We start from the raw sequence: 55,962 nt of genomic DNA on the forward strand, positions 1-55,962 counted from the left end.
ATTATCGAAAGAATATCGGCCCGCTCTCGCGGCGCAACCGGGTCATCGTCCTTGACCTGCCAGGTTATGGCCAGTCCGCGCCGCGCGCTCAGCCTGACGGCCTCATCGTCGCGCTCGCCAATTCGGTGCGCGATGTCATGGACCATGCCGGCATAGAAACTGCCAGCCTGGTGGGTAACTCGCTGGGCGGCATGACGTCCCTGCGCTTGGCGCTCGACACCCCCGAGCGGGTCGACAAGCTGATCCTGATGGGGCCGGGTGGCGGTCTGCCGACCTTGTCGCCGTTCCCGACAGAAGGGTTGCAGCGCATGCTCGACTTCTATGGCGGGGAGGGACCGACGCTCGAAAAGCTCGCGCGGGTCACCGACCTGCTGGTTTACGACCGCTCATCGATCACATCGGAGTTGCTGGAGGAACGCCTCAGGATCGCCTCGCTGCCCGAGACGGTCGCCAATCCGCCCCTGCGCACCTTGATGGCGCACCCCAAGGACCATCTCTGGAAACAGGGGCTCGAAAGGCTCGCAAGCCCGACCCTCATCGTCTGGGGCGCCGAAGATCGCGTCCTACCGCTCGACGCCGGGTTCATCCTGCGCAAGCTCATCCCCAATGCCGACATGCACATCTTCTCCAAATGCGGCCACTGGGCACAATGGGAACGTCCCGACGAGTTCAACGCACTGGTGGATAACTTCGTTAATCGGTGACTCCTTACCAGGCACGGTTCTTGGAGACCGCAGACCCTCGGAAACTCGGACGACTTTTGGCAACGCGTGAGCGTTAGATGTCATGGGAATGGCCAGAGCAAAGTATAAGACGGGCTATGAACGGTTCGGCGCCCAAAAGGGCGATTAGGGATCGGCGGGCGAGCTGGCTGGCAGCGCCCACAACGACGTCGTTGCGAGCATATACCTGAATATGGTGGCGAGTTGCTCGGCTGACCAGTCGCCGACGGATCACCCCCCCGAGACCGCCTATCGCAGCGCTCTAGGCCGCGAGTTCGGATATCGCTCTGTGCAGACGCATAAACCTAAGAAGTGCCCAATTGAGGCTATGCGGATATAAAAGGTCAACGTGCTGACGGGCGTCGCATTGTAACCAGCAGAATTCATTCCCTGTCCGCCGCGTAACCTCGCCGAGCGCACCTATAACATCACACGCTGGCAACCGATGTCTGCAGGCGACGATATGCGGCACTGGAGGAGCCGCTCTCCTTCGCGGGCGAGATACGTCGTCTTTCCCATTTCCTCGAGCGCGCAGCCCTTAGCACCGCCGAAGCACTGCCCCGCCAAACGGGGCCGGCGACGAGTCGGAACGGACACAACCTGACCTCCTTGCCCGCTTCGGCGACTCCGATCACGGTCGAGGCGCCTCAGCCTCGGTGGCACGCCGACAAACTCCGCATCATGTTTGATATTGTTATCAGCTGTGATAATTGTGTTCCGAATTGTCCTTATCCGTCTCCAGGTGCCTTACTCAAAGAGTTCGTGACGACGACGATTCCTGAGGAAGGCAAATGCTTCAACGCAGCAGATTTTCCGATTTAACTTAATATAAACAATCACATCGTCCTTTTCGATGCGTCGCCATCTCAGATGGCACGGAAGTTGCTGTATCACGGAGGAGCGCCTGAGGATTGTCACCTGAGTCAAGTGCTGCGCCCGGCAACTAATCGCATCAGCGATGAACGCCTGCGCAGCCGTGGTCCACTCCTTGAACGCAGCAATGAGAAAATCGCCGTAGTTGGATACGGCATCTGGAGATGATAATGTCGAGTAAGACGGAAACCCAGCTTCTAAATCGTTCGGTTCTTATTTCCGGTGCTGGCTCAGCAGGGCAAAGTGTCGGCTACTGGCTGCGTCGTTACGGCTTCGAGCCAACTGTCGTCGAACGCTCGCCTGGCCCACGCAAGGGCGGCTTTGCAATAGATCTTCGCGGTGCGGCGGTCGAGGTGGCCGATCGCATGGGCATATTGGAAGCCTGTCGCAAGGCGGCGGTCAACATGCGCGAGATCCGACGGTACAATGCCGAAGGTGAGGTCATCTGGCAGACCGACGGAAACTTCGGAGCGGGCGAAGGTGTCGCTGGCGACGTCGAGGTGCTGCGGGACGACCTGACCGACATGCTTCAGGAAAGCGCCTGCGAGGGGGTCGAATATATCTTCGGGGACTCGATCAAGTCGATCGCCCAGGACGAGGACGGCGTTGACGTGACGTTCGCGCATGGCGCGCCGCGCCGCTTTGATCTGGTGATCGGTGCGGATGGACTACATTCCAAGGTTCGCGAGCTTGCATTTGGTCCTGCGGATCAGTTTAAGCGACCGCTGGGGCTCTATGCCGGAATTTTCACGATCCCCAATACGCTGAAGCTCGACCGTCAATGGCTGATGCGTCAGATGCCCGGAAAGATGATCAGCAACATCGACTATGGCCCGGGCAAGCACACGCGCGGCCTATTGGTATTTTCATCGCCACCACTGGATTTCGATAGAGGCGACCTGGAAGCGCAGAAGGCAATCCTGGCCAAAGCGTTTGATGGCGATACAACCTGGGGCGTGCAGACTCTGCTCGATGGGCTCCGCATCAGCACCGACCTGTACTTCGACGAGGTCACTCAGATACACATGCCTCGCTGGTCGAACGGGCGTGTCGCGCTGATCGGCGACGCCGCATCTGCGCCCACATTGCTGACTGGGCAGGGAACCAGTCTCGCGGTTGTGGAGGCCTATGTCCTCGCTGGCGAATTGAAGGCGGCGGATGGCGACTACCAGATCGCCTTTGCACGCTATGAAGAACAAGCGCGGCCATATGCCGAGCAGAACCAGCGAATATTGACCGATTGCCCCGAGATGTCGGTGCCCGCCACGAAAGAGGAAGTCGACAGGAGGGAAGAGCGATTTCGCCTCCTGAAGGATGGCTCGAATGCCGTGGACGACGATGACTCTGCCGGTAGTTTTATCCAGTCTGCGGCAAATGCCATCCGATTAAAGGATTACGAGAAGCTGTGACTGTCTCGCGGGGTTCCTTTCCCCGCGCATCGATCAGTCGCGAAACGGGTTTCGGCAGGTTCTCATGATTGTCGGCTGCGCCGTCCGTCACTGCCGATGCATGATTTACGCCCGGCATTGGAAGATTTTAAGACATTTTTGAATAGGAAGAGGATTAATCATGGGTATCAAAACCGGGGATGACTATAGGACTTCGCTTCGTGATAATCGACAGTTGTTTGTCGACGGAAAGTTAATCACGGACGTAACCGAATATGGCCCGCTGAAAGGTGTAATCAACACCATCGCTCGCATCTACGACCAGCAGAACGATCCGTCGTTCCAGGAGATGCTAACCTTCAGGTCGCCTTCCACTGGAGACTTGGTGAGTAAAACCTATCTGGAGGCAAGGACGAAGGAAGAGTTCGAGCAACTGGCCGCCTGCTATCATGTTCGCGCTCAGAGTACCTTTGGCCTGATGGGGCGATTGACCGATTTCATGTCGGCCTATCTCATGGACCAGGTTTGTGCGTTGCGCGTCCTGGGCAAGAGCGAGGCGGCCGACAAGGCCCAGAAGATCATCGACAATTGCCGGGAGAATGATCTTCAGGTCACCCATGCACTCATCGATCCGCAGACGGACCGGTCGAGGGATGACGCGCCCAACGAGGCCGTTCGGGTCGTCGAGCGCCGGGCCGATGGTGTGGTGGTAAGCGGCTGCCGCCTGCTTTCGACGCTCGCCCCTGTCGCAAACGAATGCTATATTGGCCCCTATTTTCCGCGCAAAGCGGGAGAGGAAGACTTCGTTCTTGCCTTCCAGTTGCCCATGAACGCACCGGGCCTCTCGATCCTGGCGCGCCAAACCTATGATAACGGCCAGAATTCCTTCGACCGTCCCTTGACCAGCCGCTTCGACGAGGGGGACGCCATCCTCGTCTTCGACAAGGTTTTCGTCCCGAACGATCGCCTGATCGTCAACGGTGATTTGGAAGCCTATAACGGGATCATGCAGTTCGGCGCTGGCTATATGGTGATCCAGGCTTGTACGCGTTCGACTATGAAGACGCGTTTCCTGACCGGGATGGCAACGGCCGTCGCACGCATGAACAAGCGCGACAAGACGCCCAAATTCCAGGCTGCCATCGGCGAGCTTGTCGGTTGGGTCAACATCGCCGAAGGTATCCGAACCGCGAGCATCGTCGATGCCCAAAAGCGCATCGAGGCATTTGCTAAGGGCGAGAAAATAGCTGCGGGTGACGGCCTGTCCAGTCCGGTTTTTCAGACCGTTTCGGGCTTCGCGGCGCTCAATTTCCTGTTTCCCTATATCAATACCAAGGCGGTAGACGTCCTGCGATTGGCTGCGGGATCGGGCGTCCTGGCCCCGACCGAGGCCGACTATGACCGGCCGGAGGTGGGATCGATGATGGATCGCTACCTCATAGCGGAAGGCTTCGATTCCAAGGAGCGCCTGAAATTGCTGAAAATGGCCTGGGACATGACGGGCACCGAATTCGGTTCCCGGCAGGGCTTGTACGAGCGCCTCTACTCGGGCGATCCGGAGCGTAATGCCATTAACTGGTTCAAAAATCCGAGCACGGGGGAGTGCGCCTCGCTGATAGACAAGTTTTTCCAGATGTGAGGAAGCTGCGGCCGACCCGCTCTCCGGCGGATTGGGGGTCGGCCGCACCGCTTCGGCGCAAGTCGAAGCGGCATTTCCGCTTCATTCGCGGCGGTGTCTTGAGCCACTAAAGAGGTGGGAAACCGTAATACAACGCGGCGTTCGACACACCGTTAACTTGACACCTTTTAGCGAAATCCTGCGCGCACGCGGAGGCTGATCGCGGTGGCGGCTGCTAGAGACGGATACCCCCTTGATCGTCGGTCATGCCGCTCGAGTTTTGGCAAGATTGTTCATTTGCAACCAAAGCAAACTGATTAGGCAGCGGCGTGCTGGCCAGAACTTCCGCCTGCATCACCGAGATGCCGATTATGCGCAGGGACAACTCAATGCACTCGTCCTCGAAGGACTGATCCCGGCTATGAGCGAGAATGTCCTGGATCGCGCCATGCAGGCAGGCAAACACCATTCTCAAGGCCCGCTCCACATTGAGGAAATGGATCTGGCCCAACTGCTTGCCAACCGAGAACTGCGTCCTGAAGAGCCTGGAAAAGTCGGAGCTGTAAGTGTCACTCGCCACCAGCTCTTTTGCCATGCATCGCGCCCACAGGTGATCCGCCCGCGATCGACACAGCACGAGCCGCAGGAGATATGAAATATTCCGGGTGACGTCCGATTCATCGGAGATCATGTCGCGCGCGACAGCAACGAAATCCGCGCTGCAGCTGTCGTAGATGGCGTCGAGTATGTCCTGCTTCGAGCTGAAGTGATTATAGAAACTGCCGAAGCCTACATCAGCTTCCTCGGTGATATCGGCGATAGTGGCTGCTTCGGGATTCCGGTTCATCATGATGCGTCGTGTCGCGTCGATAAGTTTCTGGCGCGTCATCAGCCGCGTCCGGGTCGAACGCCTCATCGTAGCGGTAGACCTCTCCGTCACAAAACCTCCATTGCGATCATTGCTTGCCGTCCAGCCGCTTAATCCGATGATCGAGCTGCCCACGCGAAATCTTGAGCAAGCGTGCGGCGTGCGACACATTGCCGTCGGTGGCCTTGAGAGTCGCACGGACCACGGCGTCTTCGATCTCGAACAGGCCCAGGCCTTGATTGACCACTGCATTTTCGGCAATCGAAGCGATCGAGCCGTTGTCGGCTAGGGCGCCCGTAGCGTCGCCTTCTGGCATGGCACCGCCGGCATTCAGCACAATCCGGCCGAACTGATTCAACCCAAGCAGGCTGGACTCGCTGAAGGCGCTGTCGAGCGTGAAGAGATGCTCGATATCGATCGGACAATGCGCATCGGCGAGGACGACGCCACGCTCAAGCACGTTCTCAAGTTCCCTAATGTTGCCGGGCCAAGGATAGCTGATCAATGCATGAAGCGCCCGCGTGGATATCCCCGGGATGCTCCGTCCGTGCTTCTCCGCAAATTTCTGAAGGAACCGCCTGACCAGGATGGGGATGTCGTCCTTACGGTCGCGCAAGGGCGGTACCATGATTGGGATGACGTTCAATCGGTAGTAGAGATCTTCGCGAAATCCCCGCGTCCTCACGGCCTCGGTGAGATCCTCGTTGGTCGCCGCGATCACGCGGACGTCCACCCTTACCGTCTTGTTGCTTCCCAGCCGTTCCAGTTCGCCGGTTTGGAGGACGCGAAGCAGCTTTCCCTGCGAGCCCGGAGAGAGGAGTCCGACTTCATCGAGGAAGATTGTGCCCCCATCTGCAGCCTCGAAGCGCCCCTTGCGCGATTCAGTGGCGCCGGTAAAGGCGCCCTTCTCGGCCCCGAACAGTTCGGATTCGAGGAGTTGGTCTGGAATCGCGGCGCAATTGAGCTCAACGAACGGCGACTTGGGATGACCCATCCGGTGAAGCTCGCGGGCGAACATGCTTTTGCCGACGCCGCTTTCGCCTTGCAGGAACACCGTGGCTCGCGTCGGAGCCGCTCTCGCAATCCTGCGCATCACCATTCTGAACGCGGGGGAGTCGCCTACCGGGCTCTCCGGCGCCCCCCCCACCTCGCCTTCGCCCTCATCCGCTGAAGCGCCCGACGGCGGCGAATCTCCAGCGCGGACGGACCCGGAATGGCGCAGATTGTCGTGGCCGGTCCCGCAGTGATGGTCCTCACCTGCCAGCACTTCCCAATCGTCCGCGCGCTTGCAGACCACGCGGCAGACAGGGAAACCCATTGAGCGGCATTCGACCTCGCGCGCCAAGATCGACTTCCCGGTAAAGGCGCTCAAATAGCCCGACGCATATCCTGCCTGCATCCAGCATGTGGGCTCCTGCGACTTGCCGTAGGTTGTCGTGTGCATCTCTTCCTCGGCGCAGTCGCGCCACAGGAACTCGCCGTAGAAATGTTCATCTTCCTCGCTGATCTCCAGCTTGACTAGTTCGACGGTCACGATCCCTTCGATCGAATGGAACTGCATTCCCGTCGCAATGGCTTCGATAACGCCGGTATTGCTGTCGCTTAGCTTGCGGGCCATTTGCCCGTCATCTTCTCCCGAGAGATAGCCGATCCGGGCCAGCAGGCCCTTGGTCAGTTCAAGCCCCACCGTATCGATCAGTTCGGACCTGAGCACGCCGAGGAATTTCGCCTGCAGGAGGATCATGCGCCGGTCGTCGAACCAAATCCGTCCACGCGCCGGATCGAACATCAGGCGTTGAAGGAGGTCGGTAATCCGGTGGCCGTTGATCCGGCTCGCGCCGGTTTCGCCGGCCAGCATTATGTGGCCGCGATCCTGAAAAGTATCCTTATTCTGGACGGTCGCCAATAGCCCTCTCCTGGCACCTGCTTAGTTATTTTCGATGCGGTCGCCGCGATCCAGCTTGTCGCCTTCTCGCGGGCGGAGCGCCGCGACACCGAGCATTGTTACATAGTTATCGTGGTAGATCGTAGGGCCGAATGTGTCAATGTAGCTGATGAGCGCGTCAAATATGATGGATCATTTCCTGTTTGTCGATTGACGCTGGCCCCAAAAAACATGGCTTTCCGTGAAAGCAGCTCGAGAGAACCGAGACACACGAAACAATCGATGATCGCGTTCAGCATCGCACCCATTTCTCTCAAAATTTGTTGTTTAATCTCAATGGGTTGATTTTGAGTGTCCGGCCGTTACGGCTCGCGGCGCAACTTGGCACATCCTTTGCATAGGAGGGCGCAATACAAGCACTGCCTAGTGCATCAAGGGCTGGGCGAATAAACAAGCGAGGGGATGTTCGGATGAGGAAAGTTATAGGCAGGTCGCAACAAGTTTCGCTGTGTTCGATTGCGCTCGTGTTATCTTCGTTCGGCCTTGGCTACGCGCCGGCTTTCGCCCAGACGCCGCAGGACGGCGCCGATGCGAATATTGCCGATATCGTCGTCACCGCTAACAAGCGGGAGCAGAAGCTCAACGATGTGGGCCTCACCGTCGCCGTCGTTTCCGGCGACGCGCTCAAGAACCAGCAGATCAACTCGCTGGCGGATTTGGCACAAACAATTCCAAGCCTGAGCTTTACAAACACATCAAGCAATACACCTGTCTATACGCTACGCGGCGTCGGCTTTTACGAAACGTCGATTGGCTCCTATCCCACCGTCAGTGTATATTCCGACGAGGTGCCACTGCCTTTCCCCGTGCTGGCTTCGCATTCGGCTTATGATCTGGAACGGGTCGAGGTGCTAAAAGGCCCGCAGGGCACGCTGTTCGGTCAGAATGCAACGGGCGGTGCGATCAATTATGTTGCGGCCAAGCCCACCGACATATTCCATGCCGGCGCAGATCTCAGCTACGGCAGGTTCAACGAGGTGATTGGCGAAGGCTATGTCAGTGGCCCGCTATCGGACACCCTCAAGGCCCGGCTGAGTGGTCGAGTGGAGCGCGCCGATGGCTGGCAGATCAGCAACTCGCGCCCGAATGACCGCAACGGCAAGGTCGAAAACTATATGGGCCGGTTGCAGGTCGCCTTTGAGCCGTCGGACGGCGCTCGCTTCTTGCTGAACATCAACGGTTGGAAGGACAAAAGTCAGACAGCTGCGGCGCAATATATCGGCTTGACGCCACAAAATCCAATTCTCGATCCGGGCGTCGCGGCCGCTACCTTCTCGCCACTGACAGCGCGCGCTGCTGACTGGACGCCCGGATTTCCGTTCGCGGACAACCGTATGTGGCAGTCATCTCTCCGTGGGGACATCGATGTGACTGATGCGATCACACTCACCTCGCTCACTGCCTATGTCGATTACAAGCAGCGGCAGGGAACCGATGGCGATGGCTTGCCAACGCGCGATGTGGATCTGGTCCGCGACCGTGGCACGATCAAGAGTTTCTCCCAGGAACTTCGGCTATCCAATGGGAGCCACCAAGCTTTAAGATGGGTGGTCGGCGTTAATTATGAACACAGCAAGATTGATCAGATCGTCGATGGCGATATCTCCGCATCATCATCCAATGCGACGCTTGGCGCTGTGCTCGGATATCCGATCCGGAGCGAAACCCATTCGGCCCTTCAGAGAATGACCAACTATGCCTCATTCGCAAACGTCGAGTATGATATCTCGCACACCCTGACGCTGAAGGCCGGCGCTAGATATACCAACGCCAAAACATCCGTTGACAGCTGTAACCGAGACTTGAGTGGTGACGCCAAGGGCAGCGGCCCGTTCTTCTACGATGTTCTGCTGGGCGGCGCGTTTGGACCCTATCAGACCGGCGATTGTTTCGCGGTTAACCTATTGTCTCACGCGGTCGGCAATGTGGCGCCTGGATCGCCGGGCAATTACGTCGATACGCTCCACGAAGATAATGTGTCCTGGCGGGTGGGCGTCGACTGGAAGCCACGACCTGGCGTGCTGCTCTATGGCAACGTTGCCAAGGGCTACAAGGCTGGTAGCTTTCCAACCGTTTCCGCGTTCGAGTTCACCCAATATCTTCCGGTCAAGCAGGAGTCCGTGCTGGCCTATGAGGCCGGCTTCAAGGCCTCTCTGCTGGATCGGGCGCTGCAGTTCAACGGCGCCGCCTTCTACTATGACTACAGGAACAAGCAGTTGCGCTCGAAAGAGGACGCGGGGCCGTTCGGTATTCTCGATGTGCTGCAGAACATCCCGAAGTCGACGATCAAGGGATTCGAACTCGAGATCGTAGCCAGGCCAATTTCATCGCTGACGGTGAGCAGCACATTCACTTATCTTGACGCCAAGATTGACAGATTCGCGGGCATAAATGCCGGTGGTGTCCCGGCAAATTTCGCCGGTGTCGCCGTCCCGTACACGCCAAAGTATCAGGTCGGGACGAACGTCGACTATGAGTTCCCGATCAGCGATGCTGTCAATGGTTTCCTCGGGGCGAGCCTAACCTATCGTTCGAGTACTGTCTCGGTGATCGGCGGCAACCTCAACCCGTCAACCCTTACGGCGTCAGCCGTCGGTGCGGCGCCTCTTTTCCGCATCAACGACTATGCGTTGGTCGACTTGCGTGCGGGCGTTGAATCGCCCGATGGACGCTGGCGCTTTTCCTTCTGGGGAAAAAACGTTCTCAACAAATACTACTGGAACAATGTGGTCGCGGGTTTCGACACCGTCGTGCGCTATGCCAACAAGCCAGCGACCTATGGCGCCAGCGTGGCGTTCAAATACTGATGGTGAAAGACGGCGGCCATCAGGGCATGCGGTCCGCTCATGGGGTAGCGCTATGTTCGGTGGCCAGGCCACAAACTGCCCTACCGGTCGCATGGAGTCACTTCGAGATCCCGCTGGCCCCCAATAGTCGGACTGACATGCCACAATAACGGCGATGCTCGTGAAAGGAAATGCAGATGATAATCAGGACTGCCTATTTTGGCTTTGAGGTATCGGATCTGGATGCGTGGGAGCGTTATGCGGGGTTGATCGGTGTTGGCGTCGAGCGGTCGGGCGATGGGCTGTTCTACCGGATCGACGAGAAGGCCCGGCGCTTTCACTTTGTGAACGGACCTGCGGACGACATCGCCTGGGTCGGCTGGGACGCGGGGAGCCAGGAGAACTTCGATCATCTGCGCTCGCATCTCGACAGCCTTGGTATTGCGATGCGGGATGGCGACGACGCGTCCGCCCGGTTGCGGGGCGTGGAGCGGTATTTCCAATTTGTCGGACCCGTCGGAGCTCGGCACGAGATCGCGCTGGGCCTGGAAGATGCGGAATTCCCTTTTGTTTCGAACAAGGTCCCGCACGGTTTCTTGACTGGTGATCAGGGGCTCGGTCATGCCGCCTTCAACTCAACCGATCACAAGGGCGACGAGAAGTTCATGCGCGAGGCGCTGTTCGCGCAGCTTTCTGACTATATCTACCAGCCGCTGCCCGATGGCAGCACGATGCATGCCTCGTTCCTGCACACCAGCCCGCGCCATCATTCGATCGCCTTCGCCGAGGGGCTGGGAGGAGAGAGCAAACTCCATCATTTCGAGTTGGAAATGAATAATATGGAGGATGTCGAGAGGGCGTATGAACGCGTGCAGGCCGCCGGGATCGCTATCGGACTGACACTGGGTCAGCATTCCAACGACCGGATCGTGTCCTTCTACGCGCACACGCCTTCCAAATTCATGATGGAAATAGGCCATGGCGGCCTCAGGATCGATGACGAGGAGAGCTGGAAGCCGGTGATCCACGATCGCATCAGCGAATGGGGTCACGAGTTCCAGCCCGTCTGAATGATCGAGGAGAAAGACGTGCTGCCGGGCTTGATGCAGAATGCTCAACTGAATATTGCCGACGTCCTGCGTTTTGCGGCCGCGGCGCATGGCGGCCGGGAGATCGTGTCGAAGAATGTGGATGAGCCGATATGGCGCTATGATTATGCGCGGGCCTGGAAGCGCGCGACGCAGGCGGCGCAGGCGCTTGTCCGGCGAGGCGTGGCGCCTGGCGACCGGGTAAGTTCGCTGGCGTGGAACACGCACCGGCATTTCGAGCTGTTCTTCGCGGTGCCGGGTATGGGGGCGGTGCTGCATACCGCCAATCCGCGCCTGCCCGACGACCATCTCGTCTTCACCATCAACCATGCGGGCAGCAAGGTGTTGCTGCTCGATCGCAACATGGTCGAGATCGTCGACCGGATCCGGGACCGGCTGGAGACGGTCGAGCATTACGTCCTGCTGAGCGACCCCGATCGCGCGATCGACGGCTGGGGCTGTTATGAGCGCCTGATCGCCAATGAGGCCGGAGACTTTGACTGGCCGCGGTTCGACGAGAATGCGGGCGCGTTCCTGTGCTACACGTCGGGCACGACGGGCGATCCCAAGGGGGTGCTCTATTCGCATCGTTCGGTCGTGCTGCACGGGCTGGCGGCGGGCCTGAGCGGCGCGCTCAACTTCTCCGCCTTCGACGTGGTCATGCCGTGCCAGTCGCTCTATCACGCGACCGCCTGGGGTCTGCCCTTTGCGGGTGCGATCAACGGTGTGAAGTTCGTCTTCCCCTGCGACAGGTTCGACGGCGCCAGCCTGCAGCAACTCATAACGAGCGAAGGCGTCACCTTCTCGGGCGGCGTGCCGACGATCTGGACGCTGTATCTCGATCATCTGGCGCGAACCGGCGAGACGCCGGGCAGCCTGCAACGGGTGATCATTGGCGGTTCGGCCGTGCCGCGCGACATGGCGGTGGCGTTCGACAAGCTCGGCGTCGTGGTGCAGCAGATCTGGGGCATGACCGAGACCAGCCCGCTCGGCGTCGTCTCCACGCCCACGCCCGCGCTGGCCGCGTTGGGCAAGGACGAGGAGAACGAAACCATCTGGACCCGGCAAGGCCGGATGATGTTCGGTATCGCGATGAAGATCGTCGATGAGGACGGCAATAACCTGCCGCATGACGGCGAAGCATCGGGTGCCTTGATGGTGCGCGGACCCTGGGTGCTGGAGCGCTATTATCGCACCGAAGCTTCGGCAACCGATAGCGAAGGCTGGTTCGACACCGGCGACATCTCCACCATCGACCGGTTCGGCTTCATGCGGATCACCGACCGCAAGAAAGACGTGATCAAATCGGGCGGCGAATGGATCAGCTCGATCGATCTGGAAAATATCGCGGCCGGGTGTCCAGGCGTGAAGGTGGCTGCCGTGGCCGGGGTGCATCATCCCAAATGGGAGGAACGCCCGATCATGCTCGTCGAACCCCTGGAAGAAGGATCGGTGTCGGACGCGGCGATGCGCAGTTGGCTGGAACCTCGCATCGTCAAATGGTGGATGCCCGACCGCATCATCATCGACACAGTCCCGCTCACAGCCACTGGCAAGATCGACAAGAAGGCGATCCGCGACAGATACGGCCAAATGCTTGCCGAACCGGCAGCCTGAGGGCGGTCCCGGCGAACCTCACCTTCATACCCCATTACATCTGGAGACGATAATGACCGATACCCTGGCGCCCGAAAGCCGGTTCGCCGATGCCGCCGATGGCCGCGTCCACTACCATAGCTGGGATAGCTGGGGCGAAGGACCGGCCATCATCCTGATCCACGGCGGTGGTCCGGGCGCCTATGGCTACAGCAATTATCGAAAGAATATCGGCCCGCTCTCGCGGCGCAACCGGGTCATCGTCCTTGACCTGCCAGGTTATGGCCAGTCCGCGCCGCGCGCTCAGCCTGACGGCCTCATCGTCGCGCTCGCCAATTCGGTGCGCGATGTCATGGACCATGCCGGCATAGAAACTGCCAGCCTGGTGGGTAACTCGCTGGGCGGCATGACGTCCCTGCGCTTGGCGCTCGACACCCCCGAGCGGGTCGACAAGCTGATCCTGATGGGGCCGGGTGGCGGTCTGCCGACCTTGTCGCCGTTCCCGACAGAAGGGTTGCAGCGCATGCTCGACTTCTATGGCGGGGAGGGACCGACGCTCGAAAAGCTCGCGCGGGTCACCGACCTGCTGGTTTACGACCGCTCATCGATCACATCGGAGTTGCTGGAGGAACGCCTCAGGATCGCCTCGCTGCCCGAGACGGTCGCCAATCCGCCCCTGCGCACCTTGATGGCGCACCCCAAGGACCATCTCTGGAAACAGGGGCTCGAAAGGCTCGCAAGCCCGACCCTCATCGTCTGGGGCGCCGAAGATCGCGTCCTACCGCTCGACGCCGGGTTCATCCTGCGCAAGCTCATCCCCAATGCCGACATGCACATCTTCTCCAAATGCGGCCACTGGGCACAATGGGAACGTCCCGACGAGTTCAACGCACTGGTGGATAACTTCGTTAATCACCAATAGCTGTTCTACGCTGAGCCAAATCACGCCCAAACCGGCGTGATCAATCATCATCAATGTATTTCCGATATATCTCGGCCCCCTTCGTATCATGTGAGCGAGCCGGTGATTGAATTGCGCCAGCTTCGCTACTTGATTGCGGCGGCCGAGGCGGGCAGCTTCAGTCGCGCGGCGCGCAGTATGAATATTAAGCAGGCCACCCTCAGCCGGCACGTCCTCGAAGTCGAGAAGCGCCTTGGTATGATGCTGTTCGACCGCAGAACGCGCGGCGCGACCTTGACGCCGAACGGCAAGACTTATCTGCGGACGGCCCAGCGTATCGTGAGGGAGTTTGAGGAGCTGAACGCTTGGGTCAGTGCTACAAAGAACGGCGAAATCGGCAAGCTGGCCGTGGGGTTCTACACGTCCTTCTCGGCCGGAAATCTGCGCGCCACCTTGAGCGAGTTCGGCGAACGCTATCCCGATGTGAAAGTGCGCGGATTCGAGCGCGACCGCGACTTGCTCCTTGCAGGAATCGAAAACGGTCTGCTCGATATCGCGATCATGATTGGCGACACACCTTATCCGGGGCTGATGAGCCGCTCCTTCTGGAGTGAACGCATATTGGTGGCGATACCGGAAGGCCACTCGCTTGCCGCACGCGACCGTATCCACTGGAGCGACCTGACCGGCGCACGCTTCCTGTTGACTGAGCGAGATCCCGGCCCGGAGACGCGCAACATGCTCTTGGGCAAGCTCGGGATGCCCGGCTACACGCCGGAGATCGACATGGACGACATCGGCCGTGACACGGTGCTGAGCGCCATCGCGCTTGGCGGACACATTTCGATCGTTGCGGAATCAGCGCTCGGCATTCAGGTGCCGGGAGTGGTCTTCCGCGAGATCCACGAAACCAACGGGCACATGCGGATCGGCTTTTCCGGCTATTGGCGCGAGGACAATGAGAACGCAGTGCTGCGCCGGTTCCTCGATTTCGTGGCCACGCGCTATTCGTTGCCGCCGATCCCTGCGCGGCCGTCCTCGCATCAGCAACCAGGAAAGGAGCCGTCATGACGCAAGGCAAGACACTCATCATCGTGCTGGTCACGCTCATCATCGGGTTCGGCGCGGGGTTCGTGCTGCGCCCGGTCATCAGCCCCGTCAGTCAGACGGCGGTCGGCACCGTCCCGACCGCACCTTCGGCCGAGGCGCGCGGAACACAGTATTTCGCGGCGCATCTGGATGAGGCGCGGCAAGTCGTGGCGCAATGCGCGGATGATTCGGCGCGCGGCGAGGAATGCGCGAATGCCCAGGCCGCTGTTACCGAGGCGGAAGGCCGAGCGCGCTTCAAGAAGTTCATGGGCAACTGAGGACCGCGCGGCCCATCAATTCCCCTGCGCGCGATGCCGGCGAAAGGCCCGGTCGGTTTCCATGAACCGGGCCAGCATCGGCGCGACCAGCTTTTCAGGCGGAACCGGCGGTCCCCCGGTCTCGCCCGCGAGCGCGGCGGCATAGGCGACAAGATCGCGGTGGATCGGCGCCGGCAGCTCCACGGTGAGCTTCACCGGCCTGTCGTCGGCCAGCGGCCCCAGCTTCAACTTCGTCATCGTGTCGCTCCAACAGGTTCGAGCACCAGGTCGCGGGTCAGAACGACCCGCAACGGATGGCCCGGCCGAATGGTGAGCGTCGGCTGCACGTTCAATTGCCGCCGCACGATCTGCTGGCCGGTCTGGTTGATGGTGTCCTGCGAGCCGCGGCGCAGCGCGCGGGTGAGGTCGTCGTCCTCGTCCGCGCCCAGCTCTGTGCCAACGCCGAGGAGTGTCGAGATGGCGGCAGCCTTGAGCAGATTGCCCCAATGCTGGTTCACGCGATCCTGCAAGCCGGCGAACCCGGCCGCGTCGGCGCCGGGCTGGCGCTCGAGAACGATCGAGCGGCCGTCCGGCAATATCAGCCGATCCCAGGCCAGCAGCACGCGGGTCTGCCCGGCGGCGATCTCGCTGTCATATTCGCCGATCAGGCGCGCGCCCTGCGGGATGAGGAGGATGCGGCCCGTGGGGCTGTCATAGACATTAGCCGTCACCTGGGCGGTGATCTGGCCGGGCAGGTCGGAACGGATGCCGGTGATGAGCGCGGCCGAGATGATGCTGCCGGCCTGCACGATGTTGGGCGATGCCGGAGCCGTAAGCCGCTCGACGCTCACCGTGCGCTGGCTGGACGCCTGGGCCATGAAGGCGCGCTTGGCGGCCTGGTCGCCCTGCGCCGTCTCGGCGGGTGGCGTGGCGGCAGGCGCTTCCGGCACAACCGCGATCTGCGGCATGGCCGCGCCCGCCCCTGCGGTCCCGCCGCCAAGGAACACGCCGCTCATGCGCGCGGCGTCGCGCTCCTGCTGGGCGCGCTGGCGGGCGGCCTCCTCGGCCTGAGCGCGGCCGTCGACCTGAGCGCCGACCGGCGGGACCGGCACATTCTCCCCCCGCTGTTGGGCCGAAACGATCGGGCGGCCGAGGTCGCCGGGAAGCGGAGGACCGAGCCGCGGCGCCTGGCCGTAATCCTTCGGCCCCGACGTAATCGTCTCGGCCGTGGCGCGGCTCTCGGTGCTGTAGAGTTCCTTCGCTTCCTCCTGGCCCGCAGGCTTGAGCGCATAGATCAGCGAGCCGCCTATGCCGAGGCCGGCGGCGACGCCGATGACGGCCAGCGCCTTGCGCGACAGGCGCATGACGCGGGGCGGGTCGCCCCGAAGCTGGAAGGCTTGGGGATCGGATCGTGCCGCTTGCGGCGCGGCCGGTTCGACGGGATCGCTCACGGCCGCCGCCCCCGTGCATGGTCGCGCACGATGCGGACACGCTGCTCGCTGCGCTTGTCGCCCAGGCGCAGCTCGGCGGCGGCGAACAGCCGATCCACCACCATATAGCGGCCCTGGACGCGGTAGTTGACCAACTCGGCGTCGCCGGCCGCGCCGGTCACGAACAGCGGCGGCATCTCGCCCTGCGAGATCCCGGCGGGAAACTCGATGAACACCTGGACGGAATCGTCGAAGGCGCGGACAGGCTTCCACGGCGCGCGGTCGCCTTCGATCCGGTAGCGGAAATTGAGCGCCGCCACGTTCACGCCGGTCGCCGCCGGCGCGGCGGATGCGGCGGCGGCGTTGCGCACCTGCAAGGCGATCAGGGCGTCGTGCGGATAGGTCCACGAGACCGACGCCATGTAGGTCGCGGCCGTGGCGCGCAGCTCCAGATGATAGGTGCGACGGTCGGTGTTGATGACGAGGTTGGTGGCGAGGTCGGACCGCGTTGGCTTCACGAGGATATGCACGCGGGCCGTGGCGCCGCTGCCGCTCACCGTGTCGCCGATGATCCAGCGCACGGTGTCACCGGCCGCGACCGGCCCGGCGCCCACAAGCTGTTCGCCCTCCTGCAACGCGATGTCCGTCACCTGGCCGGGCGCGGCATAGACCTGATAGAGCGCGCCGTCGGTCCAGGGATATTGCTGGATGGCGTTGAGGAAGCCGTCGCGCACCGGCTGCACGCGGGCGGCGGCGTTCGCCGCGCCGACGCGGCTGCGCGGATCGGCCGGCTCCGGCGGTGATGCGCTTTGCACCACCGGCTTCAACTGGCCGGGAAGCGGCAGCGGCTCGGGGATCGTCACGACCTCGATTACACGCGAAGGCTCTGCAGCGGGCGTCGCCGCGATCTCCACCGGCGGATCGTCATAGGTGATGGCGGGCGACTTCGCCGACGTAGTGGCGCAGCCGGCGAGCGCGGTGGCGGAGACGAGCAGGACCGCCGAGGCGGAGCGACGGAAAGGCGTGTGCGTCATTGCGACAGCTCCTTTGACCAGTTGAGGGCGTTGACGAAGACGCCGAGCGGATTCTTGCGCAGCGCGTCGGGCGTGCGCGGCGGCTGCACGACGATGGTGAGGATCGCGGACCAGCGTTCGGTGGCCGCGAGGCTGCCGTCCTGATAACGGCGCTCGGTCCAGGCGACGCGGAAGCTGTCGGGCGAGGCCCGGATGACGCTGGATACATCCACCGCGACCTGCACCTTGCCGACCTGCGTGAAAGGGTCGTTGCTGCGCGCATAGTCGTTGAGCGCCATCGCCCCGCGATCAGTCGTGAAGTCGTAGGCGCGTAGCCAGTTCTGGCGGACGATCACCGGATCGGCGGGGATTGCGCGGACCTGCTCGATGAAGCGGGCGAGATGGAACGCGATCTGCGGGTCGGTCGGGCGGTAGCCGGCGTCGGCCGGCGCGACCGCTTGCGCCTCACCCAGCCGATCGACCTGCACCACCCAAGGCACGATATGCCCGCGGGCCGACTGCCAGATGATGCCGCCAGTGAGGCCGCCCGAAAGCGCCAGCGCACCGAAGAAGGCGAGCCGCCAGTTCTTCGCCTGCACGCGCGCCGAGCCGATGCGGTCATCCCAGACCTGCGCGGCGCGCTGGTAGGGCGTGACGGGTTCGGCGGTCTTGCCGTAGCGGATGGTGGGGCGTCGGAACATGGGTCAGTCCTTCTCTTTGATGTCGGGACCACCGCCGCCACCGTGGCTGTCGCCCGCCTTCATGGTGTGGGCGAGGACGGTCGCGCCGTGGGTCATCGACTGGCGGTGTTTCATCGCCGCCGCCCAAGCGGGCGCACCCGAGGCGCCGGCGGCAGAGGAAGTGGTCGCCGCTCCGGCGGTCGCGGCGGCGGGCGCGGGCTCGCCGGTGATCGTGCCGCCGCTGGCGGTGAAGCCGGCGCGGACGCCCGCGCGGAAATTGGCCTTCATCGCCTCGCCGCCCTTGGCGGCCGCCTTGCGCAAGGGGGAGAGGACTGCGTTCGCCGCGCTTCCCGCCGCCGCCTGGCCGACCGCGGACATACCGCCCGCGACTGCGCCCGCGCCGCTCTTGCCCAGGGAGCCGAGGCTGTAGGCGCTGGTCGCGCCGCCTGCCATCTGAGCGCCACCCCGCGCGGTGGCGCCGGTCATCCGGGCGGCCGCGCCGGCGGCGGAACCAACCGCTCCCACGCCGAGCCGTGCTGCGGCTGCGCCGCCGACCACGGCGCCCGCCGCCGCGAGCGCGGTGCCGGCTGCCGCGCCCGCGCCGAGCTGCGGGCCGCCCGAGACGATGCCGTTGGCGATGCCGGGGCCGAAGATGGCGAGGCCCAGCAGCGATAACGCGGCGAGCGCGATGGCCATGACCTGATTGATGTCGGGCGCGACACCGAGGTTCGCGCCGGTGAACTGGCCGAACAGCGTGGTGCCGATGCCGGTGATGACGGCGAGGACGAGCACCTTGATGCCGGTCGAGACGACATGGCCCAGCACGCGCTCGGCCATGAAGGCGGTCTTGTTGAAGAAGGCGAAGGGCAACAGGACGAAGCCGGCCAGCGTCACCAGCTTGAACTCGATCAACGTGATGAAGACCTGCACCGCGATGATGAAGAAGGCGAGCACCACGATCACCCAGGCGAGCAGCAGCACAAGGATCAGCGCCAGGTTCGAGAACACGGCCCACAGGTTGGAAAATTGGCCCGCCGCGTCCATCAGCGGCTTGCCGGCTTCAAGCCCCTTCGCGGCGATCATGCCGGGCTTCATGAAATCGGCGATCGACATCGCGCCGCCGCTGGCTTGGAGGCCGAGGCCCGCGAAGCTCTCGAAAACGATGGTGGCCAGGGTCGAGAAGTTGCCGATGATGAAGGCGAAGGTGCCGATATAGAGCGTCTTCTTGACGAGGCGCTGAAGCACGTCCTCGTCCGCGCCCCAGGCCCAGAACAGGCCGGCCAGCGTTACGTCGATAGCGATCAGCGTGGTCGAGAGGAACGCGACCTCGCCGCCGAGCAGCCCGAAACCGCTGTCGATGTAGCTTTGGAAAACGCCCAGGAAGGTGTCGATGACGCCGGTGTCGTTCATGGCACGAAGCCTTCTTCGGACGGCGACGCGCCGCCGTCGTGCTCTACGGCCGGGGCAACGTCGTCCTGGCTGAAGAAGCGGCGGCGGTTTGCGGCCCACGCCGCCTCGCAGCCGCTGTCCGGCATCGTGAGCGTGGCGCAGCGGTCCAACTCGCGGGCAAGCCGGTGCTGGCTTTCTTCCGCCGGCAAGGCGAGAGCCGGCGCGGGCGCCGGCTCATCGGGCCGGGTGACGGCGACGATCGCCACCGCCATCATCATGCCGGCCAGCGCCGCAATGCCCGCGATCTTCGCCGTGCGCGACATGGACGAGCCTCAATTGCCCATAAAGCGGCGGAACCGCTCGCGCCCCTCGGCCTCTTCTGCGGCCTGACGGGCGGATTGCAGCGCCTGCGCCCGGCCCTGCGCCGCGACCGCGGCGGTGAGGTCGGCGAGCTGCTGCGATTGCAGGGCGAGAAGCTGGTTGCCAGCCTGGGTCGCCTGAAGCGCGCCGGTCGCCGACTGGCTGGCCGAGACCAGCCCATCCATCGTCGTGCGCGCGCCCTCGATATTGCCGACCACGCCGGCCTGGACGCGCAGCGCGTCCTCGAACGCCCCGACGCTATCCTCCCAGCGCGCATTAGCGTTGGAGACCATCCGCGCGTGATCGCCGGTCAGCGCCGCGCCCTTATAGCGATCGGTGAACGCCTCCTGGACGTTCTGCACATCGTAGGCGATGCGCTGCGCTTCGCCGAGAAGCTGCTGGGTGCGCTGCACCTGCTGCTGCAACTGCTGGAGCGAGCTGAACGGCAGCGAGGCCAGGTTGCGCGCCTGGTTGATGAGGCTGGTCGCCTGGTTCTGGATTTGCTGGATCTGGTTGTTGATCTGCTGGAGCGACCGGGCGGCCGTCAGCACGTTCTGCGCATAGTTGGTGGGGTCATAGACGATGCCCCCGAACTGCGCGTGCGCGGGCACGGGTGCGATGGTCGGCGCGATGGCCAAGGCGGCGAAGACGCTGGCCACGAGGGCGCGGCGGGCGGGCGGCAGTTTCATGAGGAAATCTCCATGTCAGGCGTGAGAGGGAGTTCGGGCTGGCGGTCGGACACAGGTTCGGGCAGCAGCTCGACGGCCCAGGCGCAGCCGCGATGCCGCAGCCATTCAGCGGCGAAGGCGGATGTCCCGTAGGTTTCGATGATCTCGGCGATGGCGAGCTGGTCGGCCTTGGCCGAGGCGGCGGTGAAGGCCAGCGCGACCTCGCCCAGCCCCAGCTCGAACAGCCGGTTGCCGCGCCGCGACTGGCAGTAATAATCGCGCTTGGGCGTCGCCCGGCTGAGGATTTCGATCTGGCGGTCGTTGAGTCCGAACCGCTCGTAGATCGCCGCGATCTGCGGCTCGGCCGCGCGCTCGTTGGGCAGGAAGATGCGCGTCGGGCAGCTCTCGATGATGGCCGGCGCGATACTGCTGGTCTCGATGTCGGCGAGGCTCTGTGTCGCGAACACGACGCTGGCGTTCTTCTTGCGCAGCGTCTTCAGCCACTCGCGGAGCTGGGCGGCGAAGTCCGGGCTGTCGAGGACAAGCCAGCCCTCGTCGATGATAATGAGCGTGGGGCGTCCGTCCAGCCGGCCTTCGACCCGGTGGAACAGATAGGACAGCACGGCCGCGGCCGATCCGGCGCCGACCAGGCCCTCGGTCTCGAACACTTGCACATCGGCTGCGCCCAGCCGCTCGGCCTCGGCGTCGAGCAACCGGCCCCACGGCCCGCCGATGCAATAGGACGCGAGCGCCTGCTTGAGCTGCTGCGACTGGAGCAGCACGGCCAGGCCCGTCAGGGTGCGCTCCGACATGGGCGCCGACGCCAGTGAACCCAGGGCCGACCAGATATGCTCCTTGGCCTGGGGATCGACCGCGACGCCTTCGGACGCGAAGATCGCCGCCAGCCATTCGGCGGCCCAGGCGCGTTCGGCGGGATCGTCGATATGGGCGAGCGGCTGGAGCTGCACGCCATCGCCCGCCTCGTCGGCAAGCATCCCGCCCAAGTCCTGCCAGTCGCCGCCCATGCCGATCGCGGCGGCGCGGATGCTTCCGCCGAAATCGAAGGCGAAGACCTGTGCGCCTTCGTAGCGGCGGAACTGCATCGCCATCAGGGCGAGCAGCACGGACTTGCCCGCGCCGGTCGGGCCGACGATCAGCGTGTGGCCGACGTCGCCGACATGAAGGGAAAACCGGAACGGGGTCGAGCCTTCGGTCTTGCCGTGGAGCAAGGGGGGCGCACCGAAATGCTCGTCCCGTTCCGGCCCCGCCCATACCGCTGACAGGGGGATCAGGTGGGCGAGATTGACGGTGGAGACCGGGGGTTGGCGGACATTGGCGTAGGTGTGGCCGGGTAGGCTTCCCAGCCATGCCTCGATCGCGTTCATCCCCTCGGGAATGACGGTGAAGTCGCGGCCCTGGATGATCTTCTCGACCAGCCGCAACTTCTCGGCCGCGATGGCGGGATCGCGATCCCACACCGTCACCGTCGCGGTGACATAGGCCATCCCCGCATAGTCGGCGCCCAGCTCCTGCAGGGCGGTGTCGGCGTCGGCGGCCTTGTTCGAGGCGTCGCTGTCGAGCAGCGTGCTCGCCTCGTTGGTCATCACTTCCTTGAGGATCGCTGCGACGGACTTGCGCTTGGCGAACCACTCGCGACGGATGCGGGTGAGCAGCCTGGTCGCGTCAGTCTTGTCGAGCATGATCGCGCGGGTGGACCAGCGATACTCGAACGCCAGCCGGTTCAGCTCGTCGAGCAGGCCGGGAAAGGTGACGCTCGGAAAGCCGATGATGGTCAGCGTGCGCAGATGATGGTCGCCCAGGCGGGGCTCCAGCCCGCCGGTTAACGGTTCGTCGGCGAGCAGCGCGTCCAAGTGCATCGGGGTTTCCGGCACGCGCACGCGCTGCCGCCGGGTCGAGATCGTGCTGTGCAGATAGGTCAGGGTCTCGGCGTCATCGAGCCAGCGGACCTCGGGCACGAAGCCTTCGACCAGGTTGAGCACCCGGTCGCTGCGGTCGCTGAAGCCCTTGAGCAGCTCCCACGGATCGACGCCCGTATTCGCGCGGCCCTCGTAGAGCCAGGCTTCGGCCCGCGCGGCGTCCTCGGCCGGCGGCATCCACAGCAGCGTCAGATAATAGGCGCTCTCGAAATGCGCGCCTTCCTCGCGGAACTGTTCGAGCCGCTCCATATCGACCAGCGCCGACACCGGATCGGGAAACTCCGAGTCCGGGTAGTCGCGCGCCGGCGTGCGCTGCGCCTCGACGAAGATCGCCCAGCCCGAGCCCAGGCGGCGCAGCGAATTGTTGAGCCGCGCCGTGGTGGCGACCAACTCGGCGGGCGTGGCGCTGTCGAGATCGGGGCCGCGGAAACGGGCCGTGCGCTGGAACGAGCCGTCCTTGTTGAGGACGACGCCCTCGGCGATCAGCGCTGCCCAAGGCAGGAAGTCGGCCAGGTGGGCGGCTTTGCTGCGGTATTCGCGCAAGCTCATCATGGCTGCATCCAGCTCGGATAACGGAGGTGGCGGCGGGCCACGTCCTCGAATTGCGGATCGCGGCGCACGGCCCAGACGGACAGCGCATGGCCGATCACCCAGATGACGAGGCCGGCGATCCAGAGGCGCAGGCCGAGGCCAATCGCGCCCGCCAGCGTGCCGTTGACGATGGCGAGCGCGCGTGGGGCGCCGCCGAGCAGGATCGGCTCGGTCAGCGCCCGGTGGACGGGGGCATAAAAGCCCGCGATCGGCTCGGCTGTGTCCATCAGACCAGCGCCCCGCCGCCAAACGAGAAGAACGACAGGAAGAAGCTCGACGCGGCGAACGCGATCGACAGGCCGAACACGATCTGAATAAGCTTCCGCGCGCCGCCCGACGTGTCGCCGAAGGCGAGCGTCAGTCCGGTGATGATAATAATCAGCACCGCTATGATCTTGGCGACCGGGCCCTCGATGCTTTCGAGGATCGACTGGAGCGGGGCTTCCCACGGCATCGACGATCCGCCCGCATGGGCCGGAACGGCGAAGGTTAGCGCGACGACGCTCGTAGTGGCGGCAAGCATGGCGCGGCGTGCGCCATGCCGAAAGGCATGGATCATGGCAGGTCTCCCGGTTGGGTGGTGGAAAGCGGCGTGAGGCGGTAGTCGCCGGTGGCCGGGTCGAGCCCTTCGACGCGGGCCAGCTCGGAGAGCCGGCGGCCGTGTCCGTCGCGGACCAGCACGGCGATGAGGTCGATGGTCTCGCCCAGCAGCGCGCGCGGGACCGTCACAACGGCCTCCTGAATGAGCTGCTCCATACGGCGCAGCGCCCCGAGCGCGGTCCCGGCGTGGATCGTGCCGATGCCGCCCGGATGTCCGGTGCCCCACGCTTTGAGGAGGTCCAGCGCCTCGGCGCCACGCACCTCGCCGATGGGGATGCGGTCGGGCCGCAAGCGCAGCGATGACCGAACGAGATCTGACAGCGAGACGACGCCATCCTTCGTGCGCATGGCGACCAGGTTGGGCGCGGCGCATTGTAGCTCGCGCGTGTCCTCGATCAGGACGATGCGGTCGGTGGTCTTGGCGACCTCGGCGAGCAGCGCGTTGACCAGCGTGGTCTTGCCGCTGCCGGTGCCGCCCGCGACGAGGATGTTCGCGCGGGATTCGACACCGTGCCGCAACGCCTCGGCCGCAGCCGGCGACATGATCCCGGCCGCCGCATAGTCGCCGAGCGTGAAGACGGCGACGGCGGGCTTGCGGATCGCGAAGGCCGGGGCCGCGACAACAGGCGGCAGCAATCCCTCGAACCGCTCGCCCCCCTCGGGCAGCTCCGCCGAGACACGGGGACTGCGAGCATGAACCTCGACGCCGACATGATGCGCGACCAGGCGCACGATGCGCTCGCCATCCGCGGCGGTTAGCGTCATGCCGGTGTCGCTGATGCCTTTGCCAAGCCGATCGACCCACAGCCGACCATCGGGGTTCAGCATCACCTCGATGACGGCGGGATCGTCGAGCCAGCCCGCGATCGACGGTCCCAGCGCCGTGCGCAGCATCCGCGCGCCGCGTGTCCTGGCCTCGGAACGGATCGGTTGGACGGTCAAGTGAAGGCCCCTGAAATGGGCCGGGCGTACCGCCGCCCGGCGTCAGGGGCACATCAAGAGAGACAGCAAAGGCCAGGATTCAACAAGTAAATGCGGACGTCGTAGTCTGGCGAAGAAAGACAGGGAGCGGCGTAGGCGGCTCATTCTTCTTGAGGCGGCAAGTCTTCGCTGATCTCCTGCCGGACTCTCGGACCTTTCGCGAGTCGACGGCCCAACGCCTCCATGAAAGCGTCGTAGCGATCACCGCCCTGGCGGCGCATGGCGGCCCGCTCCGCTTCGGGCGGCGGCGGCGTGTTCGACAGCCAGAAGCGCACGAACAGCGCAATCATCTCGACACCGATCCCCACATCACGCTCCAGCCGGGTCGTGCGCCGGTCCAGCCGGTCGAGCCGCTTGGCGATGGCTGCTTCGCGCTGCTCGTCGGCGTCAGGCGACAGGAATGAGGCGATGGCGGCCTCGGCGACCAGGGAGCGGGATTTGCCGCGCCGGTCGGCATAGGCCGCGAGCGCGTTCATCAGCTCGGGGTCGAGATAGACCGAGAACGGCGTCTTGGTGCTCATAGCTCGATGCCGTCGCCGGGATCGAGCGACGCCCTCTGTGCGAGCCCCTGCATCTGGCGACGCACCGCCGCCTGCCGCGCCGCGTCGGTGTCGGTGTCGGCCTCGATTTCGTCCAGCTCGAACTCGTTGGCGGGCGCAGGCTTGGGCGGGGGCGCAACGTCGATATGGCGTTCCATGTCGGGCTGGCGGCGCAGGCCCGTATTCGCCGCGTCCTCATCCTCGCCGGCGGTCTCGTGCGGCTGGTCCTGCTGCGGCTGTTCGGGTTCCGGCGGCGCAGCGATCGGGGACAAGCCGCTCCAGTCGTCGGGACGTGGCTTGCCAGCGCCGGCCTTCACGTCCGGCGGCGGTAGCACCCTTTCGGTGAACCGCCGGTCCTTATAGTAGCGGACCTTCTTCGCCCGGATCGGCGCGATGCCCGCGACCATGACGATCTCGTCGTCGGGCGGGAGCTGCATCACTTCGCCGGGGGTCAGGAGCTGGCGGGCGGTCTCGGAGCGCGACACCATCAAATGCCCGAGCCAGGGCGAGAGGCGATGCCCGGCGTAATTCTTCATCGCCCGCATCTCGGTCGCGGTGCCCAGCGCGTCCGATATGCGCTTGGCGGTGCGCTCGTCATTGGTGGCGAACGACACCCGCACATGGCAGTTGTCGAGGATCGCGTTGTTCGGCCCATAAGCCTTTTCGATCTGGTTGAGGCTCTGCGCGATCAGGAAGCTCTGGATGCCGTAGCCGGCCATGAACGCCAGCGCGCTCTCGAAGAAGTCGAGCCGCCCCAGCGCGGGAAACTCGTCGAGCATCAAGAGCAGGCGATGGCGCGATTGCCGCGCCTGCAAATCCTCCGTCAACCGCCGTCCGATCTGGTTGAGGATGAGGCGGATGAGCGGCTTGGTGCGCGAGATGTCGGACGGCGGCACGACGAGGTAGAGCGTCGCCGGCCGCTCGTCCTCGACCAGATCCTTTATGCGCCACTGGCAGGTCCGCGTGACCTGCGCGACGACGGGATCGCGGTAGAGGCCCAGGAACGACATGGCGGTGGACAGCACGCCGGATCGCTCGTTGGCGGATTTGTTCAGCAGCTCGCGTGCAGCGCTGGCGACGACGGGATGCACACCGGCTTCGCCCAGGTGCGGCGTCGTCATCATGGCATGTAGCGTGGACTCGATGGGCTGGCGCGGGTCCGACAGGAAGGCGGCGACACCGGCCAGCGTCTTGTCCTCGCCCGCATAGAGGATATGGAGGATCGCGCCCACCAGCAGCGCGTGGGAGGTTTTTTCCCAATGATTGCGCTTCTCCAAACTCCCTTCGGGATCGACCAGCACATCGGCGACATTCTGCACGTCGCGCACTTCCCAGGCGCCCTTTCGGATTTCGAGCAGCGGGTTGTAGGCGGCCGACGCGGCGTTGGTCGGATCGAACAGCAGGACGCGCGCGTGCTGTGCGCGGAAGCCGGCGGTGAGCTGCCAGTTCTCGCCTTTGATGTCATGGACGATGGCGGAGCCCGGCCAGGTGAGCAGCGTCGGCACGACCAGGCCGACACCCTTGCCTGATCGCGTCGGCGCGAAGCACAGCACATGCTCGGGGCCATCATGCCGCAGATAGTCGTGCCCGAGCCGCCCGAGCATGACGCCGTTCGGCCCGAGCAGCCCGGCTGCGCCGACTTCCTTGCGCGCCGCCCAGCGCGCCGAGCCGTAGGTCTGGGCGTTCTTCAGCTCGCGTGCCCGCCATACCGACATAGCGATGGCGACGACGATCGCGGCGAACCCGCCAGAGGCGGCGATGAAGGCGCCGGTCTGGAATATCTCCGGCGCATAGGCGTCGAACGAAAACCACCACCAAAAGAAGGCCGGCGGCGGATAGACGGGCAAGTCGCCGAGCCTGAACCAGGGCGGGCCGAGTTCCGGCTGATAGGCCAGCGCCGCGGCCGTCCACTGCGTCGCCGCCCAGACCGCGGCGAGCACGATCAGAAAGACGGTGATGACCTGGCCCCATAGAATCTTGGTCGCGGACATGAACTATCTCCTTTGCCGGCTCACAGGCCGAGCCCCCGGCCGCGCCCGAGCGACCAGTCCACGCCGCCGTCGCCGCGCATGACGCCCGAGATGTGCTTGCCGATCTGGCGGTCGAGCGAGGGGGACCAGGGCACGAGCTGGAAGCCGAGGCCGTTGTCGATCATGGCGAAGCGGCCCGAGGCCAGCGTCAGGCGCTGGCGCACGGTGCCGGCGACATACTCTCCGGCCTTGGACGGTGTGTGCCGCAGGCCGATCTCGGCCGACAAGTCCTTAGCGGTCGTGTCCAGCTCGCGCCGTTTGAGCGTATCGAGCAATCCGCGCGCGAAGATGATGCGCTGGCCGTGCCTGCGGGCCAGGCCCTCATCGGCGAGATGCTCGGCGCGCGCCTCCATCGCGGCGCGCACCTCAGTCCCGAACCCGCCGCCAAGATCGCGGCCATCACCCGACAGGTTGCGGCGGTCGAGCCAGGTGGCGCCCGGCGCGCGGACCTGCGCCGACAAGTCCATGTCCGAGCGCACGGCCAGCGCCACCCGCCGCCGGCCCTTACGATCCTCGAAATGGCGCAGCTCGACGATCGCGCCAGGCCTGCAATCGCCGGTCGCCTCGATGTCGGAAAAGCGGATGTGGTGGGTGCGCCCGTCGATGCCGTCCACGATCGCGTAGCCGCCGCCGGTCAGCTCGTCATGCAGGCCGCGATCGACCAGCCTGCCGACGACGGGCTGGGCGGGATCGGCGTCGAGCACGTAGCTGGCGGCGCCCCGGTCGATGCCGCGGTCGCTCATCGCCTTGTGCATCCGCTTGATGATGTCGCCGCGCTCGGCCAGCTCGCGCAAGCCGGCCTGCGCATCGCCCGCCAGCGTCCACTGGCCGGGCGCGATCTCGCTGGCGAGGCCGAGACCTTCCAGCTTGCGCAGCCGTCCCATCCGCAGCGTGTGTTCGCCGTCCGGCCGAACGCCCGGCTCGGGCGCCATGTTGATTACGCCATCCCGCTGCAGGGTGCGTGATAGATCGCGGTCGATCTCGGTCCAGCGTTCCGCCTCGACCTGACGCTCCAGCGATTGCCGAATGTCGAGGTCGCTGCGCAGGCCCAGCTCGCGGGTGACGATCTCGCGCGCCTGCGCTCGCAATCCCTCGCCGATATAGTCGCGCGAGATGACGAGGTTCTGCCCGTCCTCGCCGACGCCGCGCACGATGATGTGGACGTGGGGATTGTCGGTGTTCCAGTGCTCGACGGCCCGCCAGTTCAGGCGCGTGCCGAGATCCTTTTCCATCCGCGTCATCAGTTCGCGGGTGAAGCCCTTGAGGTCGCGCACCTGCTCCGCGTCCTCGGGCGAGACGATGAAGCGGAAATGGTGCCGGTCGTTCTCGCAGCGTGCCGCGAACGCGTTGCGGTCCAGGCCCTCGGCCTCGGCGCCGAACAACACGCCCTTCTCGCCGTCGCGGGTGACGCCATCGCGTTGCAAATAGTTGAGGTGGGCCGCAAGCGAGGCGCGGCCGCCATGCCGGACGACGCGGGCTTTGACGATGACTTGGCGCGATCCGTGGCCGAGCCGATGGGTGGCGCGCAGGCTGGCGACCCGGCCCCGCCCGAAGGTCGAGCGGCCGGGCGCGATGATCCGGCCCCGGCGCGAGACATGGCCGCCGGCGCGCTGGGCGGCGACGAGCGCCTGGGCGATGATAGGCAGCGCGCGCTGGCCGCCGCGCGAACGGATGCGACCTAGCCGAATGCGGAAATCGTCGTCGCCGCTCATGGCGCGAGGCTCCGCAATGTGCGGAAAACCGTGATGTTTGCTGGTGTTCGGCGCTCGCCGCACATTGCGCGTTTCGCGCGCACATTGCGCAGCAGTGGCCAAAAGCCTTGAGTATCAAGGCTCCGACCGGGGCAAAATGGCATCGCACATTGCCGCCCTTTATCTTGCCCTCGTTCCTTCCCCTGCAAAGTCAGAACCTTCACCCCTTCCGGCGCTGCGAAAGTCTGCGAGGCAATTCGCCAGAGGGCGCCGCAGCCGCTCATTGCGCGGCTCGGCCGGAAAGGGAGACGAACAGGCCGGCCTGACGCGGCGACACGGCGGCCACCGCGATAGCCGCAGGATCAGCAGGCGGATGCTCTGGCGACACGGCGGCGACGCCACGTTCAGCGTCCGACTGCACCTGCGAAACCGCGCCCGAGCGTGCCGTGAACAATGCGGCGCGACGCCAGGCGAACGGGTCAGGCGGCGGTGCGGCGGCAAGCTGGGTGTCGGGCGAACCGCCAGTGATCGACGCCAGCTTTGCGAGATAGGCGCGCGTCTCGGCGGGCAGCGGACGGCCATGCGAGAGATGCTCGTCGGTGCGACCCGGCCCGGCATTGTAGGCCGCCAGCATCGCCGTCACGTCGCCATAGCGATCGTGCAGTTCGCGCAAGTAGGCCGTGCCCGCCATGATGTTGTCGCGCACATTGAAGGGATCGGACCCGAGCCCGTAACGCGCGCGCAGACCGGCCCAGGTGGCGGGCATGATCTGCATCAGACCCCTTGCGCTAGCGGTCGAGACCGCGCGGGCATCGCCGTTGCTTTCGACGCGCATGACCGCCCATATCCACGCCTCCGGGATGCCGAAACGACGCGCGGCGTCGGCGACGTGTGCGGCATAGGGATGACTCGCCCTCGCCCGCTCGGCCGGCGCGTCCTGCGCCAGCGCGGCGACCGGCGCAGCGCCGGGCGACAGCAGCAACAGGATCGCAAACCAAGCAGGCAATCCGCCCTCGCTCCGACGCCAGCCTGCCAGCGTGCTCGCTGCGGCCAAGGGTGCGCGCGAAGCGCCGGCCGGGGGCCGCCCTGGACCTTCGCTGCGGGCCCCGGCCGGCCTGCGACCGAGTGGGACAAAGGGATGAGACGGCTTTCCCGCGAACAAAGGGATGACCGGAACAACGGCGATCACCGCGGTGCTGACGGTGGAACGCACGGCCTCAGTCCTGCTCGCGGCGCTTCTGCGGACGGTTCCACCGCAGCGACCAGGAGGATTGGTCGCCGTCGTTCTGGAACAGGGCGGCGCGGATCGGCTGCACGAGGGCGGGATCGTCGAGGCGCAGCGAGACATATTCGCCGGCGCGCTCGCCGGTCTCATTCCAGCCCGCGCCGACTTCCGGCCCGTCCTCGCTGTCGCCGAGATGGACGCGCCAGTCAGGCATGTTCTCGCCGTCTTGGCGGTCGGCCGGCACGAGGCAGAGCGGCGCGTCGAGCGTCAGCGTATGGATGCGGCCCTCATAGCCGTGGCGGGTGCGGGTGAAGCTGCCGATCTGCATGGGATACTCCTTTCGTTGGCAGGGTGGTTGCAGGGGTCATGGCCGCAGGCCGCGCCACCGCAGCGGCGTGTCCGGCGTGTCGCGGGTCAGCAGCGGGGTTGCCCGGCCGAGCAGCGTCGAGGCCGGCAGCGCGCCGAAATAGCGGCCGTCCATGCTGTCGGGGACGGTTGGATTGAGCAGCAGCAGTTCGCCTGGCTTCAGCGTCCGGCAACCCTGCCAAGCGGGCAGAGCACGGCCGCGGCCGTCCCGCGCGCGGGCGACGGCGACGGGCCGTGCGTCGACGCTCACCGCGCCGCCCTTCCGGCATATGCGTTGTCCGGCTTTCGCCGCGACATGCTTCAGGAGCGGCACCCCCTCGGGGAGATAGCGGCGAGCGGCCAGCCAGCGGGCCAGCGGCGGAGTCGGCGTCACGGCGACCAGCACGCCGGCCGGCGGATCGCTGTCGGTCTGTATCCGGTAGAGCCCGATCGGCGCGCTGGCGCTGGCGTTCCAGATGAGCCGCGGGCGCGGATCGAAAATCGCCACCGTGACAAACATTCCGGCGAACAACTCGCCCGCCAGCACCGTTGCGATGACATAGCCGAGGCGCGTCATCCCTCGATCTCCCGGCGCTTGAGCCAGGCGCGATGGCGCTCGATCGTGTAGGGTCGCGGCTGATGACCGCCGGCGATACGGTTGTGGACGTGTCGCCAATGATCGGGCGCGGCGTCGCAGGGATCGACGCCGGCCGCCTCCACCGCGTCGATCGCGGCGAGCACCTGGGCGACCTTCGGCCAGTCCTCGATCTTGAGCAGGATGTCGCCGCCCGGCCTGACGAACGGCAGCGTCGTGTAGGGCTCGCCCGCCGCAACCGCGCGCACCACGTCGATGCGCGATATGATCGTGCCGAAATCGTTGGACGCCCAGCGGACGAACGCGAAGACGGCGCCTGGCCGGAAGCTGGCGACGCGCGTGCGGCGTGTGGTGATGCGATCCTGCGCGGCCCGGCCGAAGCGTATCCAATGCTCCAGCTTCTTCTCGATCCAGGTCAGCTCGACATGGGTGAGGCCGTCGTGGGCCAGCGCGCTCAGCGCGCCACCGCCGCGTGGGCCGGCGGGCCTGTCGGGATTCATTGGCGGTCTCCGGGATTAGGGTGCGCAGCGCGCGTGTGGCGCGCGGCCTTCAGCGCCGGGCTGTCCACAGCCGCGCGCGCCGTTAGCAAGAATCCGAAGGATTCTTTTCTATTAGCACCGTTAGAAGGGAGTCGATTTCGCGAGGGTTTCCGCAGGTTTGCGAGGACCGCGCGTTCCCGATAGTCCGTGTCCGGCGTTCCCGATCGTCCGAATCCGCCTGTTCCTGATAGTCCGAGCCTCATGGCCGGTTATCCACAGGCTTGAGGCCGACGCGGCGCACGGCGGCGTCGAACGGATCTTGCGCGATCGGGGTGAAGGTCAGCCGGTCGCGGCCGAGCGCATGTTCGAGCGCGAGGACGTAGCCGGGCAGCGGTTGACGGGCGACGATGCCGCGCAGCTCGAACGCGAAGCGCCGGAGCGGCGAGAGCACACCCGATTTCAGATGGAGGTGCGGAACGTCGAAGCTCCAGCCGCCGTGCTGGCGGCCGCCATGCTTGCGGACGATGCGGTAAAGCCAGCGCTCCAGGCCGCCGGTGAGATCGAAATAGGCGCGGTCGATCGTCAGGACGAGCGCGCGATCCAGCACGCCGGCATAGAACCAGTCCGCCAGGATCAGTTCGATGCCGAGCGCGCGACCATTGCCGTCCGCCCGCTCGCGCCATTCGTTGATCCAGGAAAAGCGATGGCGCCGGCGCTGATGCTCCTGCCGGATCGAAGTGGCGACCGTCGTGGATTGCAAACGGTCGAGCGCCGCCTTCAGGCGCTCGTAGCTCGCCTTGCCGAAGCCGCGCCGGGTGAACGCCAATATCTCGTGCGGCGTCGTCGCCATCAGGCGCGAGGTTGGCCGTCCGGCATCGCGCGCCTCGATGAGCTGGCTGGCCGCCCAGATCAGCACGTCGGCGTCCCAAATAGTCGCCATGCCGTGCTCGGGCACGGCTTCGACCGAGATCCAGGTCGCGCCCATGCGGAAGTCGATCGGCGCCGCGCGCCTGGTCTTGGCGAGGCTGAAGAACGGCCAGGCCATCAAGTCCTGCGCGTCGCGGACGGCGAGGTCGCCGGGGACGGAACGGAACAGCTCAAGCTGCGTCCGCTCGACGCTGGACCGGTCAGACGGGGACGACGCGGCGGGCATGGGTGCTCAGCGCCGCACGCAATCGGTGGGCAGGCGCTTGGCGGGGTAAACCACGCCGGCGCCGGGATCACAGGTCGAGCGGCGGGTGCCAAGCGCCGCCCAGGCATCGAGGTCGTCGATCGCGTAGACGATGCGGCCGCCGAGTCGGCGGAACACCGGCCCGGTGCCGAAGCAGCGATGTTTCTCCAGCGTCCGCGCCGACAGGCCGAGATGGATCGCCGCATCGGGCGTCTTGAGATAGCGTGGCGTCGTGACGGCGACAGGCTCGGCCATGATGATCCTCCTGATGATGGCCGGCTCCGAAAAGCGGGGCCGGCGGACAGGAGGCGATGGTGGCGAAATGACCCCAAGCCGAAGAAGGGACAAAGTCGAGGGGGTCGGGAATGTCCCCCTCAACCGCCGCGCAGCAAGCGGATATAGCCGCCGTCGCGCAGCTCCACGGCCTCGGCGATCCATCGGCTGATGCGCTTGCGCTCGCGGCTTTCGGTCCAATCGGCGGCGTTGTAGGCGCAGACGTCGCCGTCGATCAGCGCGGCGGCCAGCTCCTTGCGGGTGGCGCCGGCCTGAATGCCGTCGAGCACTTGCAACAGCGTGAGCAGATGACGCCGCCGGAAGGGCGTCGGACGCAAGGGCGGCGGCCCGGCCGCCAAGCCACCCAGGCGGCGGGACAGCCGCTCGGCGGCCGCGAGGCGGGTGATGGGATCGCTCCCGATCGGCAGCATCATGGCCAGCGGCCGGTCGAGCGAGCCCGACACCCAGAGATGCGCGTCGCCATCGGTGTCAGCGAGGATGAGATGGAGGAAGTCGCCGATTCTCGTCCGCGCGCGAACGGCGCCCAGCATTTTCATGTCGAGGCCCGGGACAGCGCCGATGTCGGGCAAGGCCGGCGCCAGGACGATGCTGGCCGGGGACAGGTCCGGCCGCGCCACCGCCAGCTTCGGATCGAAGGCGAAAGCCGGCGCGGCGTGGAAGCTGATTCCCCAGCGCCGCACCAGACCGGCGGTCGCCTCGTCTGCGGTGATCGCGCCGCGCTTCACGCGGCCGAGCGCGCGGTGGTAGTCGGTGCGATACTGTTCATTCCGGCTGACGTAGCCGATGGCGATGTCGGAATATTGCAGCGCGTCGTCCCCGGCTTCGTCCGGGGACACGCGCCAATCCTTCTCAGGCGGCATCGTAACCCTCCCAAGCATGGCCCTCTGGGGAGCGCGTTGGAAGATGTTCTCAGGCTCGCCGTTGGCGAGAAGCCCTGCCGAGCGGGCGAGCGCATAGCGGATTCAAGTCAGCGTTTTGACTGGCTTTTCCGAACCGCCGGCGGGCGGCCAAGGTCGATTCTACGACCCTGGCGGACGCAGATAATGGTGGTAGCCGGTCTCGCTCATCCACCGGGCGCGAGCGAGATGGGAGTCGTGGACGAGGCGCGCGCGTTCGGGTTCGGCGGCCGGGTCGATCCCGAAGATGATCCGCACGGCTTCGCGCCAATCGGCTTTTTCCTCGGCGGCATCGAGCAGCCGCCAATAGGTCCGATGATGGCGTTCGTCATACTCGGTGACGTGCGGCGCATCGGGCGCGCGGTCCTCGAAAGCGGCTATCGCCATCGCCTCGCTCCGCCTTCAGCCATTGCCCCCTGCGCGTGCCGATTCACCAAACATACACCATAATGGATCGAAATAATCGCCCCGACGCGGCTATGGCCGAGTCATGTCGAGGGGATAATCTACTCAACAGCAAGGCCCGTTTACTTCCGGGTCTTCTCCAGAGCCTCGCGCACCACCATCAGGCCTTCGCCGCGATCCGAATCGAGAAAGACGACGCCAGCCGCCTCCAGCGCCCTGACCACCTGATGCCGCGTGTCTTCGCGCACGGGCAGGCCGCTCTCTGACTCGACGCGCTTCAGCGCGGTCAGAGCAACAAGGGCCTTGTCGGCAAGCATCTCCTGTGTCCAACCGAGAAGCGCGCGTGCGGCCCGCACTTGGCGGGAAGTGATCATGCATGACCACCTCCACAAGCAACGCGCTGTACGCCATGAAAACGACTATTATAGTCGTCTTGGGATAATGTGAATATACGCGCTCATGAAAACGGCCGCGCGGCCGTCGCCGATCCGGGTCGAGCCGGATCGGCGCAAATCCATAGCTGCCGGGAAGCCTAAAGCCGCAGGGCCGAAACCGGCCCTGCGGCGGCGCGTGGTTATCCCGCCTTCAAACGCTGCATGCCTTCGGCCAGCGTCCAGAGCGCGCGATTAAGGGTGACGTTCTGGTCGATGCCGTTGATGGCGCGGGTCTGGCTGCGGCGGATGCGGCCCTCGGCATTGCGCTTGCGGCCATGCAATCCGCCACGAACGACGTTTTCCTGAATGACGTTGAACGTGCTCCACAGGCTGGAGCCTACATCCTCGCGGCGGCGCGGCTCGATGATCTGCTCGGGACGAAGCGGGCTTTCGTCCTCGCCATAGCGGGCGACCAGGCTCACCTCGCCGAGCAACCGCCGCTCGTCATCGGAAAGCTGCGTCGCTTTCATGCCCTCGCTGGCGTCGATCAGGCGCGGGAAATCCTCGGCAACGGTATAGACGCCTTCGATGATGTCGTCCTGAATGTTGCCCTTGTGGGGGACGCGGACTTCCTCGAACCGCTCGCCCGCGATCATGCTGTTGGTGCAGACGAAGCGCAGCATCCCGGCGAACATCTGATAGGCGCTGGTCCCGTCATGGCTGTTGACGATGATGACCTCGGCGGCCTCGGGCTTGCCGATGCCGTCATCGCGGCGCAGGCGCAGCATGTGCTTGGCGTGACCGTGGCGGCCGCCGTCGCGGGGGACGGACTGGACGGCGAAGAACGGGAACCACCCTTCCCGGCGCAACCCCTCCACGATGTCGATGGTCGGAACATAGACATAGCGCTCCGAACGGCTGTCATGCGCCTCGCGGGCGAAGATGGACGGGACGTGCCGATACAGCGCCTCGTTGTCGAGCGCCTCATAGCCGCTGATCTGGTGGGCGTTGCGGCCGAACCGGGTCGCGAGTTGATGATACATGGTCGGTTCCTTCCTTGGGCTTGGGTTTCCGCGCAGCGGAGCGCCGCGCTGAAACCCTGCCCGTCGGCGAGACCGGGGGTGCAAACGGAGGGGCGGCTTCGCGGGGAACCGGCTGCACGGAACGCGAAGCGTGGAGGAAGCTGGGCGGAAGCTGATCCGAAGTGCGCCAGGGGCAGCGCCCCAAGCACCGCGCCGCGCCAGCGGCGCCGATCTAGAGCATTCGGTCCCGGCTAGCGGGAACGACCGTAGCTGTTCGCTTTCGGAAATAGACCCGCTCCGTTTTGGGCTCGGCGAGGGCCTCGAACCCGGCATCCAGCCAGGCCCGGCGTTGCGGCGCGCTGCAATCCGCATCTCCCTTAGCGCACCACCATTCAGGCTCGGCCGCGCCACGCGGCAGCAGGCCGCCGATGATGCTCTCGATCTGCGCGAAGCCGAGTTCGACGTCCTCGGCGTCGTTACGGACTTTCCACCGTCTCAGGAAAGCGCCCAGCGCATCGTATTTGCCCATCCCGACGTTCCCGCCTTTCAGCTCGGGATCGTCAAGCGGATGCGCGTCGGATCGAGTTGGTGGTTGGGATAGCCGGTGGGACGGCCCATCGTCAGCGCCATCATGATCCGGGTCGAGCAGATGGCACAGTCGAGTGCGGATGCCACGCCGTCGGCGCAGTCGATGCAGGCGCGGCGGGGCTTTGAGCCGTCGAGCAGACCGATCAGCAGATGTTCGTCGTCGGACAGCATCACTCCGCCCACAGCGATCGGTCGGCCAAGCGCGGCTTCGCATAGCGCCATCAGGCTGGCGAACACCGGCGCGAGCATCCCGCAGTCGTGGGGCGACAGCGTCATGTAAAGGCGTTGCTGAACGGGAGCGCGCGCATCGCGCGCCGCGCGCCAGCAGCGGGCGGCGGCCGTCACCAGCTCGTCGGGAGCGGGAATCGCCTCGCCGCGTGCGACGGTCGCGTGCATCATGAGACCCGCCTCAACGCCAGCCGGCCGGCGCCGACGAGCAGCGTCGTCACGGCCGGCAGGCTGGTCGTCATTGATCGGTCCTGCCGGGCGGTCATGGCGTCGCTCTCCTCGGTTCGGCTCCCCTTGCCTCGACCGTTCGGATAGCCTAGTTGCGAATAATTCTCAATTAGGAATCGCGATGTCAGCGCAGAACACCTATCAGGTCGCCGACTGGAACGGCCCCAGCGGGGAGCGCTGGGTCGCCAACCAGGCGCGGCTCGACGCCATGCTGGCGGTGTTCGGCGACGCTGCAATCGAGACCGCCGCGCCAAGGGCGGGCGAGCGCGTGCTGGACGTCGGCTGCGGCGCGGGCGCGTCGAGCCTGGCTTTGGCGGCTCGCGTCGGCGCGAAAGGCGAAGTGCTGGGCGTGGACATATCCGAGCCGCTGATCGAACGGGCCTGCGCGCTGATGCCGAAGGAGGCGCCGGTCGTGTTTCAGGTGGCCGACGCCGGCAGCGCGCCGCTGCACGAAAGCGCGTTCGACATTCTATTCTCGCGCTTCGGGGTGATGTTCTTCGATGATCCGGTACCGGCCTTCGCCCATATGCGCCGCGCGCTCAGGCCCGGCGGCCGGCTTGCCTTCGTCTGCTGGCGCGGTGCGGCCGAGAACGATTGGGTGCGCCTGCCGATGAGCGCCATCCGTGACATCATCCCGCCGCCTGCGCCGCCCGACCCCGAAGCGCCTGGTCCGTTCTCGTTCGGGGACCGGGATCGCGTCGCACGCATCCTGACGGCGGCCGGGTATAGCGACATCACTATCGCGCCCTTTGACGACTCGATCCCGTTCGGCCAGGGCGCGACGCGGGACGCGGCGATCGACGACGCGGTGGAGATGGCGTTCGAGGTCGGCCCGCTGTCGCGCGCTCTCGCCGATCAGCCGGACGACATCCGCGCCCGCGCCTCGGCGGCGGTTCGCGCCGCCTTCGCCGGACGTCCCGGCGAGCGGTCGGTGATGATCGATGGCGCGGCCTGGATCGTCGCGGCGCACAATCCGCTAAGTTGACGGCGTTCAATAGGGGAAGACGCCCCGCTCTGTGGAGCGGGGCGTCGTCGGCCGCTCAGCGCGACCAGATGAGGGCGTATTCGCCGGCGGTCTCGGTCTCGACCAGGGTGGCGTAGATCGGAGCCGGGAAGCTCGGATCGTCCAGCTTGACCGAGATGTAGTCGCGGCCCTCGCGGCTGGTCTTCTTCCAGGCGGCGCCGATGTCCATGTCGCCGGCGCTGATGCGGAAGTCGGGGGACTTCTCGCCTTCCTTCTCGACCGGGCGAAGGGTCGCCTTGGTGCTGAGGGTGAGCGTCTTGATGACGCCGTTGAACTCGCCCTTGCTGTTGGCGGTGAAGGTGCCGATCGTAGCCATGTCGTAATCTCCTGCTTGCTCGGGCCACGCCCATCGCGGCCTCGATGGCTCGGCGTTGGTCGGGGCGCGATCGACCCCGCACCGCTTGCGGCTGGAACGCAGTGGAGGTTGGGCGGCGGGCGGCTTTTTTGCTTCGCGATGCAAAGCCGAAGGCGGCGGAAAAAAGCCGCCCGCCGCCCTTGCGGGAAGGCGATCAGCCTCGGTCAGACAAGCCATTGGAGAGGCCGTGTGGCGCGGCGACGGCAGTTCTCAGGTGGCGACAGGCGTGCTCGGCGAATCCGCAGCACCGGGCGCTTCGGTGGAAGGAGTATCCAGCCTCAGTCGCTCACGCGAGGACGGACGTGCGGGACAACAGGCGGGGCCGACGCCCGCTACCGGAGCGGCGGATCAGGCGCCGCCGCCAGGGGAAGGCTTCTGCGTGTCGCGCATGATCCGCGCCCAGGGGTTCAGGTCCGGCTCGGCGATCTTCGTCAGGGTGTTCGTATCGCGGTGCAGGAACGGCGTGTCACGCCCACGCACCAGCAGGCTGGTCTCGGACACATAGCTCCATGAGCCGTCGGCGTGGAAATCGACTTCGATCTGATAGGAGTCCGTGCGGAAGGCCAGCTCAAGGAAGGTCGTCGAGCAGATCCCGTATTCGGTCTGGCCGCGCTCGGCCTTCAGGATCAGCTTGGTGGCGTCCGGCTCCGCCTGTCCCGCGGCGATGGCGATCTGGCCGCGCGGGATCGCCACGGTCTGGAGGATGAGGCCGGTCGCCGGCTCCCACAGCCAGTAGCCGACCTGGTCGTGGAAGGCGATCTGCTCTTCCGTGGTGTTGATGTGGACGTGGTAGCGCAGGCCGTAGAAGAGCTGTGGACCGTTGGTCTGCGCGTCGATCGGCTGAATCTCGATGCGCTCATAATAGTCCCGCTGTTCGGGTCCATCGGCCTTGGGGTTGAGATCGACGCCACGATGACCTTCCCATATCCCGGCCAAACGGCGGAGCGGTCCGAGATTGGCAAGGGTGTCGGAAGCTGCATCGGGTTCGGTGAAGATGTCGTCCGGTATATCCATATGGTTCCTTCCTCTCGTCGGACTAGCAGCCTCCGTTCAGGGCGCTTCCGCGCCCGTCTCGATTCGTCTGTCGGAAATCGACCATAGCCAGCGCAACCGGGAATGTCGTGAACGGGCTCTGGTCGCCGGCCGTTCGACGCGGGCGCGCGCTCGCGAGTGACAATAGCGCCCCCGCATCGACGGGTGTCGCGCCTATTGAGGAGTATGATCGACGAGTATCACGCTGACCCTGCTCGATCTTGCCGGCATCGTCGCGCTTCTGCTGTGGGGCGTCCACATGGTCCAGACCGGCGCGCAGCGCGCGCTCGGCGCGGGGCTGCGATCCTTCCTGGCCCATCGACTCGGCAATCAGTTCAGCGCCTTCCTCGCCGGGCTCGGCGTCACCGCGCTGCTCCAGAGCAGCACCGCCACCGGCCTGATGCTCACCAGCTTCGCGTCCGAGGGACTGGTGGCGCTCGCGCCGGGCCTCGCCGTGATGCTGGGCGCCAATGTCGGCACGACGCTGATCGTCCAGCTTCTCGCTTTCGAAATCTCGATCATCGCCCCGATCCTGGTGCTGATCGGCTATCTCCTGTTCCGGCGCGGACAGGCCGGGACGCGGGATTCGGGCCGCATCTTCATCGGCCTCGGGCTCATGCTGTTCGCCCTCCACCAACTCCTGAGCCTGCTCGACGCGCTCACGGCGATGGAGGCGACGCAGAGCTTCGTTGCGATGCTCTCGACCCATTTCGTCTTCATCGTCCTGCTCGGGATCGTCCTGACCTGGGCGTCGCATTCGAGCGTGGCGGTCGTGCTGCTCGCCATGTCGCTCGCGACCAAGGGCGCGCTGACCGTGCCCGCCGGGATCGCATTGGCGCTCGGCGCCAATATCGGCACGGCGATCAACCCGGTGCTGGAGGGCGGCGCGCGCGATCCCGGCGCCCGGCGGCTGCCGATCGGCAACCTGCTCAACCGCGTGGTCGGCGTGCTGGCGGTGTTGGCGATCTATCCGTGGGTCGCGCCGATAATCACGAGCATCGAGAGCGCGCCCGGCCGGGCCATCGCGAACTTCCACACCGGCTTCAATCTGGCGCTGGCGCTGATCTTCTTGCCCCTGCTTACGCCCTATGCGCGGCTTCTCGAACGGCTGCTGCCGTCGCGGCCCGAACAGGTCGGACCCGACACGCCGCGCTATCTCCAGTCGGTGGCGGTCGGCGCCCCGGTCACGGGGGCGCTCGCCGGCGCGACACGCGAGGCGTTGCACATGGCCGACGTGCTGGAGGAAATGCTGTCCGGCCTGCGCGAGGCGCTCGCCAACCCCAACCGCAGGCGGATCGAGGAGACGAAAGCGCTGGATGACCGGCTCGACCGGCTCAACCGTGCGATCAAGGAAAACCTGCTGGCGATCGACACGGCGCGTCTGAACGAGGCGGACAATGAGAAGCTGGCCCGCATTCTCACCTTCTCAATCAATCTCGAACAGGCCGGCGACCTGATCGACCGCGGCCTGCTGGGCGTCGCCAATCGCCGGATCAAGCGGGGCCTGGCCTTTTCCCGTGAGGGGACGGCGGATCTGATCTCGCAGGTCGATCGACTCGTGGAGACGCTCCACCAATCGACGGCGGTGTTCCTGAGCGGCGATGTGACGGCCGCGCGGGCGTTGGCGGCCGAGAAGGACGGGTTCCGCCGCCTGGAGGATGAAGCGACCGCCGCGCATTTCGACCGGCTGCGGTCGGGCAATGTGGAAACGGTGGAGACGAGCGCGCTGCATCTCGATGCGCTGCGCGATCTCAAGCGGGTCAGCGGCCATCTGATCGAGGCGTCGGCCTATCCGATCCTCAAGCAACGGGGCGATCTGCTCCCCACAAGATTGCGGACCCTCAAATGAGCGAGCGGCCGCGCCCGGCAAAGGGCGCGGCCGCGGTTTTTTGAGGTGGCGACGGAAAGAAGGCCGGGACCGCTCGCGCGGCCCCGGCCCAGGCCGTTATTCGGCGGCGACGGCATAGAACGCTTCGCCGTCCTCCGCTCCGGTATCGGGGGCCTCCGCTGCGAACGGCTGCTCCACGGTCCCGCTATCCCCGGCCTCGACGGGCGCAGGCTGGTCCACCTCCGGCTCGGGCGTCCGCAGCACGGCGGGAAGCCAGCCGGCCCCAGCCAGAAGCTGCTCGGCGGCTTGCGCCATGTCCGGCTTCTTCATGTCCGCAATCCGGCGGGCGGCATCCTCCGATACGCCTTCGGCGACGGCCTCCACGATATGCGCCTTGGTGACGCGGCCAAGGTAGCTGTCCACGGTGGGCGTCCAGTCCTTCGCCACATCCAGCGCCAGCGCGCGCGCCAGCCTGTCCGCCGTTTGCAGCGAGGGGGGCTTGCGATCCCACGGGAGGCGCAGGGCGTTGACGGTGCGGGACGCGCAATGCGCCAGCAGCGCCAGCCGCTCGTCGTCGTCCATCCCGACGACAAAGCTCCAAAGGTCGGCCACGTTACGCGGCATCCGCTCGGTCCAAGCCTCGCGCGCCTCGTTCGCCCGCGCAGCCAATGGTGTGTCCTCGATCCCGTCCGCGTGGCTGCCCAGCGGCGTCACGGTCGGACGAACCTCAAGGCAACCGGCCTCGGCATAGCTGTAGAACAGTTGCGCCGTGAGCGTGTGGGTCAGGGCGATCAAGGCCATGCCGGGGCGCTCTCCAAGGGCGACACGCAAGGCCAGCGTCCGATGGGCGGACAGGTCGCGGGTGAGGCTGTCGGAAATCGGCTTGCCCGGTTCCCCGTCCTCTTCCTCGATCCCCTGCACGTCCTCGTCGCCGTCCTCGGCCTGCTCGTCCTCGACGGCTTCCCGCCCGATGGCTTCGCCTTCGCCCTCCTCCTCGGGCTGCGGGTCGGCCAGCGCCTCGTCCTCGGGCCGGACAAAGCCGCGCTCGAGACGGGGAACGCCGTCATGGGTCAGCACCACGAACACCCCGCCATGCGCGATCACGTTGGCGTCGTAGGCGTGGCGCTTCTCGGAGATGGCGTCGATCTCGTCGGAAATCGCCTCCAGCTTAGCCGCCACGTCCTCGGGCATCTCGTCATAGGACGAATAGCCCTCTGCCAGTTCGTCATGCGCGGTGGACAGGGCATCAAGTCGCGCCTCGTCCTCGTCGGACAGGGCGACGGTCTGCGGATAGAAGCGCCGCATCCCGTGTGCATGGGGATAGTCGATATGCGCTTCGGTCCATTTCCAGCCCTCGGCCTGCACTTCGGCGGCAACCTCGCGCAGCTTCTCGATGGCGAGCATGTCGAGCAAGCCCACGTCCTCGAAGAAACCGCCCCGATCCTCGCTGAACAGGTCACGGATGATATTGCCACCCGCCTCGATATAGGCGTCGGCCCCGACGAACACCGCGCGCCGGTCGGTCGCCGGAACATTGCTCGCGATCATGTCGCGGCGGATGATCCACGGCTCGCGATTGTGGTGCAGGTTCTCGAACACCTGCTCCTGACGGGCGTGGTCCTCGGTGATGGCGAAGGCCATAAGCTGGTCCAGCGTAAGGCCGTCCTCACGATAGACCTGCAACAGCTTCGGGCTGACAGCGCCCAAGCGAAGCCGCTGCTTCACCACATGGGCGGACACCCCGAACCGCGCGCCGATCTCTTCCGCGCCCCATCCCTTGTCGCGGGAAAGCTCCGCGAACCGCTCGAACTGGTCGGCGGGGTGCATCGGCGTCCGGGTGACATTCTCGTCAAGGCTGACCTCGGCCGGATCATTCTGCGTGTCCAACCAGCAGCGGATGGCCTCCGACTTCCTGATCTGCTTGCGCTTGGCGCGCAGCAACTGCGCCTGTCTGCGGCCTTCGCCAGCGGTCACGAAATAGCAGCCCGTCGGCGTCCCGTCCGCCTTGACCTCGGGCTCCACGACAAGGTTCTGGATCATCCCCTTGTGCTGGATGGAAGCGGCCAGCGCCGCGATGGCGGCCTCCCCATGCGGCACCTTGCGGGCATTACGCGGGGACTTCTTGAGCTTGGCAAGCGGCACGAAAATCTCGATGCCGGACACAGGCTCGGCGGCTGCGGTTTCGGTAACAGCGTTCATCACACTTCTCCTTCAAAACCACACGCACCCCGGAATGGGGTGGGCGGCGAAAGAGCGACCGGCAGGCCCGGCGGCGGAGCCGGGACGCACCCGAAGGGCTGGAACAAAGAGAAGGTAAGCGCGGCCACGCGCGTTGCGGCCCGGCGCGGCGGGCCTAAAGGGAAGCGACGCCCATCCCATAGCGGGAGTGCAACGATCAACGCGATCGGGCCGGCGAACGCCCTGGCGCGATTTCCGCAGAGGGAAGAACCCCGATCCGCATGGCGGATTGACCCATGGGCGCACGAGCGCCCCACGCCAGTCCGGTCGTCACCCGCAAGGGATGAGACCCGTCAGGGACTCGGTCGAAGCGCAGCGGAGATAGGGCGGCGGTCCCGCAGGGAGGCGCCATGACTTTCACATCACTACTTCTCTCTTGCATGTCGGAATATCCGACACTACATATAGCCTATGTAGGCAAATCGTGCGAGGCGTAGATGGCGACAATTGCACCTACCAAGCCGGTTACGGTAGCATTCCCCACGAACGACGTCATTGCGACGCTCGTGGCTGAGCTGATCGAAGTGGCAAAGGCGGAGGCGCAGGTTCGCGGCATTCCGCTTCCCCCGGATAATCCGAAGATCATCAAGGCTCCCATTCCGATGGATTCGCTGTCGGTCGTCGACACGCTGTGTGCGCTTGAACCTGTTGTCGGCTTCGAACTGCGCGAGAGCATCGTCCGCACGGGTGGCTACAGTTCGATCGAAGCTGCGCTCGAACATCTTGTCCCCAAGATCGAGCGCGTATGGATTCGCAAGAAAGGATCGAAACCATGACCAATCTCGCATTGCGTCACGAGGACGACGAGGAGGAGCGGCGACGCTTGGGGGAGCGACTGCGCGAGGCCCGGAAATATCTGGGCCTGAAACAAGAAGAGGTAGCGGCCTATCTCAAGATCCCGCGCACGGGACTCACCGATATTGAAAACGGGCAGCGCCGCGTCGAGGCGATCGAGTTGACTCGGCTCGCGCGGCTGTATCGGCAGTCGGTAGGCTATTTCACTGGCGAGGACGAAGCCTCGGCCAGCCTGCCGGCAGATGTCGCACATTTGGCGCGGCGCGTTGCCGATCTGTCCACGCAGGACCGCGAAGAGCTTGGCCGCTTCGCCGACTATCTGCGCGCGCGGTCAGGCGGAGGACAGAGCTGACCATGGCGCTCGACTACGCGAGCGCGGTTCGCGCCGGGGCCATGGCCGCTGGGCGGCTACATCGGCAGTTGAATACGCGCGAAGTGATTGAACAGCAGGGCGGCAATGTCGATGTGTTCAGCGCGATCCACGCGGTCGATCTGCCGTTATTGCTCCGGCCACTCAAGGGGCTGCTCGGTGCCTATCTGAGCGCGCCGGCGCATGGCGTCTTGGTGACGACGGAGCGGCCAATGAGCATTCAGCGCTTCACGGCCGCTCACGAGCTGGGCCATTTCTCGATGCAACATCAACCCAGTCTGGATGACGAAAGCATCTTGCGGCGGATGCCGAACTCGCCCGAGCCCGGTGGGCTGTTTCAGGAAACCGAGGCGGACGCCTTTGCTATCGCCTTCATGATGCCAAAATGGCTGATCCTGTCACACAGCGCGCGCCAGGATTGGCAGGTCGATGATTTCCGCCGTCCCAACGTCGTGTATCAACTCTCGCTGCGCTTGGGGGCCAGCTACGAAGCGACGTGCCGAACGCTGCTGCGCTACAATCTGATCTCGCAATCGACCATGACCGATCTGCTGCGGACGCAGCCGCGTGCGCTGAAGGTCGATCTGCTCAAGGATTATCGACCAGCCAATTATCGTGGCGACGTCTGGCTCCTAACCGAACGCGATGCCGGCACGAGAATCGACGGGAGCCGCAACGACCTGTTCGTGCTCCGGCTCAAGGAGCATAGCGGTGGCGGGTATCTGTGGGATTTTGACCAGCTTATCGCGAGCGGCTTTGCCATCGTTCGCGACGACCGCGAAGCGGTCGATGCTGATGGGATCGGCGGGCCGATCGTTCGGCGGGTCACGGCCGCCATTGAAGCGGCACAACGGGGTCGGATGTCGATCGAGGAACGGCGGCCATGGCAGCCGGTGCCGGCGTTGGCCCATTTGACGTTCGACTTCGACCTGACCGGCCCCGAACCCGAAGGTCTTTCGCGCGCCGAGCGGCGGCATCTGCTTGAGGCCGCCTAGCTCCCATGATCGAGATCACGACCGATCTTCGGCCCTTGTTCGGTGCTGCGCGCGATCAGGGAGCGCGACCTACCTGCTTGGCCTTTGCCGCAAGCGATGCTCATGCCGGGCTGCGTGATGGATGGGCGCCGCTATCCTGCGAATTTGCCTTCTATCATGCCCAGCGACGTGCGGGCCGATCGCCGGCACAAGGCGCGCTGCTGTCGGCGATGCTCGATGCGCTGCGCGGCGACGGACAACCTGAAGAACATGGCTGGCCCTATCTTGAAGCCGTCCCCGAAGATCACGGCCTGTGGAACCCGCCTGCTGTGGTCGGGGATCGCTATGGGCGCGATGGCCAGCCGGGGACGAAGAATCTCGCCTCGATCATCGCCTTGCTCGACACGGGTCGGCCAGTCGTGATTCTGACGATGCTCTCGCGCTCCTTCTTCATGCCGACAGGCGATGGTGTCGTCGATCCGGCCAATGACGAGCAGCCTGAGGCGAGCCAGCGCCATGCCGTGATCGCCGTAGGCCACGGCAAGGTCGACGGCACAGCCGCAATTCTCGTCCGCAATAGCTGGGGTACGGGATGGGGCCTCGACGGACATGCATGGCTCACGGAAAGGTTCCTGGCGCCGCGGCTCTTCGCCACAGCGAATTTGATGGAGGCAGTCGATGTATCTTCCAGTACCCTCGCAGCCTGACTGCGTTTCCGCGTGGCGCGAGGCGGTGCGGGCAGTTGATGGCACAACCGGCCATCAAGCCTATAATGTCATCATCGACGTTGCCAATCCCTCGGCGCGCGCGACGCTCGCCGATCCCGTGGTCGCGGAGGTAGATGCCTTTCTCGCCGGGCGGGGCAAGAAGCCGATTGAGACGGTCGCCAACACGATCTTTCCGGCAGCGCTCTACCACCGCCATGGCGCGCCGCTCTTCTTCGATCGGTTCCGGGACAATGTGCTTCCGAAGGTCAGGTTGAAGGAAGCCTGGTCGGGCTACTATTTCGAGCGGATGATGCAGTTGCCCCAACTCGACGGGCCGCCGATCAATCAGATTTGGGGGATCGTCAAGCGCCTGCGCAATCCGAAGGTGCGCGCCCTCAACAAGTTCGAGCTGAGCATTTTCGACCCTGCCCGCGACGTGAACGATTCGCCTTACGGCGGGCAGTGTCTGAGCTTCGCAAGCCTCAAGCTGATCGGCAAAGGCGATCAACGCCGGATCGCCATGACGGCGTTCTACCGCAACCATTTCTACATCGAAAAGCTACTGGGCAATCTGATCGGCCTGGGTAGGTTGCAGTCGTTCATCGCCAAGGAGGGGCGGGTTGGACTTGGACCGCTGACGATCGTCTCTACCCATGCCGAGATAGACACCGGCAAATGGAATCGCGGTGATCTCCAGGAGCTTTTTGCGCGCTGCGATCAGGCGAGCGCGCAGCTCCTCGCCGCAGCATAAGGCGCTTCCAATGGTAGGCGCGGCGTTTCGAGAGCGCTGCCATCAATTCCGTACATCGCAAACATGCCTTCGATGAAGTCGCGCTGCCCGCCATAGCTCGGATGGCGGACGGCCGTCGTCGGGATACCGACATCGCCAAGGGCTAGGTGAGCATCGCGCCCGATCGCGACAATGCGCTGGGGCTGGAGCATGGCAATCAGCGCCTGAAGCAAAGGCCAGGTCGCTTCACGTTCTCCACGGGTATGACAACGGTTCGACAAGGGATCGCCCGCTTCATGCGGATGGAATGGGAAGACGTTCCAGAGCATGACCGGCTGTCCGATTTGTTCGAGCACGCGCCAGACAATCGCCGCCGTCCGCTCAGCGACCGCCGGGCCTTGCGTCGCACGTTGAAGTGCGATGCCGCCCATCAACGCGCCCGCCCTGTCGAGATGAATCTCATCCGTGAGGGGAACGCCCGTGCGCCGGCCGCCGCGATAGCCGAGGTCGCGGGCAATCCAGATTGTCTCCACCTTCGCGTCCAAGGCAGCGGTCAGTAGCCGTTCCAGATTGTCGCGCCGTTTGGCGGCCGCGTCGCGCCGGTCATGAACGGCGCAACGGTCACGCCAGGGATTGAAAACAGAAGGAAGCTCGGTTGCCGCCAGAGTGGAAACGAAATGCTTAGGGCTCATGACGGCAGTTCCTTGATACGCAGGCGACGATGGGCGAAGTCGATCGTAACGCGACCGCGCCGGTGTTTCTGGAGGAAGCGGAAGGCCGCGTAGCCCTGGAGGATCGCTTCCTCCCAGAGCCACAACGGACAGCGTTCGGATTCGTAGCCAGCGACGAACTGGCGGACATGCTTGAGCATGTCCAGCGGCAGGCCGCCTGATTTTACCTTGTCGAAGTAGCGAAGCTGCTGGGCCTGACCGAAAATCCACGAGGTGACGCCTTCCTCGATCAGGATGGCCCGCGCACCATCCTCCGCATCATCGAGCTTGGGGTCGCTCTTGCGCTTCAGGCGCAGCAACGCACGGATGACAGGCGACCAGCCCAAGACCGCCACATGCGCATAGTGAAAGACGTCGTGGAAGCGGTAATCGTCGGGTTCGACCGCATTGTCGGTGAGCCGATCACCGACGTAGACGCCGCTTGATCGCTGATAGACGAAGGTTTGGCCGCGAACCGTGCGCTCATAGACGTCGATCGTCATCCGCCGAGGGAGTTGCTCCTCGGGGTCCATCGTCGCATCGGTTGGTGCCGGATAGACTTTCTCGCGGGGCCAGCGGTCAAAGATCTTATGGAGGTTTTTGACGGCTGCGGCCTCAATCGTAACCCCGGAATCGTTGGCGGCCTGGATCAGCCTGCGCATGACCGCTACAAGCTGACCGGCGAGCATCGCCTTGTCTCGCGTCAACGCCCCCAATTGGAAGCCATTGACGAGGACGCCAACCTCGCCGGCGAGCGCGAGCAGCGTGTGCTCGAACTGCGGCATGGGCGCCTTGGCCAGCGGAATATGGGCGGGCTGGAGCGCATGGAAGCTCAAGGCGCCGTTGCCTCCGGCCCGCCACTCATCGTCGCCACGCGCGGCGTTCGCCGCGATGTCGCTAAGCTCCAGCGCACTGCGACGCGCAACGGCCGCGAGATACCAAAGAACATCGCCAAGTTCCTCGGCAACGGCATCAGCATAGCCGAGGTAGGAGGCAGCATCGCGCTGTTTCTTCTTGGCCTCGCTTAGAAGGCTTCCCGCTTCGCCGAACAAACCGAGCATCGAGAATCCGAGTGCGCTTTTCCCGCTTCGCTGGTCCGTGCGAGCAGCCTGTTTGGCATAGTCATCGATCGTCAGGGCCGCAAACTCGTCCGCCATCAGCTGCGCTTCCGGCGATCGGAGATTGCCTCCGGGGGCACATTGACGCCGTAGGCTTGGAGCGCCCGCAGTACGATCATGCGGATCGGTTCGCGGGCGTCGAGCGCCCGCTGACCAAGATCGCGCTTAGTCACCCCTGGGACCTGAATTTGAAGATGCTCGTCATCGGCATCGCTGCGAGCCTCCGCTTGTTTCATGAAAACATTAAATCATAGTTTCATGAAACTATGAAGCTACGAATTGCTCGCGGGAGTAATACGATCGCGGAGGAGCTTGAGGGATGCGGGAAAGCACCCGGACAGAGAGCGGACAGCGGACTCTCGCTGTCGGCTCGGCGTCGCCAGGCAAGTGTTGTCACCACACTTGCCTGATTCCAGCCCGGATCGGCCATTGTCTCCAGCCAGTGGCCTATCAGGCAGAGCGGACGGGTTGCTTCGCGACACGGCCAATTGACGCAACTTTCGCTAGTCAACGCTATGGGTGGCCTATTTCTGGCAATTATCCGGAGACATTATGGAGACAACGGCCTCCGCGCCCAGCATTGTCTCCAACGAAAAAGCGGCCCGAAGGACGCTAATCCACTGTTTTCTTTGATGAAAACTGGAGCGGGCGAAGGGATTCGAACCCTCGACCCCAACCTTGGCAAGGTTGTGCTCTACCCCTGAGCTACGCCCGCTCTGGCGGCCGGAGGAAGTGTCCCTCTCGGCGGGTGGGGGGCAACTAGCAGCGGCTTCCCACCTCGGCAAGGGTGAATTTTCAGAAAATGACATTTTTCTGCCGGGAGCCGATTTTCCCCCATGAAATCGGACAAATTCCCTCGGTCTTGGCGGGGCGCTGCAATCTGTTACACTTCCGATCCTCAATCCTTCATCGATGAGGGATATCATCGCTCCCCGCTTCATATCGCACGGGGATCAGGAGGAATGCAGCCCATGACCGCCGAACCGTTGACGCGCCGCAGCCTGCTCCAGAGCAGCGCAGCCGCGGCCGCAGCGCTCCCTGCTCTGGGTGAAGCGCAAGCCGCCCCGGCGCGCCATCCGTCGGCCGGGAAGGAAGGAGCATCCATGACAGCCGTAGGACTGACCGTGAATGGCCGCGAGGTACATCTTCAGCTCGACCCGCGCACCACTTTGCTCGATGCGCTGCGCGAGCATCTGCACCTGACCGGCACGAAAAAGGGCTGCGACCATGGGCAATGTGGCGCCTGCACGGTGATCGTGGAGGGAAGGCGCATCAATAGCTGCCTCACCCTTGCGGTGATGCATGAGGGGGAGCGCATCACGACCATCGAAGGGCTCGGCACGCCCGAGAAGCTTCATCCGATGCAGCGCGCCTTCATCACCCATGACGGCTATCAGTGCGGCTATTGCACGCCGGGCCAGATCTGCTCGGCAGTGGCGGTGCTGGAGGAGATTGAGGCGGGCATCCCCAGCCATGCGACGGACGATCTCGCCCATGTCGCCTTTTCCGACGGGGAGGTGCGCGAGCGGATGAGCGGCAATATCTGCCGCTGCGCCGCCTATCCCAACATCATCGCCGCGATTCGTGACGTCGCGAAGGGAGAAAAGGCATGAGGCCCTTCACCTACAGCCGCGCCGGTAGCGTCGAGGAGGCGGCGAAGACCGCCGCCGGGACGCAGGGCGCTCGCTTCATCGCGGGCGGCACCAATCTGCTCGACCTGATGAAGCTGCAGATCGAAACGCCGACCCATTTGATCGACGTCAATCATCTCGGCCTCGACCGGATCGAGCCGACGGCGGAGGGCGGCCTGCGCATCGGTGCCATGGTGCGCAATACCGATCTTGCCGCCGATGCGACTGTCCGGCGCGACTATGCGGTGCTGAGCCGCGCGCTGCTCGCCGGTGCTTCGGGCCAGCTCCGCAACAAGGCGACGACGGGCGGCAACCTGCTTCAGCGTACCCGTTGCCCCTATTTCTACGACACCCGCATGCCGTGCAACAGGCGCAAGCCCGGCAGCGGCTGCGGCGCGCTCAAAGGCATGAGCCGCAGCCTGGCGATTCTGGGTACGAGCGAGGCCTGCATTGCTCAGCATCCGTCCGACATGGCGGTCGCGCTGCGCCTGCTCGATGCCGGCGTTGACACGGTGAGCGCCGATGGCAGCCGCCGGACGATACCGATCGCGGATTTTCATCGGCTGCCCGGCGACACCCCTGAAGTGGAAAATGCGCTCCGGCCCGGCGAGCTCATCACGTCGGTCACGCTGCCCAAACCGCTGGGCGGCACCCATATCTATCGCAAGGTCCGCGACCGCGCCTCCTACGCCTTCGCGCTGGTTTCGGTCGCGGCGGTGTTCGCCAAAGACGGCAAGGCCCGTTTCGCTTTCGGGGGCATAGCGACCAAGCCCTGGCGTAGCGACGCCGCCGATGCTTCGGCCTCCTCCGGCGCGGCGGCGGTGGCCGAAGCGGCCCTGAACGGCGCGCGCCCGACCGCGCATAATGCGTTCAAGCAGCAATTGACCACGCGCGTCCTCGCCTCGATCTATCGGCAAAAGGAGGCTTGAGCCATGAAGTTCGATTCTCCCGCCGCCGCCAACCCGATCGACCGGGGCCGTGTCATCGGTATTCCCCATGACCGGATCGAAGGCGCCGCAAAAGTCACCGGCACCGCGCCCTACGCCTATGAACGCCATGACGCCGCGCCCAATCCGGCCTATGGCTGGATCGTGGGTGCCGCCATCGCCAAGGGGCGGATCAGCGCCATGGACCTGCACGCCGCGCAAGCCGCGCCCGGCGTTCTGGGCATCGTCACCCATCAAAATGCCGGGCCGCTCGGCAAGGGCGATATGAACACCGCCCATCTGCTCGGCGGGCCGCAGATCGAGCATTATGAACAGGCGGTGGCACTGGTCGTTGCCGACACGCTGGAAAATGCGCGGGATGCCGCCCAGCTCATCCGTATCGATTATGCGCCGGAAAAGGGCCGCTTCGACCTTGCAGTGGAGCGGGACCGGGCGGCCGCGCCCGACAGCCTGCTGGGTGGCCCTCCCGACACGCACGCCGGCGATTTCGAGAGTGCTTTTGCCAAGGCGGCGGTGAAGATCGACCAGAGCTACACCACCCCCGACCAAAGCCATGCGATGATGGAGCCGCACGCGACGACCGCCGCATGGAATGGCGACAAGCTCACGCTTTGGACGTCCAACCAGATGATTGCGTGGAGCGTCGGCGAAATGGCGCAGACGCTGAAAATCCCTAGGGAGAATATCCGCCTCATCTCGCCCTATATCGGCGGAGGCTTTGGCGCGAAGCTGTTCCTGCGCGCCGATGCGCTGCTGGCGGCGCTGGGGTCGCGGCTGGTCGGCCGGCCGGTCAAGGTGGCGATCGCCCGTCCGCAAATCCCCAACAACACCACCCATCGGCCCGCCACCATCCAGCGCATCCGAATCGGTGCGGACAAGCATGGCGTGATCGACGCCATCGCCCATGAGGTCTGGTCCGGCGACTTGCCCGGTGGCGGCGCGGAAGGCGCGGCGCAGCAGACGCGCCTGCTCTATCGTGGCGCCAACCGGCTGACGGCGCACCGGCTCGCGACGCTCGACCTTCCGGAAGGCAATGCGATGCGCGCGCCGGGCGAGGCCGTGGGCCTGCTGGCGCTGGAAGTCGCGATGGATGAACTGGCGGAGGCCTGTGGCGTTGATCCGGTCGAACTGCGCATCCGCAACGATGTGCAATATGATCCCGAAGCCGGACCGCAGCGCCCCTTCTCCAGCCGCAAGCTGGTCGAATGTCTCCGCCAGGGCGCGGAACGCTTCGGCTGGAGCCATCGCAACCCCAGGCCCGGACAGGTCCGTGACGGGCGCTGGCTGGTCGGCATGGGCGTCGCTTCGGCCTTCCGCAACAATCTGGTCATGAAATCGGGCGCGCGCATCGGCGTCGATGCAAAGGGGCATGTCATCGTCGAAACCGACATGACCGATATCGGCACCGGCAGCTACACGATCATCGGCCAGACGGCGGCGGAGATGCTGGGCGTGCCGCTGGAGGCCGTGACCGTGCGGCTGGGCGACAGCCGCTTTCCGGCATCGGCCGGATCGGGTGGGCAATGGGGCGCGAACAGCGCCACGGCGGGCGTCTATGCCGCCGCCATGGCCCTGCGTGCGAAGCTGGCGGAAAAGGCGGGCTTCCCGGCCGACAAGGCGTTGTTCGAGGATGGGCTGGTGCGTCTTGGCAATCAGGCCCAGCCGCTCGGCGCGCTGGCCGGGCGTGAGGGGCTGTGGGCGGAGGACAGCATGGAATATGGCGACCTCACCCAACGCTATGTCCAGGCCACTTTCGGCGCGCATTTCTGCGAGGTCGGCGTGGACATCGATACGACCGAGGTTCGCATCCGGCGCATGGGCGGGGCCTTTGCCGCGGGGCGCATCCTCAACCCCAAATCGGCACGCAGTCAGGTGATCGGCGCCATGACCATGGGCGTCGGCGCGGCGCTGATGGAGGAACTGTCCGTCGACACCCGCTTCGGCTTTTTCGTCAATCACGACATGGCCGAATATCTGGTGCCGGTCCATGCCGACATTCCCGATCAGGACGTGCTGTTCATCGAGGAACTGGACGACAAAAGCTCTCCCATGAAGGCGAAGGGCGTCGGTGAACTGGGCATTTGCGGGGCGGGGGCGGCGGTCGCCAATGCGATCTACAACGCCACGGGCGCGCGCCTGCGGGATTATCCGCTGACGATCGACAGGATTCTGGCTGCGTCAACGGGCAAAAGGGTCGCTTGAACTTCTGCGACGGCACCCCTAGTCCCTCCGCAAAAGAGAGGGAAAGGGCGCCATGAAATATCTTCCGCTGTCACTTGCGCTGGCCGCGATCCCGACTGTCGCATGTGCCGACGAGGCGCCCGATACGGCCCGGATCATCGTGACGGGGGAGGGGCTGTCCCTGCCGCCGGGGACGCCGGCCTATGGATCTGTGGTGATCGACCGGGATCGGCTGACGAACGGCGCGTCGGGGCGGATCGAGAGCATATTGGGCGACGTGGCGGGGTTCCAGCAGTTCCGCCGCTCGGACAGCCGCTCGGCCAATCCTTCGGCGCAGGGGGCGACATTGCGGGCGTTGGGCGGCAATGCGTCCAGCCGAACGCTGGTGCTGCTGGACGGCGTGCCCATCGCCGATCCATTTTTCGGCTACATCCCGTTCAGCGCGCTGGTGCCCGACCGCCTGTCGGTGGTGCGGATGACACGCGGCGGCGGGGTCGGCGCCTTTGGCGCGGGCGCGGTGGCGGGGATCATCGAACTCGCCAGCGCCACCCGCGACCAACTGCCGACCTTCGCCGCGAGCGCTTTCTACGGCAGCAAGGACGCGACCGAACTTTCCGCCAGCATCACCCCCGATCTTGGCGGCGGCTATGTCTCGCTTTCGGGCCGCTGGGACCGGGGCGACGGGTTCCAGACCACGCCGAAGGACCAGCGCGTCGCCACGACCGCGCCCGCCGCCTATGACGGCTGGTCGACGAACCTGCGCGCCGTGGCGCCGCTCTCCGCCACATCGGAAATCCAGTTTCGCGGTACGCTTTTCCACGATGACCGCACGCTGCGCTTCAAGGGCGCGGACAGCATGAGCGAGGGGCAGGACGCTTCCATCCGCTTCATTTCGCGCGGGGCGTGGCAGGTCGATGCGCTGGCCTATATTCAGGCGCGCAACTTCTCCAACATCGTGATTTCCTCCACCAGCTTCCGCAAGTCGCTGGACCAGCGCAACACGCCCTCGACCGGGCTGGGCGGCAAGATCGAACTGCGCCCGCCTGTGGGCCCCGATCATGTGCTGCGCATCGGCGCCGATACCCGCTTCGCCACGGGCGACATGTATGAGGACGCGTATAACGCCAATATTGCCGCCAATCCGGTGACCTTTCGTCGCCATGCCGGGGGCGATCAGATCACCACCGGCCTCTTTGCCGAGGATGACTGGACGCTGGGCCGCCTCATCCTGACCGGCGGGGCGCGGGCCGATCACTGGAGCATCAGCAACGGCTTCTTCCGGCAAGTCAGCGCGACGACGGGTGCGGTGACCGCCAACAGCTTCGCCGACCGTTCCGACTGGCAATTTTCGGGAAGGGCCGGGGCGCTCTACCGGATCAGCGACGCTGTCGCCCTGCGCGGGGCGGGCTATACCGGGTTCCGCCTGCCGACGCTCAATGAACTCTACCGGCCCTTCGTGGTTTTCCCGGTCACGACCCAGGCCAATGCCGCGCTCAATCCGGAGAAGCTGAGGGGCGTGGAAGCGGGCATCGACCTCAGCCCCGTGAGCGGCATCACCCTCTCGGCTACCGGGTTCATCAACCGCCTTGATGACGCCATCGCCAATGTCACCACCGGCACCAACACGCGCCAGCGGCAGAATGTCGACCGCATCACTGCGAAGGGGATCGAACTGACCGCATCGGGCCGCATTGCCGATTTCCTGCTCTCGGCCTCCTATGCCTATAGCCACAGCACGGTCCATGCGCCGGGCATGGCCTTTGACGGTTTCACCCCCGCGCAAAGTCCGCGCCATTCCGCCAGCGCGACACTTGCTTGGGAACCGAAGCAGGGTCCGACGCTCTCCGCCACGTTGCGCTATGTCAGCAAGCAATATGAGGATGACCTTCAGGCCTATGTACTGCCCGATGCGCTGACGGTCGATGCCGTCGCGCGGCTGCCGCTGGGCCATGGCGTGACCTTGATCGCCAGAGGCGAGAATCTGTTTGATGAAAAGGTCTATACCCGGCTGGGCACCGACGGCTCGATCGATCTCGGCACGCCGCGGACCCTGTGGATCGGCGTCAGATTCGGCCGATAATTCAGGCAGGAGCGGAGAAACGAGGCTGGCCGAGCGCCTGTAAAACTGCGATGAGCGCGGCATGCGTTTTTCCCTTTTCCTTGCCCTTCCGCTCCTTGCCGCCACGCCCGCTCAGGCCTGGGGGCCGATCGGTCATCGCATCACCGGCGCCATAGCCGACCGGAATCTGAGCGGCGCGGCGCGCGCGCAGGTACGCCTGCTGCTCGGCGCTGAAGATCTGGCGGAGGCGGCGACCTGGCCCGACGACATGAAGTCCGACCCCGCCGACTTCTGGCGCAAGACCGCCAGCCCCTGGCACTATGTCACGGTGAAGGAGGGGGATCGGTACAGCCCCTCGGACGCGCCGAAGGAG

At 65.1% G+C, this 55,962-nt stretch carries 55 protein-coding genes, 1 tRNA gene and 1 pseudogene (2 of these 57 running past the window's edge); 21 read left to right on the forward strand and 36 right to left on the reverse strand.

Features of this window, described 5'->3' with window-relative positions; genetic code table 11:
- A protein-coding gene (locus HUK73_RS13890; protein ID WP_176592420.1) for an alpha/beta fold hydrolase crosses the window boundary here: on the forward strand, positions 1-704 show its 3' portion. The gene continues 142 nt to the left of window position 1, outside the view; 704 of the gene's 846 nt are visible here — the last part of the coding sequence; the start codon falls outside the window, past its left edge; the stop codon is at positions 702-704.
- 552 nt (positions 705-1,256) lie between these two features.
- Here HUK73_RS13890 and HUK73_RS26790 read toward each other — a convergent pair.
- Positions 1,257-1,405 (reverse strand): annotated as a pseudogene (locus HUK73_RS26790) (alcohol dehydrogenase); the annotation flags it as partial.
- 360 nt (positions 1,406-1,765) lie between these two features.
- On the opposite strand from HUK73_RS26790, the gene HUK73_RS13895 reads away from it, so the two are divergent.
- On the forward strand, positions 1,766-3,004 hold the full coding sequence (locus tag HUK73_RS13895) for an FAD-dependent monooxygenase (protein WP_176592421.1): 1,239 nt from the start codon (positions 1,766-1,768) through the stop codon (positions 3,002-3,004).
- 160 nt (positions 3,005-3,164) lie between these two features.
- A complete protein-coding gene (locus tag HUK73_RS13900) occupies positions 3,165-4,622 on the forward strand; it encodes a 4-hydroxyphenylacetate 3-hydroxylase N-terminal domain-containing protein (protein ID WP_176592422.1) in 1,458 nt (485 codons plus the stop codon).
- 214 nt (positions 4,623-4,836) lie between these two features.
- Here HUK73_RS13900 and HUK73_RS13905 read toward each other — a convergent pair whose 3' ends face one another.
- Together HUK73_RS13905 and HUK73_RS13910 are read right to left on the reverse strand one after the other, a co-directional pair.
- The gene (locus HUK73_RS13905; RefSeq protein WP_176592423.1) at positions 4,837-5,490 is read right to left on the reverse strand and encodes a TetR/AcrR family transcriptional regulator; all 654 of its coding nucleotides are present in this window, start codon (positions 5,488-5,490) and stop codon (positions 4,837-4,839) included.
- 67 nt (positions 5,491-5,557) lie between these two features.
- Entirely contained in the window at positions 5,558-7,375 is a 1,818-nt protein-coding gene (locus HUK73_RS13910; RefSeq protein WP_176592424.1) for a sigma-54-dependent Fis family transcriptional regulator, read from the reverse strand.
- Positions 7,376-7,824: 449 nt separating this feature from the next.
- On the opposite strand from HUK73_RS13910, the gene HUK73_RS13915 reads away from it, so the two are divergent.
- The 6 genes from HUK73_RS13915 (at position 7,825) to HUK73_RS13940 (ending at position 15,152) form a co-directional block, all read left to right on the forward strand.
- The gene (locus HUK73_RS13915) at positions 7,825-10,221 is read left to right on the forward strand and encodes a TonB-dependent receptor (RefSeq protein ID WP_176592425.1); all 2,397 of its coding nucleotides are present in this window, start codon (positions 7,825-7,827) and stop codon (positions 10,219-10,221) included.
- A gap of 176 nt (positions 10,222-10,397) precedes the next feature.
- Positions 10,398-11,270: a VOC family protein gene (locus tag HUK73_RS13920; protein ID WP_176592427.1), complete on the forward strand. Its 873-nt coding sequence runs from the start codon at positions 10,398-10,400 to the stop codon at positions 11,268-11,270.
- Positions 11,271-12,905: a long-chain fatty acid--CoA ligase gene (locus tag HUK73_RS13925; protein ID WP_218035974.1), complete on the forward strand. Its 1,635-nt coding sequence runs from the start codon at positions 11,271-11,273 to the stop codon at positions 12,903-12,905.
- A gap of 52 nt (positions 12,906-12,957) precedes the next feature.
- Positions 12,958-13,806: an alpha/beta fold hydrolase gene (locus HUK73_RS13930; protein ID WP_176592428.1), complete on the forward strand. Its 849-nt coding sequence runs from the start codon at positions 12,958-12,960 to the stop codon at positions 13,804-13,806.
- 102 nt (positions 13,807-13,908) lie between these two features.
- A complete protein-coding gene (locus HUK73_RS13935; RefSeq protein WP_176592429.1) occupies positions 13,909-14,856 on the forward strand; it encodes a LysR family transcriptional regulator in 948 nt (315 codons plus the stop codon).
- The gene (locus tag HUK73_RS13940) at positions 14,853-15,152 is read left to right on the forward strand and encodes a hypothetical protein (RefSeq protein WP_176592430.1); all 300 of its coding nucleotides are present in this window, start codon (positions 14,853-14,855) and stop codon (positions 15,150-15,152) included. The genes HUK73_RS13935 and HUK73_RS13940 overlap by 4 nt, the downstream gene beginning before the upstream one ends.
- 15 nt (positions 15,153-15,167) lie before the next feature.
- Here the strand turns inward: HUK73_RS13940 and HUK73_RS13945 are convergent, their stop codons facing one another.
- The 26 genes from HUK73_RS13945 to HUK73_RS14070 all read right to left on the reverse strand — a co-directional run bounded on the left by HUK73_RS13945 (position 15,168) and on the right by HUK73_RS14070 (position 36,833).
- Positions 15,168-15,389, reverse strand: a complete 222-nt coding sequence (locus tag HUK73_RS13945; RefSeq protein ID WP_176592431.1) for a DUF2274 domain-containing protein — start codon at positions 15,387-15,389, stop codon at positions 15,168-15,170.
- Positions 15,386-16,582 carry a TrbI/VirB10 family protein gene (locus tag HUK73_RS13950; protein ID WP_176592432.1) on the reverse strand — a complete coding sequence of 399 codons (1,197 nt, stop codon included), beginning with the start codon at positions 16,580-16,582 and terminating at the stop codon, positions 15,386-15,388. The genes HUK73_RS13945 and HUK73_RS13950 overlap by 4 nt, the downstream gene beginning before the upstream one ends.
- Entirely contained in the window at positions 16,579-17,595 is a 1,017-nt protein-coding gene (gene trbG / locus HUK73_RS13955; protein WP_176592433.1) for a P-type conjugative transfer protein TrbG, read from the reverse strand. Before trbG ends, HUK73_RS13950 begins: the two co-directional genes overlap by 4 nt.
- Positions 17,592-18,275: a conjugal transfer protein TrbF gene (trbF, locus tag HUK73_RS13960; RefSeq protein ID WP_176592434.1), complete on the reverse strand. Its 684-nt coding sequence runs from the start codon at positions 18,273-18,275 to the stop codon at positions 17,592-17,594. The genes trbG and trbF overlap by 4 nt, the downstream gene beginning before the upstream one ends.
- A gap of 3 nt (positions 18,276-18,278) precedes the next feature.
- Positions 18,279-19,664, reverse strand: a complete 1,386-nt coding sequence (gene trbL, locus HUK73_RS13965) for a P-type conjugative transfer protein TrbL (RefSeq protein ID WP_176592435.1) — start codon at positions 19,662-19,664, stop codon at positions 18,279-18,281.
- Positions 19,661-19,966 carry a putative entry exclusion protein TrbK-alt gene (gene trbK-alt / locus HUK73_RS13970; RefSeq protein WP_176592436.1) on the reverse strand — a complete coding sequence of 102 codons (306 nt, stop codon included), beginning with the start codon at positions 19,964-19,966 and terminating at the stop codon, positions 19,661-19,663. The genes trbL and trbK-alt overlap by 4 nt, the downstream gene beginning before the upstream one ends.
- Before the next feature lie 9 nt (positions 19,967-19,975).
- Positions 19,976-20,692 (reverse strand): P-type conjugative transfer protein TrbJ, encoded by a 717-nt coding sequence (gene trbJ / locus HUK73_RS13975; RefSeq protein ID WP_176592437.1) that lies wholly within the window; start codon positions 20,690-20,692, stop codon positions 19,976-19,978.
- On the reverse strand, positions 20,689-23,160 hold the full coding sequence (trbE, locus tag HUK73_RS13980) for a conjugal transfer protein TrbE (protein WP_176592438.1): 2,472 nt from the start codon (positions 23,158-23,160) through the stop codon (positions 20,689-20,691). The genes trbJ and trbE overlap by 4 nt, the downstream gene beginning before the upstream one ends.
- The gene (locus tag HUK73_RS13985; protein WP_176592439.1) at positions 23,157-23,426 is read right to left on the reverse strand and encodes a VirB3 family type IV secretion system protein; all 270 of its coding nucleotides are present in this window, start codon (positions 23,424-23,426) and stop codon (positions 23,157-23,159) included. Before HUK73_RS13985 ends, trbE begins: the two co-directional genes overlap by 4 nt.
- Positions 23,426-23,722 carry a TrbC/VirB2 family protein gene (locus HUK73_RS13990; RefSeq protein ID WP_230188009.1) on the reverse strand — a complete coding sequence of 99 codons (297 nt, stop codon included), beginning with the start codon at positions 23,720-23,722 and terminating at the stop codon, positions 23,426-23,428. The genes HUK73_RS13985 and HUK73_RS13990 overlap by 1 nt, the downstream gene beginning before the upstream one ends.
- Before the next feature lie 32 nt (positions 23,723-23,754).
- Positions 23,755-24,741 (reverse strand): P-type conjugative transfer ATPase TrbB, encoded by a 987-nt coding sequence (gene trbB / locus HUK73_RS13995; protein ID WP_176592441.1) that lies wholly within the window; start codon positions 24,739-24,741, stop codon positions 23,755-23,757.
- A 140-nt stretch (positions 24,742-24,881) separates the two neighbouring features.
- Positions 24,882-25,301, reverse strand: coding sequence for a CopG family ribbon-helix-helix protein (locus HUK73_RS14000; RefSeq protein ID WP_176592442.1), 420 nt, complete (start codon positions 25,299-25,301; stop codon positions 24,882-24,884).
- A complete protein-coding gene (locus HUK73_RS14005) occupies positions 25,298-27,310 on the reverse strand; it encodes a conjugal transfer protein TraG (protein ID WP_176592443.1) in 2,013 nt (670 codons plus the stop codon). Before HUK73_RS14005 ends, HUK73_RS14000 begins: the two co-directional genes overlap by 4 nt.
- A gap of 20 nt (positions 27,311-27,330) precedes the next feature.
- Positions 27,331-29,061 (reverse strand): VirD2 family relaxase/mobilization nuclease, encoded by a 1,731-nt coding sequence (locus HUK73_RS14010; RefSeq protein ID WP_176592444.1) that lies wholly within the window; start codon positions 29,059-29,061, stop codon positions 27,331-27,333.
- 259 nt (positions 29,062-29,320) lie between these two features.
- Positions 29,321-30,046, reverse strand: coding sequence for a lytic transglycosylase domain-containing protein (locus tag HUK73_RS14015; protein WP_230187804.1), 726 nt, complete (start codon positions 30,044-30,046; stop codon positions 29,321-29,323).
- A 211-nt stretch (positions 30,047-30,257) separates the two neighbouring features.
- A complete protein-coding gene (locus tag HUK73_RS14020; protein WP_176592445.1) occupies positions 30,258-30,593 on the reverse strand; it encodes a DUF736 domain-containing protein in 336 nt (111 codons plus the stop codon).
- Positions 30,594-30,629: 36 nt separating this feature from the next.
- Entirely contained in the window at positions 30,630-31,187 is a 558-nt protein-coding gene (locus HUK73_RS14025; RefSeq protein ID WP_176592446.1) for a S26 family signal peptidase, read from the reverse strand.
- Positions 31,184-31,705, reverse strand: a complete 522-nt coding sequence (locus tag HUK73_RS14030; RefSeq protein WP_176592447.1) for a DUF2840 domain-containing protein — start codon at positions 31,703-31,705, stop codon at positions 31,184-31,186. The genes HUK73_RS14025 and HUK73_RS14030 overlap by 4 nt, the downstream gene beginning before the upstream one ends.
- A 238-nt stretch (positions 31,706-31,943) precedes the next feature.
- Positions 31,944-32,837, reverse strand: coding sequence for a replication initiator protein A (locus HUK73_RS14035; protein ID WP_176592448.1), 894 nt, complete (start codon positions 32,835-32,837; stop codon positions 31,944-31,946).
- A gap of 6 nt (positions 32,838-32,843) precedes the next feature.
- Positions 32,844-33,110, reverse strand: a complete 267-nt coding sequence (locus HUK73_RS14040) for an AlpA family transcriptional regulator (RefSeq protein WP_176592449.1) — start codon at positions 33,108-33,110, stop codon at positions 32,844-32,846.
- A gap of 119 nt (positions 33,111-33,229) precedes the next feature.
- The gene (locus tag HUK73_RS14045; protein WP_176592450.1) at positions 33,230-34,009 is read right to left on the reverse strand and encodes a DUF2285 domain-containing protein; all 780 of its coding nucleotides are present in this window, start codon (positions 34,007-34,009) and stop codon (positions 33,230-33,232) included.
- A 159-nt stretch (positions 34,010-34,168) separates the two neighbouring features.
- On the reverse strand, positions 34,169-34,432 hold the full coding sequence (locus HUK73_RS14050) for a DUF2285 domain-containing protein (protein WP_176592451.1): 264 nt from the start codon (positions 34,430-34,432) through the stop codon (positions 34,169-34,171).
- Between the two features lie 140 nt (positions 34,433-34,572).
- Positions 34,573-34,824 (reverse strand): XRE family transcriptional regulator, encoded by a 252-nt coding sequence (locus HUK73_RS14055; RefSeq protein ID WP_176592452.1) that lies wholly within the window; start codon positions 34,822-34,824, stop codon positions 34,573-34,575.
- A gap of 200 nt (positions 34,825-35,024) precedes the next feature.
- Positions 35,025-35,867 carry a DUF932 domain-containing protein gene (locus tag HUK73_RS14060; RefSeq protein ID WP_176592453.1) on the reverse strand — a complete coding sequence of 281 codons (843 nt, stop codon included), beginning with the start codon at positions 35,865-35,867 and terminating at the stop codon, positions 35,025-35,027.
- A gap of 211 nt (positions 35,868-36,078) precedes the next feature.
- Positions 36,079-36,375 (reverse strand): hypothetical protein, encoded by a 297-nt coding sequence (locus tag HUK73_RS14065; protein WP_176592454.1) that lies wholly within the window; start codon positions 36,373-36,375, stop codon positions 36,079-36,081.
- Between the two features lie 17 nt (positions 36,376-36,392).
- Positions 36,393-36,833: a hypothetical protein gene (locus HUK73_RS14070; protein WP_176592455.1), complete on the reverse strand. Its 441-nt coding sequence runs from the start codon at positions 36,831-36,833 to the stop codon at positions 36,393-36,395.
- Between the two features lie 178 nt (positions 36,834-37,011).
- Between HUK73_RS14070 and HUK73_RS14075 the strand changes: the two genes are divergently transcribed.
- Entirely contained in the window at positions 37,012-37,875 is an 864-nt protein-coding gene (locus HUK73_RS14075) for a class I SAM-dependent methyltransferase (protein ID WP_176592456.1), read from the forward strand.
- A gap of 55 nt (positions 37,876-37,930) precedes the next feature.
- On the opposite strand, the gene HUK73_RS14080 is transcribed toward HUK73_RS14075, so the two are convergent.
- Together HUK73_RS14080 and HUK73_RS14085 are read right to left on the reverse strand one after the other, a co-directional pair.
- Complete coding sequence (locus tag HUK73_RS14080; RefSeq protein ID WP_176592457.1) at positions 37,931-38,230, reverse strand: DUF736 domain-containing protein; 300 nt, start codon at positions 38,228-38,230, stop codon at positions 37,931-37,933.
- A 387-nt stretch (positions 38,231-38,617) separates the two neighbouring features.
- Positions 38,618-39,283 carry an FABP family protein gene (locus HUK73_RS14085; protein ID WP_176592458.1) on the reverse strand — a complete coding sequence of 222 codons (666 nt, stop codon included), beginning with the start codon at positions 39,281-39,283 and terminating at the stop codon, positions 38,618-38,620.
- A 229-nt stretch (positions 39,284-39,512) separates the two neighbouring features.
- On the opposite strand from HUK73_RS14085, the gene HUK73_RS14090 reads away from it, so the two are divergent.
- Complete coding sequence (locus HUK73_RS14090; protein WP_255325819.1) at positions 39,513-41,150, forward strand: Na/Pi cotransporter family protein; 1,638 nt, start codon at positions 39,513-39,515, stop codon at positions 41,148-41,150.
- A gap of 96 nt (positions 41,151-41,246) precedes the next feature.
- On the opposite strand, the gene HUK73_RS14095 is transcribed toward HUK73_RS14090, so the two are convergent.
- A complete protein-coding gene (locus HUK73_RS14095; protein WP_176592459.1) occupies positions 41,247-43,328 on the reverse strand; it encodes a ParB/Srx family N-terminal domain-containing protein in 2,082 nt (693 codons plus the stop codon).
- 476 nt (positions 43,329-43,804) lie between these two features.
- On the opposite strand from HUK73_RS14095, the gene HUK73_RS14100 reads away from it, so the two are divergent.
- The 5 genes from HUK73_RS14100 to HUK73_RS14120 are packed head-to-tail and all read left to right on the forward strand — an operon-like array spanning position 43,805 to position 46,964.
- Positions 43,805-44,143, forward strand: coding sequence for a hypothetical protein (locus HUK73_RS14100; RefSeq protein WP_176592460.1), 339 nt, complete (start codon positions 43,805-43,807; stop codon positions 44,141-44,143).
- Positions 44,140-44,514 carry a helix-turn-helix domain-containing protein gene (locus HUK73_RS14105; RefSeq protein WP_176592461.1) on the forward strand — a complete coding sequence of 125 codons (375 nt, stop codon included), beginning with the start codon at positions 44,140-44,142 and terminating at the stop codon, positions 44,512-44,514. Before HUK73_RS14100 ends, HUK73_RS14105 begins: the two co-directional genes overlap by 4 nt.
- Positions 44,515-44,516: 2 nt before the next feature.
- On the forward strand, positions 44,517-45,527 hold the full coding sequence (locus HUK73_RS14110) for an ImmA/IrrE family metallo-endopeptidase (RefSeq protein WP_176592462.1): 1,011 nt from the start codon (positions 44,517-44,519) through the stop codon (positions 45,525-45,527).
- Positions 45,528-45,532: 5 nt separating this feature from the next.
- The gene (locus tag HUK73_RS14115; protein WP_176592463.1) at positions 45,533-46,213 is read left to right on the forward strand and encodes a C1 family peptidase; all 681 of its coding nucleotides are present in this window, start codon (positions 45,533-45,535) and stop codon (positions 46,211-46,213) included.
- Positions 46,185-46,964 carry a hypothetical protein gene (locus HUK73_RS14120; RefSeq protein ID WP_176592464.1) on the forward strand — a complete coding sequence of 260 codons (780 nt, stop codon included), beginning with the start codon at positions 46,185-46,187 and terminating at the stop codon, positions 46,962-46,964. The genes HUK73_RS14115 and HUK73_RS14120 overlap by 29 nt, the downstream gene beginning before the upstream one ends.
- Here the strand turns inward: HUK73_RS14120 and HUK73_RS14125 are convergent.
- The 4 genes from HUK73_RS14125 to HUK73_RS14140 form a co-directional block, all read right to left on the reverse strand.
- Positions 46,931-47,635 carry a uracil-DNA glycosylase gene (locus tag HUK73_RS14125; RefSeq protein WP_176592465.1) on the reverse strand — a complete coding sequence of 235 codons (705 nt, stop codon included), beginning with the start codon at positions 47,633-47,635 and terminating at the stop codon, positions 46,931-46,933. The genes HUK73_RS14120 and HUK73_RS14125 overlap by 34 nt on opposite strands.
- Complete coding sequence (locus HUK73_RS14130; RefSeq protein ID WP_255326368.1) at positions 47,632-48,714, reverse strand: nucleoside triphosphate pyrophosphohydrolase family protein; 1,083 nt, start codon at positions 48,712-48,714, stop codon at positions 47,632-47,634. Before HUK73_RS14130 ends, HUK73_RS14125 begins: the two co-directional genes overlap by 4 nt.
- 95 nt (positions 48,715-48,809) lie before the next feature.
- Positions 48,810-49,007: a hypothetical protein gene (locus tag HUK73_RS14135; protein WP_176592467.1), complete on the reverse strand. Its 198-nt coding sequence runs from the start codon at positions 49,005-49,007 to the stop codon at positions 48,810-48,812.
- 404 nt (positions 49,008-49,411) lie between these two features.
- A tRNA-Gly gene (locus HUK73_RS14140) sits at positions 49,412-49,486 on the reverse strand.
- Between the two features lie 256 nt (positions 49,487-49,742).
- Between HUK73_RS14140 and paoA the strand changes: the two genes are divergently transcribed.
- The 5 genes from paoA to HUK73_RS14165 all read left to right on the forward strand — a co-directional run.
- Positions 49,743-50,384, forward strand: a complete 642-nt coding sequence (gene paoA, locus HUK73_RS14145; RefSeq protein WP_176592468.1) for an aldehyde dehydrogenase iron-sulfur subunit PaoA — start codon at positions 49,743-49,745, stop codon at positions 50,382-50,384.
- A complete protein-coding gene (locus HUK73_RS14150; RefSeq protein ID WP_176592469.1) occupies positions 50,381-51,331 on the forward strand; it encodes a xanthine dehydrogenase family protein subunit M in 951 nt (316 codons plus the stop codon). Before paoA ends, HUK73_RS14150 begins: the two co-directional genes overlap by 4 nt.
- A 3-nt stretch (positions 51,332-51,334) precedes the next feature.
- Positions 51,335-53,551: an aldehyde oxidoreductase molybdenum-binding subunit PaoC gene (gene paoC, locus HUK73_RS14155; protein WP_176592470.1), complete on the forward strand. Its 2,217-nt coding sequence runs from the start codon at positions 51,335-51,337 to the stop codon at positions 53,549-53,551.
- Between the two features lie 52 nt (positions 53,552-53,603).
- Positions 53,604-55,610 carry a TonB-dependent receptor gene (locus HUK73_RS14160; protein WP_176592471.1) on the forward strand — a complete coding sequence of 669 codons (2,007 nt, stop codon included), beginning with the start codon at positions 53,604-53,606 and terminating at the stop codon, positions 55,608-55,610.
- A gap of 61 nt (positions 55,611-55,671) precedes the next feature.
- Positions 55,672-55,962, forward strand: the 5' portion of a protein-coding gene (locus HUK73_RS14165) for a S1/P1 nuclease (protein WP_176592472.1). It continues 507 nt past the right edge of the window; 291 of the gene's 798 nt are visible here — the first part of the coding sequence; its start codon is at positions 55,672-55,674; the stop codon falls past the right edge of the window.

The organism is Sphingobium sp. EM0848, from assembly GCF_013375555.1.
Taxonomy (GTDB): domain Bacteria; phylum Pseudomonadota; class Alphaproteobacteria; order Sphingomonadales; family Sphingomonadaceae; genus Sphingobium.

Bases quoted from the DNA above. Each gene is read 5' to 3' on its own strand.
- HUK73_RS14095 (WP_176592459.1), bottom strand. From the start codon at position 43,328: ATGAACGCTGTTACCGAAACCGCAGCCGCCGAGCCTGTGTCCGGCATC.
- paoA (WP_176592468.1), top strand. From the start codon at position 49,743: ATGACCGCCGAACCGTTGACGCGCCGCAGCCTGCTCCAGAGCAGCGCA.
- HUK73_RS13905 (WP_176592423.1), bottom strand. From the start codon at position 5,490: ATGACGCGCCAGAAACTTATCGACGCGACACGACGCATCATGATGAAC.
- trbL (WP_176592435.1), bottom strand. From the start codon at position 19,664: ATGAACGACACCGGCGTCATCGACACCTTCCTGGGCGTTTTCCAAAGC.
- HUK73_RS14045 (WP_176592450.1), bottom strand. From the start codon at position 34,009: ATGCCGCCTGAGAAGGATTGGCGCGTGTCCCCGGACGAAGCCGGGGAC.
- HUK73_RS14115 (WP_176592463.1), top strand. From the start codon at position 45,533: ATGATCGAGATCACGACCGATCTTCGGCCCTTGTTCGGTGCTGCGCGC.
- HUK73_RS14000 (WP_176592442.1), bottom strand. From the start codon at position 25,301: ATGAGCACCAAGACGCCGTTCTCGGTCTATCTCGACCCCGAGCTGATG.
- trbK-alt (WP_176592436.1), bottom strand. From the start codon at position 19,966: ATGTCGCGCACGGCGAAGATCGCGGGCATTGCGGCGCTGGCCGGCATG.
- HUK73_RS14025 (WP_176592446.1), bottom strand. From the start codon at position 31,187: ATGACGCGCCTCGGCTATGTCATCGCAACGGTGCTGGCGGGCGAGTTG.
- HUK73_RS13940 (WP_176592430.1), top strand. From the start codon at position 14,853: ATGACGCAAGGCAAGACACTCATCATCGTGCTGGTCACGCTCATCATC.
- HUK73_RS14055 (WP_176592452.1), bottom strand. From the start codon at position 34,824: ATGATCACTTCCCGCCAAGTGCGGGCCGCACGCGCGCTTCTCGGTTGG.
- paoC (WP_176592470.1), top strand. From the start codon at position 51,335: ATGAAGTTCGATTCTCCCGCCGCCGCCAACCCGATCGACCGGGGCCGT.
- HUK73_RS14150 (WP_176592469.1), top strand. From the start codon at position 50,381: ATGAGGCCCTTCACCTACAGCCGCGCCGGTAGCGTCGAGGAGGCGGCG.
- HUK73_RS14050 (WP_176592451.1), bottom strand. From the start codon at position 34,432: ATGGCGATAGCCGCTTTCGAGGACCGCGCGCCCGATGCGCCGCACGTC.
- HUK73_RS14085 (WP_176592458.1), bottom strand. From the start codon at position 39,283: ATGGATATACCGGACGACATCTTCACCGAACCCGATGCAGCTTCCGAC.
- HUK73_RS13990 (WP_230188009.1), bottom strand. From the start codon at position 23,722: ATGCTTGCCGCCACTACGAGCGTCGTCGCGCTAACCTTCGCCGTTCCG.
- HUK73_RS14080 (WP_176592457.1), bottom strand. From the start codon at position 38,230: ATGGCTACGATCGGCACCTTCACCGCCAACAGCAAGGGCGAGTTCAAC.
- HUK73_RS14100 (WP_176592460.1), top strand. From the start codon at position 43,805: ATGGCGACAATTGCACCTACCAAGCCGGTTACGGTAGCATTCCCCACG.
- HUK73_RS14070 (WP_176592455.1), bottom strand. From the start codon at position 36,833: ATGATGCACGCGACCGTCGCACGCGGCGAGGCGATTCCCGCTCCCGAC.
- HUK73_RS14135 (WP_176592467.1), bottom strand. From the start codon at position 49,007: ATGAAACAAGCGGAGGCTCGCAGCGATGCCGATGACGAGCATCTTCAA.
- HUK73_RS13925 (WP_218035974.1), top strand. From the start codon at position 11,271: ATGATCGAGGAGAAAGACGTGCTGCCGGGCTTGATGCAGAATGCTCAA.
- HUK73_RS13985 (WP_176592439.1), bottom strand. From the start codon at position 23,426: ATGGACACAGCCGAGCCGATCGCGGGCTTTTATGCCCCCGTCCACCGG.
- HUK73_RS14035 (WP_176592448.1), bottom strand. From the start codon at position 32,837: ATGCCCGCCGCGTCGTCCCCGTCTGACCGGTCCAGCGTCGAGCGGACG.
- HUK73_RS14160 (WP_176592471.1), top strand. From the start codon at position 53,604: ATGAAATATCTTCCGCTGTCACTTGCGCTGGCCGCGATCCCGACTGTC.
- HUK73_RS14060 (WP_176592453.1), bottom strand. From the start codon at position 35,867: ATGTATCATCAACTCGCGACCCGGTTCGGCCGCAACGCCCACCAGATC.
- HUK73_RS14040 (WP_176592449.1), bottom strand. From the start codon at position 33,110: ATGGCCGAGCCTGTCGCCGTCACGACGCCACGCTATCTCAAGACGCCC.
- trbG (WP_176592433.1), bottom strand. From the start codon at position 17,595: ATGACGCACACGCCTTTCCGTCGCTCCGCCTCGGCGGTCCTGCTCGTC.
- HUK73_RS14005 (WP_176592443.1), bottom strand. From the start codon at position 27,310: ATGTCCGCGACCAAGATTCTATGGGGCCAGGTCATCACCGTCTTTCTG.
- HUK73_RS13945 (WP_176592431.1), bottom strand. From the start codon at position 15,389: ATGACGAAGTTGAAGCTGGGGCCGCTGGCCGACGACAGGCCGGTGAAG.
- HUK73_RS14020 (WP_176592445.1), bottom strand. From the start codon at position 30,593: ATGCAGATCGGCAGCTTCACCCGCACCCGCCACGGCTATGAGGGCCGC.
- HUK73_RS14075 (WP_176592456.1), top strand. From the start codon at position 37,012: ATGTCAGCGCAGAACACCTATCAGGTCGCCGACTGGAACGGCCCCAGC.
- HUK73_RS14130 (WP_255326368.1), bottom strand. From the start codon at position 48,714: ATGCTCGGTTTGTTCGGCGAAGCGGGAAGCCTTCTAAGCGAGGCCAAG.
- HUK73_RS14030 (WP_176592447.1), bottom strand. From the start codon at position 31,705: ATGAATCCCGACAGGCCCGCCGGCCCACGCGGCGGTGGCGCGCTGAGC.
- HUK73_RS14125 (WP_176592465.1), bottom strand. From the start codon at position 47,635: ATGAGCCCTAAGCATTTCGTTTCCACTCTGGCGGCAACCGAGCTTCCT.
- HUK73_RS13900 (WP_176592422.1), top strand. From the start codon at position 3,165: ATGGGTATCAAAACCGGGGATGACTATAGGACTTCGCTTCGTGATAAT.
- HUK73_RS14120 (WP_176592464.1), top strand. From the start codon at position 46,185: ATGTATCTTCCAGTACCCTCGCAGCCTGACTGCGTTTCCGCGTGGCGC.
- trbJ (WP_176592437.1), bottom strand. From the start codon at position 20,692: ATGAAACTGCCGCCCGCCCGCCGCGCCCTCGTGGCCAGCGTCTTCGCC.
- HUK73_RS14010 (WP_176592444.1), bottom strand. From the start codon at position 29,061: ATGAGCGGCGACGACGATTTCCGCATTCGGCTAGGTCGCATCCGTTCG.
- HUK73_RS13915 (WP_176592425.1), top strand. From the start codon at position 7,825: ATGAGGAAAGTTATAGGCAGGTCGCAACAAGTTTCGCTGTGTTCGATT.
- trbE (WP_176592438.1), bottom strand. From the start codon at position 23,160: ATGATGAGCTTGCGCGAATACCGCAGCAAAGCCGCCCACCTGGCCGAC.
- trbF (WP_176592434.1), bottom strand. From the start codon at position 18,275: ATGTTCCGACGCCCCACCATCCGCTACGGCAAGACCGCCGAACCCGTC.
- HUK73_RS14065 (WP_176592454.1), bottom strand. From the start codon at position 36,375: ATGGGCAAATACGATGCGCTGGGCGCTTTCCTGAGACGGTGGAAAGTC.
- HUK73_RS13895 (WP_176592421.1), top strand. From the start codon at position 1,766: ATGTCGAGTAAGACGGAAACCCAGCTTCTAAATCGTTCGGTTCTTATT.
- HUK73_RS13920 (WP_176592427.1), top strand. From the start codon at position 10,398: ATGATAATCAGGACTGCCTATTTTGGCTTTGAGGTATCGGATCTGGAT.
- HUK73_RS14105 (WP_176592461.1), top strand. From the start codon at position 44,140: ATGACCAATCTCGCATTGCGTCACGAGGACGACGAGGAGGAGCGGCGA.
- HUK73_RS14110 (WP_176592462.1), top strand. From the start codon at position 44,517: ATGGCGCTCGACTACGCGAGCGCGGTTCGCGCCGGGGCCATGGCCGCT.
- HUK73_RS13930 (WP_176592428.1), top strand. From the start codon at position 12,958: ATGACCGATACCCTGGCGCCCGAAAGCCGGTTCGCCGATGCCGCCGAT.